Below are 57671 nucleotides of genomic sequence, written 5' to 3' on the forward strand. Positions count from 1 at the left end.
TTCGCGCCGCGACGGATGATGCCGTTGTACTCCTGCTCGGTCCCCGGCAGGAAGCCCGGCACGTCGACCAGCGTGATGATCGGGATGTTGAAGCAGTCGCAGGTCCGCACGAAGCGGGCGGCCTTCTCCGAGGCGTTGATGTCGAGACATCCGGCGAACTGGGTCGGCTGGTTGGCGACGATGCCGACGCTGCGTCCGTCGACGCGGCCGAAGCCGACGATGATGTTCGTCGCGTACTGCGCCTGGATCTCGAGGAACTCGTCGTCGAGGATCCGCGCGATCACCTCGTGCATGTCGTACGGCTGGTTCGGCGAGTCCGGGATGAGGGTGTCGAGCTCGAGGTCCTCGTCGTTGACGGTCTCCTCGATCGACCCGGCGGCCGGCTCGGCGACGGGCAGCCGCGGCGGCTCCGCCTTGTTGTTGCTCGGCAGGTAGGAGAGGATCTCGCGCACGTAGTCGAGCGCGTCCTCCTCGTCGGAGGCCACGTAGTGGGCCGTACCGGACCGCGTCATGTGGGTCTGCGCGCCACCGAGGTCCTCCATCGTGACGTCCTCGCCGGTGACGGTCTTGATGACGTCGGGGCCGGTGATGAACATCTGGCTGGTCTTGTCGACCATGACGACGAAGTCGGTGAGGGCGGGCGAGTAGACGTGGCCACCCGCGGCGGCGCCCATGATCAGCGAGATCTGCGGGATGACGCCGGATGCGCGGACGTTGCGGTGGAAGATCTCGCCGTAGAGACCCAGGGAGACGACACCCTCCTGGATGCGGGCGCCCGCACCGTCGTTGATGCCGATCAGCGGTCGACCGGTCTTCACCGCCAGGTCCATCACCTTGACGATCTTCTCGCCGTAGACCTCGCCGAGGCTGCCGCCGAAGACGGTCGAGTCCTGGCTGAACACGCAGACCTCGCGACCGTCGACCGTGCCGTAGCCGGTCACCACGCCGTCGCCGAGCGGTCGGCGCGACGCGAGTCCGAAGTTGGTGCTGCGATGACGCGCGAGCGCGTCGAGTTCGACGAACGAGCCCTCGTCGAGCAGGTGGGTGATGCGCTCGCGGGCGGTCAGCTTGCCCTTGGCGTGGACCTTCTCGACGGCTTCGGCACCGACCGGCTGCTCCGCTTCGGCGAGGCGTCCTCGCAGGTCAGCGAGCTTTCCGGCCGTGGTGTGGATGTCGGGAGCGCCGTCGGCGTCGGGCGAGGCAGTCGTCATGGGTGTCGATGCTAGCGAGCGCACGCTCGGTCGGTGGGACCGGGGACATGAGTGAGTCTCATGTTCACCTGCCACGCGGATAGCGTGAGCACCATGGAACCCCGCAGCGACATCCTCGACGCGGCCCGCATCGCCGAGCACGCCGGAACCGGATGGGACGTGGAGGTGGTGGCCGAGACGGGCTCCACCAACGCCGACCTCCTGGCCCGCTGCGCCGACGAGCCCTGTCCGGGCGCCGTCCTGGTCACCGAGCACCAGGTCGCCGGACGCGGGCGGCACGGACGTGTCTGGACGTCGCCGCCCGGTGGCCACCTCGCCATGTCGTTGGCGCTCGACGCGTCGCATCGCGGCGCGATGGACCGTCTGGGCTGGATCCCGCTCGCGATGGGCGTCGCCGTGGCGCAGGCGGTCGCGGACGTGACCGGGGTCCGGGCGGGCGTGAAGTGGCCCAACGACGTGATGGTCGACGTCGTCGACACCACGACCGGTGAGCCGGTCGGGCGCAAGGTCGCGGGGATCCTCGCCGAACTCGCCCCGGGCGCACGACCGTGCGTCGTGGTGGGTGTCGGGATCAACACGGGGCTCGCGGAGGACGAGCTCCCGGTCCCGACGGCGACGTCGCTGAACCTCGTCTCCGGTGAGCCGGTCGACCGTTCGCACCTCGCGGGCGCGGTGGTGGCTGCGCTCGCCGACCGACTGCAGGACTGGCCGCACGCGACCGCACGCATCGCCGAGCGCTACCGGCCGCTGTGCACCACCCTCGGGCGACGGGTGCGCGTTGACCTGCCCGGCGACCGGTCGATCACCGGCACAGCCGTCGACATCGACGTCGACGGACGCGTGGTCGTGCGATCGGCCGACGGCGAGACGGCGGTGGCCGCAGGTGACGTGACCCACCTGCGGGTGCAGGACGACCCTCCGCGGGCCTGAGGCGGAGCGTCTCCGCCCCTGCGATCAGCGGTACTCGACGCTCCGGGAGCCCATCGCGCGGATCAGGAACAGGATCGGCAGACCGATCACCAGGTGCATGATCGCCGTCCCGATGCCGGCCGAGATCTCCCGCGAGAGCAGCAGCGGCAGCAGGACCGCGGCGATCACCAGCAGCCCGACGATCCACGCGTAGAACTGGTCCGGCGACGGGGTGGTCATCTGCAGCACGTACCAGAGCGCTCCGGCGAACAGCGCACACAGACCGCCGACCACCGCGAACCAGTACTCGTCCTGCGCCACCGGGTTCCACACGCCGAACTTTCCGGTCTCGGTGATGCGCTGACTGATGACGCGGATGATCCACGCGACGAGCCAGGCGGCGAGCGCGGTGACCACCGCGGTCGCGACGACGCCGCCGATGAACAGCCCGATGTTGATCTGGGGGCCACGCTTGGGCGCCCGTGGCTTGCGGGCGGGCTCGGCGTACGACTGCGCCGGGTACTGCTGCTGCGCGTAGCCGGGATCCGCGTACGGGTCCTGGGTGTAGCGGTCCTGGGCGTAGGCGTCGCGCTGCGGGTCCGCGGCGTAGGGGTCGCTGGAGTACGCGCGGGTCCGGTTGTCGTCCCAGTACTCCCCGCGGGAGTCCCGTCGGCGGGGGTCGTTCGGGTCGTTCGGGTACATGGGGGCCACCTTTGCAACTCGAGTTCGTCACCCGCGGTCCCGCAGAGTCTACCGAGCGCAGGGGTGGCGATCGGCGGAGCGCGACGCCGGATATGCGCTACTTTCTCCCCCGACATGGGATATCCGGAGAACATCCTCGCCGAGGGTGAGCACATCGTGCTGCACCGCCATCCGCACTGGAAGGCGCTGGTGGTGCCCACGGTGGGGTTCCTCGTGATCACCGCGCTGGCCGGAGTGGCCGCCGGGTTCACCGGCTCGGCGGACGTCTCGTCCTCGACACGATCGGTGCTGTGGATCGTGATCGCCGTGGTGTGGGCGGTGGTCGTGATCTGGTTCTTCCTGCGTCCCGTGATCTCATGGCGCACCACGCACTTCGTCCTCACCGACCGCAGGGTGACGTTCCGCGACGGGATCCTGACCCGCTCGGGCATCGACATCCCGTTGCAGCGCATCAACTCGGTGGAGTTCCGGCACGGACTCGTCGACCGCATGCTGCGCACGGGCACGCTGGTCATCGAGTCGGCGTCCGACGATCCGCTGGCCTTTCACGACATCCCGCAGGTGGAGAAGGTCCACTCGTTGCTCTACCACGAGGTGTTCGACCCCGAGGACGACGGCGGCCGTCGCTTCCGCTGAGTCGTGTCGCACCGCGCCCCGCCGAGCCCGGGGGCCGGTACCGTGGCGCCGTGACGGACGTACTGCTGGCCGAGGACGACGAGGCCATCGCCACCCCGCTCGCCCGTGCGCTGACCCGCGAGGGCTACGGCTGCGAGATCGTGGCGACCGGCCCCGACGCCCTCGAGCGTGCCCGTGATCCCCGCTTCGAACTGCTGGTCCTCGATCTGGGGCTGCCCGAGATGGACGGCCTCGAGGTGTGCCGCAGGATCCGGGCCCAGCGACCTCAGCTGGCCGTCCTGATGCTCACCGCCCGCACCGACGAGGTCGACTTCGTCGTCGGTCTGGACGCCGGCGCCGACGACTACGTCGGCAAGCCGTTCCGACTGGCCGAACTGCTGGCGCGCGTGCGGGCCCTGCTGCGTCGCAAGCAGGGTGTGGACCTGGTGCTCGAGGCCGGCGACATCCACCTCGACGCGCGCGGGCGGCGCGTCCTCGTCGGCGGGCAGGACGCGACGTTGGCCAACCGCGAGTTCGACCTGCTGCGATTCCTGATGGAGCGCGGTGGCGAGGTGGTCAGCCGCGAGGAGATCCTCACCGAGGTGTGGGGCTCGGCGGACCTGCGGTCGTCGAAGACGCTGGACATGCACGTGTCGTGGCTCCGACGCAAGATCGGTGACGACCAGGCCGGGCGGAAGAAGCGCATCGTCACCGTCCGCGGCGTCGGCTTCCGGTTCGACCCGGACTAGGGGTTCGAGGATGCGCAGACGGATCCTGCTGTCGATGCTGGCCATGGTCGGCGGCATCGGGCTGCTCCTCGGGCTGCCGCTGATGGTCGCGGCGTGGTGGTGGATCGATGACAACGCCCACCAGGACCTCGACCAACGCCTCAAACGCGTGTCGTCGGAGCTGATCGACCAGGAGTCCGGTGACCTGCGGGTCGGCCGTGGTCTCGACGCCGCGCCGTTCCGGCTGCTGTTGCCGCCCGGCGGGCGCCTCGACCTGCAGTACCCCTCCGGTGCGTCGCAGGTGCGGACGTCCATCGGCGACGACATCGCCGGCGCCGAGGTGTCGGAGTCGGCCAGCCTCGGCGACGCCGGGTCGGTGACCATGAGCATCCCGCTGGCGGACGTGCGCGGCGACCAGTGGACGGCGATCGGTGTGGTGGCGTTGATCCTCACCGCCTCGATCGTCGGCGGCACCGCGGTCGCGGCGGTCACGGCGGGCCGTCTCGCCGACCCCCTGGAGGAGCTCGCGGACCGGGCGTCGCGGATGGCGCAGGGCGATTTCCACAGCGCGTGGCGGACCCACGGGATCGTCGAGCTCGACCGCCTGTCGAGCGCGCTGGAGGTCGCGAATCGTGAGATCGCCCTGCGCCTCGAACGGGAGGGCGAGATCGTCGGCGAGGTGTCCCATCAGCTGCGGAGCCGGTTGACCGCGATCCAGCTCCGCCTCGACGAGCTGTCGCTGCATGCCGACCCGCACGTGGTCGAGGAGGCCGAGGCGGCCCACGGCCAGGTCGAGCGCCTCAACCGCGAACTCGACGAACTCATCAAGGTCTCCCGCAACGCGGGCGTGCGTCCCAGTGCGCCGATCGCGGTCGACGACACCATCGACTCCCTCGTCCGGGACTTCCGCGACGCGTTCGGGAGGGCCGGGCGGCAGCTCGTCGCGCAGTACGTCGGTGATCGCAGCGCGTGGGCGACGCCGAGTCGGCTGCGGGAGGCGGTGTCGGTGCTCGTCGACAACTCGCTGCGCCACGGTGCGGGGCGGTGCGTGGTGGACGTGTCCCGGCTCGACGGAGCGCAGCTGCTGAGGGTCACCGTCCGCGACGAGGGCTCGGGGATCCCGGACGATCTCGTGCCGAAGATCTTCCGCCGTGGCTGGTCCGGGGGAGGGTCGAGCGGTGTCGGCCTGTCGTTGGCGCGGGCACTGGTCGAGGCGGACGGCGGCCGGCTCGAGCTGACCACCCGCGCTCCGGCGGCCTTCACGATCGTGCTGCCCACCACAGCCGGTGGCCCGATCACGGGAGTCGGCGGGGAGTCCTCGACGACGGGCGTCGACGTCGATCCGGCACGCCTGGTGCGCGAACCGCGGTGAGTTGGCGCGACGGCGGGATGTAGCAGGGCCGGTCGGCCGTACTACACGCCGGGCGTCCGGTCGGGCTCGACGCCGGGGTCGATCGTGACCTGGCCGGTGGCGAGTGCCTCGATCTCGGCGTCCTCGTGGCCGCGGGTCTCGGGGAACGCGAACTTCCGCAGTGCCCAGAAGCGGAACGCCATCTGCAGGATGTTGCCGATGATGTACCCGAGGACGAAGTCGACGACGACCAGCTGCGCGAACGGCAGGTGGGTGCGCATGTCGAGGACGTTGTTGGCGAACCACAGCGGCGCGGCCTGCAGCACGACACCGATCCCGCTGATCACGAAGAACAGCAGCGCCTCGTGATGTGTCTCGCGCCCGCCCCGGTTCTTGAACGCCCACTCACGGTTGAGGAAGTAGCTGAGGATCGTGGCGAGAGTGCCGGAGATGACCTTCGCGACGACCGGCTTGGCCTCGAGGACGGTGAGGCTCAGGCCGTAGAAGATGGCCATGTCGAACACCATGGTGGTGCCGCCGACCAGAGCGAACTTGATCAGTTCGTGGTGGCGGAGGGCCAGGCGCCGCACGGGGCCCGGGGTACGGGCGAGGAGCCCGTCGATGAACGACACAAGAAGCGAGTGTACGAAAGTGGACCGCGGACGCGAATTCCTCACGCGTCACCGCACCCCGCGCCGCACGTCACAGCGCCCCGCGCCGCAGCTCACCGCGCGTGTCATGAGACCATCGTCAGCCGTGAGTGGACACAATCCTGTGGGCCTCCCGACCGTCGCGATGGTCGGCGGGGGACAGCTCGCCCGTATGACCCATCAGGCGGCGGTCGCGCTCGGCCAGAGCCTGCGCGTACTGGCTGCCTCGCCCGACGACCCGGCCGCGTCGGTCTCCTCCGACGTGGTGATCGGCTCCCACGACGACCTCGACGACCTGCGCCGCGCCGCGGCCGGTGCGAGCGCCCTGACCTTCGATCACGAGGGCGTGCCCCCGGAATACCTGCGGGCCCTCGTCGCCGAGGGCGTGTCCGTCCTGCCGCCGCCGGACGCCCTCATCCACGCCCAGGACAAGCTGGTGATGCGTCGGCGCCTGTCCGCCCTGGGTCTCCCGGTGCCACGTTTCGTCGACCTGTCCGGTGCGGACGACCCGGGTGAGGTGCTGGTGGGCTTCGTCGAGTCCTGCGCCGACGGCGTGGTCATCAAGGCCATCCGCGGCGGCTACGACGGACGGGGCGTCTGGCTGCCCGACACCCTCGACGAAGCGCTCGACGTCCTGGCCGAGGCGACCGCCGCGGGGACACCCGTCATGGCCGAGGAACGCGTGGCGATGCGTCGGGAGCTCTCGGCCATGGTGGCCCGGTCCGCGTTCGGTCAGGGGGCCACGTGGCCCGTCGTCGAGACCGTGCAGCGCAACGGACAGTGCGCGGTCGCCGTCGCGCCCGCGCCGGACCTGTCGGACGACCGGGCCGCGGAGGCCGAACACATCGCCCTGACGATCGCCGAGACCCTCGGTGTCGTGGGTGTGATGGCGGTGGAGATGTTCGAGACCGTCGACGGTGAGCTGAGCATCAACGAACTCGCCATGCGTCCCCACAACAGTGGGCACTGGACCATGGACGGCGCGGTGACCAGTCAGTTCGAACAGCATCTGCGCGCTGTCCTCGACTATCCGCTCGGCGACACCCGCGCGATCGCCCCCGTGACCGTCATGGCGAACGTGCTCGGCGCGCAGGAGACCCCGGCCATGTCGATGGACGAGCGCGTGCACCATCTGATGGCGCGGATGCCGGATGCGCACATCCACCTCTACGCCAAGGGCGAGCGCCCGGCCCGCAAGATCGGGCACGTGAACATCGTCGGCGGCGCAGACGACGATGTCGCCGACGTCCGGGAACGGGCCGAACGCGCGGCGACGTGGCTGTCGACCGCCGTCTGGACCGACGGGTGGGACCCGCACGGCGACGACTCCGTCCCCGATCCCGCCCGCGCCTGATTTGTCACGGCCCCGACCCCTTCGGCACCGAGAGGCACTCATGACTTCGCCGACCACCCCGTCCGACCCCATCGGGACGAGCGCGAGCGGACCCCGCGTCGGCCTCATCATGGGCAGCGACTCCGACTGGCCGACGATGGAACCCGCCGCCGTCGCCCTCGCGGAGTTCGACGTGCCGTTCGAGGTCGGCGTCGTCTCCGCGCACCGCACGCCGCGTCGGATGCTCGACTACGCGACCGGTGCCGCCGACCGCGGACTGTCGGTGATCATCGCGGGCGCCGGTGGCGCAGCCCACCTGCCCGGCATGGTTGCGTCGGCCACCGTGCTGCCGGTCATCGGCGTGCCGGTGCCGCTCAAGCACTTCGACGGGCTCGACTCGTTGCTGTCGATCGTGCAGATGCCGGCGGGCATCCCCGTGGCGACGGTGTCCGTGGGCGGTGCCCGCAACGCGGGTCTGCTGGCGGTGCGCATCCTCGCGACCGGTGACGACGTCCTGCGCGCCCGACTGGCCGCGTTCGCCCGCGATCTCGAGTCGATGGTGGCGGAGAAGGACGCGAAGCTGCGACAGACACTGCTCGGCGAGGGCTGAACCGCCGGGTTCAGGCGTCGGTGAGCAGCCGCCGGCGGAACAGGTCGAGCACCTCGTCGAGGGCCGCACGGGTGGGTTCGCCCGGCGCGTCGACCAGATGCTCGGTGAGCACCGAGTGCGGGGGCATCGGCGAGTCGGCCCGGGCCGCGGAGTCCGGGATCTCGACGGCGGTGAACGCGTCCCCGAGTTCGGCGCGCAACCAGCGGAACCGCTCCGGCGGCGAGAGCTTGTCGCCCTCGAAGCGCAGCCCGAGGACGGTCAGGTCACCCGCCGCGCATCGGCCCTTGACGGCCGCGAGCTCGTCGTCGCCGATGTCGATGCCCTCGCGGTGGCGGCGGCTCAGCCCGAACGGCAGTGACGGCTGCGACAGCACGGGTGCGATCAGGCGGTCGTCGGCGGCCATGGCCAGCGCGAAACCGCCGGTGAAACACATCCCGACCGCGCCGACACCGGGTCCTCCGCACCGCTCGTGCTCCTGTTTCGCGAGCGCGCGCAGCCACGACGTGATCGGCGACGACTTGCCGGTCGCGAACACGGTGAACTCCCGGCTGATGCAGGCGGGGACCATGGCCCGGGTCATCGTCGCCATCGGGCCGACGACCGGCAGGCCGTCGAACGGGTCCTTGCCGTCCACGCCGAACAGGTGGGGCATCACCGCGGTGCAGCCGATGGACGCCACGGTGCGCGCGAAGTCGGCGACCCGTGGGGTGATGCCGGGGATCTCCGACATCACGATCACGGCCGGTCCGGAGCCGAGGCGGTAGACGGGCGCACTGCGGTTGCCGGAGGCGAACTCGAAGCGTTCGAAGTCGGAGAGGGTGTCGTCGGTCACGGGGTCAGCGTGCCATCGACGGCCGGTCTGTGTGTTCGGTTACCCGTCAGTAACTGTTCGCGATCTCGGGGGTTAGCATCGAGGGGACGGCCGAGCCCGGCGGAACTGCGCCGGACACCCCCCACCAGCACGGCCGATGAGGAGTGAATGCCATGTCGGGCAACCCGGATTTCGACCTGTTCGCGCTCCCCGAGGAGCACGACGCGCTGCGTGAGGCCATCCGCGCGCTGTCGGAGAAGGAGATCGAGCCGTACGCGGCGGAGGTCGACGAGGACTCGCGGTTCCCGCAGGAGGCCCTCGACGCCCTGAACGCATCCGGCTTCAACGCGATCCACATCCCCGAGGAGTTCGAGGGCCAGGGTGCCGACTCGGTCGCGGCCTGCATCGTGATCGAGGAGGTCGCCCGCGTCGACGCGTCGGCGTCGCTGATCCCCGCGGTCAACAAGCTCGGCACCATGGGCCTGATCCTCAACGGCTCCGACGAGCTGAAGAAGCAGGTCCTGCCCGACCTCGCCTCCGGGGGGCTGCTGGCCTCCTACGGTCTGTCGGAGCGCGAGGCGGGCTCCGACGCGGCGTCGATGCGCACGCGGGCGAAGAAGACCGCCGACGGGTGGGTCCTCAACGGCAGCAAGGCGTGGATCACCAACGGCGGCAAGTCGACCTGGTACACCGTGATGGCCGTGACCGACCCGGACAAGGGCGCGAACGGCATCTCCGCGTTCATGGTCCACAAGGACGACCCGGGCTTCTCGACCGGTGGCTACGAGCGCAAGCTCGGCATCAAGGGCTCGCCCACCGCCGAGCTGTACTTCGAGAACTGCGAGATCCCCGCCGACCGCATCATCGGCGAGGAGGGGACCGGTTTCAAGACCGCGCTGCAGACCCTCGACCACACACGCCCGACCATCGGCGCGCAGGCCGTCGGCATCGCGCAGGGCGCCCTCGACAAGACCATCGAGTACATCAAGGGCCGCAAGCAGTTCGGCAAGACGATCAGCCAGTTCCAGGGTGTCGAGTTCATGATCGCCGACATGGCGATGAACATCGAGGCCGCACGGTTGATGGTCTACACCTCGGCGGCGCGCGCGGAGCGCGGCGAGCCCAACCTCGGGTTCATCTCCTCGGCGTCGAAGTGCTTCGCCTCCGACGTCGCCATGAAGGTCACGACGGACGCCGTCCAGCTCTTCGGTGGCGCGGGATACACCCGCGACTTCCCGGTCGAGCGCATGATGCGCGACGCCAAGATCACCCAGATCTACGAGGGCACGAACCAGATCCAGCGCGTCGTCATGTCGCGCGCGCTCCTGCGCTGACCACGGGCGCGGATCCCACGGGCGCCGATCCCACGGGCGCGGATCCGTCGTCACGCCCGCCCACATAGGGTCCGGGCGTTATCGTCGGGCCGTGACGCGACTCGCGCAGACCCCGGGCCTGACCGACGAGCAGATCGCGATCGTCGCGGCCGTCCGTGACTTCGCCGACAGGGTCATCATCCCCGCTGCGCAGGAACTCGAACGGACCGACACCTACCCGACGGAGATCGTCGAGCAGCTCAGGGAGATGGGCCTGTTCGGCATCACCATCCCGGAGGAGTACGGCGGCCTCGGGGAGTCCCTGCTGACCTACGCGCTGTGCGTGGAGGAGATCGCGCGCGGCTGGATGAGCGTGTCCGGCGTGATCAACACGCACTTCATCGTCGCGCACATGATCCGGCATCACGGGACCCTCGAGCAGAGGGCTCGGTATCTGCCCCGGATGGCGACAGGCGAACTGCGCGGTGCGTTCTCGATGTCCGAGCCGGGTCTCGGATCCGACGTCGCGGCGATCCGGACCGCGGCGGTGCGGCAGGACGACGGCGACTACGTCGTCGACGGACAGAAGATGTGGCTCACCAACGGCGCGTCGTCGACCCTCGTCGCCGTGCTCGTGCGGACCGACGAGGGGGCGAGCAGGCCGCACGACGACCTCACCGCCTTCCTCATCGAGAAGCCGGCCGGTTTCGGTGAGGTCGTCCCGGGGGTCACCATCCCCGGGAAGATCGACAAGATGGGCTACAAGGGGATCGACACGACCGAGATGGTCCTCACCGGGTACCGCGCCCCGGCCGACACGGTGCTGGGCGGCCGACCCGGACGGGGCTTCCGCCACATGATGGACGGCGTCGAGGTCGGGCGCGTGAACGTCGCCGCGCGTGCCTGCGGGATCGCGCTGCGGGCCTTCGAACTCGGTGTCCGCTACGCCCGACAGCGCGAGACGTTCGGCTCGCCGATCGTCGAGCACCAGGCGATCGCGTTCCGCATCGCGGAGATGGCGACGAAGGTCGAGGCGGCGCACCAGATGATGGTGAACGCGGCGCGACTCAAGGACTCCGGTGCGCGCAACGACGTCGCGGCCGGGATGGCGAAGTACCTCGCCAGCGAGTACTGCTCGCAGGTGACCGAGGCGAGCTTCCGCATCCACGGCGGATACGGGTACGCGAGCGACTACGAGATCAGTCGGCTCATGCGGGAGGCGCCGTTCCTCCTGATCGGCGAGGGCACAAGCGACATCCAGAAGCAGATCATCAGCCGCGGTGTCCTGCGGTCCTACGACTGATCAGCTCAGCGACAACGTCACGCGCTCGGTGGTCGACCGCGATGTCATCGCCGACGGGTCGGGGTGGGCGACCTGCACGAGGCTCGCGCCGACGGCGACGGTGGCGAGCACGTTCGCGACGACGTCGTCGGCACCGTCCCAGTGACGGCTCGACAGCACCCGCGAGTCACCGGTGATGCCGGCGGTCGCCGCGAACTCCCGTGCGGCGGTCAGCACCTCGGCGGTGGTGCGGCCGTCGAGCGCGCTCGGCCCGGCCACGACGGGGGAGAAGGTGTCGGCGTGGACGCGGACGGACGAGCCGAAGTCGACGACGCCGGAGGGCAACCCCGACACGGGCAGGGCGAAGGGGTCCAGCGGCACGGCCACGACCTCGTCGGCGTCGAGGTGATGGATCTCGTCGCGACCGCAGAACGCCACCGACGCCGCCGGGGCGGGCCCGAGCGCGACGTCGGCCCCGGCCCACCACGACCCCAGGAGCACGACGAACGTCTGCCAGTGGGCGGGCAGCGACACCGCCACGGTGTCGCCGGGCATGACACCCACCTCGTCGCGCAGGAACGAGGCGACCTTCGCGGCCCAGTTCGCCGTGGTCGTCGACGAGAGCTCCGTGCGTTCGCCGGACGCGTCGTCGTAGAAGGTGATGAGCGGCGCCGCGGCGTCGGCGCGGGCCTGCAGGATCGCGTCGGTGATCGTCAGTTCACGCACTGGGGTCCTTGTCCTGACGCGGTGATGGGAGCGGCCGTGCTGGTGGCCGGCGCGGAGGTGGTCGCTGCCGCCGCCGGGGTCGCGTCCGGCTGTGCGCCGGTGTCGCTGATGGATCCCGGGCCGGTGTAGGCGTCGGTGAGCACCAGGCGGAGGTGGTCGGTGGGGACCGACGGGTCGACGCGGACCGGCAGTCCGCCCATCTGCCGGGCGAGATCGGTGGCCGCGGCGCTGCGGTCGTGGGCGACGACTGCACTGTCGGTGACGGCGCCGGGGTCGTCGGTGCTGGTGGCGCCGCGGGCGTACCCCCGTGTCGTCGCGATGGTCGACACGTTGCTCGCGAGACCGTCGACCGATCCCGCGTTGACCACGTCGACGGTGTAGGCGGACCGGTCGAGCCCGCCCTTCGGCTTCTGCAGCAGGGCCTTGGTGAAGCGGTGCACGGCGGAGGGGTCGACCTGGACCACGGACTGCTGCCCGTCGTCGCTCCACCCCTGTTCGTCGGTGACCGGGATGGTCGCGAAGCGGACCTTCCCGCCCGAGAGGTCCTTGAGCTGTTCGACGAACCTCACGATGTCCCAGTTGTCGTCGATCACCACCGACCGACCCACGGCGTCCTGCAGCGACGACAGCCGCGACGGGTCCGTCAGCGTCCCCGCCGAGAGCACCTTCTGGGCCAGCGACGCCATGAACACCTGCTGGCGGACGATCCGGTCGAGGTCGCCGCGGGGGAGATCGTGACGCTGCCGGACGAAGCTCAGCGCCTGCGCGCCGTCCAGCGTCTGACGACCGGCGCGGAACCGCGCGCCCGACAGCGGTTCGTCGACCGCGTTGCGCAGACAGACGTCGACGCCGTCGACGGCGTCGGTCAGCAACACGAAGCCGACGAGGCCCACCTCGGCGTAGTGGTCCACCTGGACGCCGGTGAGGTTCGCGACCGTGGTGATCAGGGCCTGGCGACCCGCCTCGGTCGCCTCCTTGTCGGCCTGGGCCGCGGGGGTGCCGGCCTCGACCAGCTGCTCGCGCCTGGCCTCACGGGTCGAGCCGTAGGCCGAGTTGATCTTGGCCTTGCCGATGCCGGGGATGTCGACGTAGGAGTCGCGCGGGATGGAGATCGCCGTGGCCGACGACCCGTCGTTCGGGACGCGGATCAGCAGGATCGTGTCGGTGTTGGTCGCCACCTCGTCACCCGCATGGAGCTTGGCCTGCTCGGCGGCGGAGAGGGGATTGCCCTGCGCGTCGGTGCGGGAGTCGGTGCCCACCAACAGGATGTCGACGGCGCCGTCGTCCCCCGATCCCAGCGCGAGACCGCCGAGGCGTGTCACGTTCTGCTCCAGCGACGTGAGGCTGTTCCAGGCGTAACCCGTCACCAGCAGGACCGCGACGGAGGCGAGGGCGACCAGGATGCGCCCGGTGTACGGGCGTCGACGGGTGGTCGGTGGCGGGGTCGTCGTCGGGGGCGTGGTGTCGCGGCCACCGGTGCGCGGCGGCTGCGGCGCGGCGGACCGTGGCGTCGACGACCTGGTCGCCGCCGCCTGCTGCGGTCTCCCGGACCGCGGGGCGCGGGGCGGCGTGGTGCGAGGTGGTGTCGTGCGAGGTGGTGTGGTGCGGCCGCGACCGGGCGCGGGCGGGGTGGCGTCCGAGGCGGTCCGCCGGACAGGCGTGGACCGGCGGGCACCGTCGTCTCGAGGTCGTCCCGGGGTGCGGTCGCCCGCCTGTGCGCGGCGTCCACCGCGCTCGCCGGGGTGATCGAGCACCTGCCGTTCTCCTCGTCTGTGTGCGGTCGCGGTCGTGGCGAGCCGGGGCGTACCGGTGCGGGTTCGCGGCGTGCGGGGCCCACCGCCGTCTGACAGGCTACGGGGGGCGACGGTCCAGGTCGGGGACGCGCGCGGCGCGCGTCGGGGTGTCATCGGGGGCCGCGCGACGGACTCGAGGGAAGGGGCGCGGTGAACCGGAACGAGGGGCCGAACCTGGTCATCGTGGGTGCCCGGGGTCAGGTGGGGCGGCTGATCGCCGCCGAGAACCCGCAGGCGCAGACCCTGGACCGTGACGAGATCGACATCACCGACGCGGGGTCGGTGGCGCGGGCACTGGCCGGGCTCACTGCGGACGACGTCGTCGTCAACTGTGCGGCGCACACCGCCGTCGACGCCGCCGAGACCGATGTCGAGGCCGCCGAGGCGATCAACGTCACCGGGCCGGCGAACCTCGCCCGCGTGACCGCGGACAGCGGAGCGCGCCTGGTGCACGTCTCCACCGACTACGTCTTCGACGATCCGCGTGAGCCCGCGGCCGGGACCCGTCGACCGTGGGAACCCGGCGACCTGGCACCGGACGCACGGCCCGCGTCGGTGTACGGCCGGACCAAGCTCGAGGGGGAGCGTGCGGCGCAGGCCGCCGACCCACGCACGACCATCGTGCGCACCGCCTGGGTCTACACCGGCGCCGCCGGCGGCAGCGACTTCGTCGCCACGATGCGGCGACTCGAGGCGAGTCGTCCCACGGTGTCGGTGGTGGACGACCAGATCGGGTCACCCACCTACGCCGTCGATCTCGCCCGCGCACTGAGCGCCCTGGCGCGGACGCCGTCCGTGGTCGGGACCGTCCTGCACGCGACGAACAGCGGTGCGTGCAGCTGGTTCGACCTCGCCCGCGCGGTGTTCACCGACATCGGGGCCGACCCCGAACGCGTCCAGCCCACTACCACCGCCGGGTTCCCGCGCCCCGCGCCGCGCCCGGCGTGGTCGGTGCTGTCGACGCGATCCTGGGCCGAAGCGGGACTGCCCCCGCTGCGTGACTGGCGATCGGCGGTGACCGCCGCCCTCGTCGCCGACGGCGTCGAGGTGGCCGCGGCCGGGTGACCGCGACGGGGTCGGCGTCGCTGCCGCCCCGCTTGGTTACCCTCTCCTCGTGATCGATCAGGACCCCACCGGCGCCGCGCCGACGCCCGCCGACGCCACCGTCGGCATCGTGACGGTCACTTATTCCTCCGGCGAGCACCTCCGGGCCTTCCTCGCCAGCCTCGGTGAGGCCACCGTGCGCCCGGTGCAGGTCGTCCTCGCCGACAACGGGTCCACCGACGACTCCCTCGAGGTCGCCCGGCGCGACCACCCCGACGTGACGATCCTGCACACCGGCGCGAACATCGGCTACGGCGCCGCGGCCAATCGCGGTGTGGCGGAGATCGATCCGTCGATGGAGTTCGTCGTCGTCGCGAATCCCGACGTGGAGTGGAAACCGGGGAGCATCGACGAACTGATCGCCGTCGCGCGCCGGCACCCGCGTGCGGGTTCGGTGGGGCCGCTCATCCGGGAACCGGACGGCTCGGTCTACCCCTCCGCGCGGAGCGTGCCGGACCTGGTCTCCGGCACCGGTCACGCGCTCGCGGGCAAGGTGTGGAAGAACAACCCGTGGACGGCGCGCTACCGCCACCTCGACGCCGACATCGCCGAACGCGCCGTCGGCTGGCTGTCGGGGTCGTGTCTGCTGCTGCGGCGCACCGCCTTCGACTCGGTGAACGGGTTCGACTCGCGCTACTTCATGTACATGGAGGACGTCGACCTCGGGGACCGGCTCGGCCGTGCCGGGTGGCTGAACGTCTACGCGCCCTCGGCCGAGATCATCCACCGCAAGGGGCATGTCGCCGGTGCCGATCCCGAGGCGATGCTGCCGGCGCACCACCGCAGCGCGTACCGGTTCCAGGCCGACCGGCACCCGGGACCGGCGTGGGCGCCGCTGCGAGGCGCGCTCGCCGCCGGACTGTTCCTGCGCTCGAAGGTGACCGTGTCGGCAGCGAGACGCGGCGCCGCCGGCGGGGCGAGGCGCGGCTCCGCCGCGGGCGGCCGTCACGGCGTTGCCGCCTCCGACGAGCGTCCTCTCGCCTAGGGTTTGTCCCGAGCACACCGATCACCGACACGCCAGCGCAGGGAGACCTAGTGACCGAGACCGACGGGGCCCGGCCGGACAAGCCCGTACAGGCGGTGATCCTGGTGGGCGGCAAGGGAACACGGCTGCGGCCACTCACCCTGTCCGCGCCCAAGCCGATGCTGCCGACGGCAGGGGTGCCGTTCCTCACCCACATGCTGTCGCGGATCGCGGCCGCCGGGATCACCGACGTGGTCCTCGGCACGTCGTTCAAGGCCGAGGTGTTCGAGCAGCAGTTCGGCGACGGGTCCTCCCTCGGGTTGTCGATCAGCTACGTCACGGAGACCGAGCCGCTCGGGACGGGTGGCGCGATCCGCAACGTCCTGCCGGCCCTGACCGCGGACACGGTCCTCGTGTTCAACGGGGATGTGTTGAGCGGCACCGACGTCCGTGCCGTCCTCGACACCCACCACTCGTCCGGTGCGGATGTGACGCTGCACCTGGTCCGCGTCGGCGACCCCCGCGCCTTCGGATGTGTGCCGACCGACGAGACCGGCCGTGTCACCGCGTTCCTGGAGAAGACCCAGGATCCGCCGACCGATCAGATCAACGCCGGCTGCTACGTCTTCCGTCGTTCGGTGATCGAGGAGATCGACGCCGACCGACCGGTGTCGGTCGAGCGGGAGGTGTTCCCGGCGCTGCTCACCCAGGGGCGACACGTGCAGGGTCACGTGGACTCGGGGTACTGGCGCGACATGGGGACACCGGAGGACTTCGTCCGCGGATCCGCGGACCTGGTGCGGGGCATCGCCCCGTCGCCGGCGTTGGCCGGTCATCGCGGTGAGTCGCTCGTCCACGAGGGTGCCGGTATCGCGCCGGGTGCCGTGCTCGTCGGCGGGACGGTCGTCGGCCGCGGTGCCGAGGTCGGCGCGCGGGCCCGTCTCGACGGGGCGGTCGTGTTCGACGGCGCGGTGATCGAGGCCGGTGCGGTCGTCGAACGCAGCATCATCGGGGCGGGTGCGCGCATCGGCCCCCGCGCCCTCATCCGCGACGGCGTGATCGGCGACGGCGCGGACATCGGCGCGCGGTGCGAACTGCTGCGCGGAGCGCGCGTCTGGCCGGGGGTGACGCTGCCCGACGGCGGCGTCCGGTTCTCGACCGACGTGTGATGCCGGGCCGCGTCGACACGTCCGCGCCCCGCGTCGGCACGTGGTCGCGGTTCGTCGCCGTCGGCGACTCGTTCCCCGAGGGGGTCGGTGACACCGCGCCCGACCTGCCCAACGGAGTCCGCGGGTGGGCCGATCGGCTCGCCCGGATCCTCGCCGGGGATCCCTCACGCACCGACGGGGACGTGTTCCGCTACGCGAATCTCGCGCTCCGGGGCAAGGTCCTCGACGAGGTCGTCGCCGAGCAGCTGCCGACGGTCGCGGCGCTGCGCCCCGACCTGATCGCGGTCTGCGCCGGCGCCAACGACCTGCTCCGTCCGTCGGTGGACATCGACGACCTGATGGACCGCTACGACGGCCTGCTGGGCGACCTGGCCTCCACCGGGGCGACCGTCGTCACGTTCACGGCCTTCGACACCGCCCGCCGGCCGTTGTTCGCCGCCCTGCGGGGGCGTTTCGCCATCTACAACGAACTGCTCCGCGAGATCGTCGAGAGGCGGGACCTCGTGCTCGTCGACTTCTGGCGACTGCGCGAGTTCTCCGACCGGCGCATGTGGGAGTTCGACCGGATGCACCTCTCGCCGGACGGTCACCATCAGATGGCGCTGCGGGTCGCCGAGGCGCTCGGCGTGGAGCACGGGCTGGCGCACACCACCCTGGGTGCGGTGCCGACGATCTCGGCCGGGGCCCGCCGCAAGGACGACCGTCGCTGGGTCACGCGGGAGGCCGCGCCGTGGGTGGGCCGCCGCCTCCGCGGGGTGTCCCGCGGCGACGACATGGTCCCGCGCCACCCCGAGTGGGTCGAGGTGACCGCGCGGTCGCACGACGAGGACTAGACCCTCGCGGCGGTGGGGTCAGCTCTCGTCGACGGGCGGTGTGGCAGCGCGCGCCGCGGCGAGCAGGCCCCGCCCGAGCGGGATGACGACGGGGAGCAACCCGTCGTTCTCGGAGATGAGAAGGGCGGCCTCCCGCGCCGCCGCGGTCTCGGGGTCGGTGCGCGACGGATCGGCGATACGACCGTCGGCGGTCGCGTTGTGCACCAGCAGCAGCCCGCCGGACCGCAGCAGGCGCAGCCCCTCCGTGACGTAGAGCGGCTGGTCGATCACCGGTCCGTCGACGAACACCACGTCGTAGGAGTCGTCGGCGAGCTTGGTGAGCACGTCGGCCGCACGACCGTTGATCAGTCGGGTCCGTGATCCGGTGGCGCCGGCCGCCGCGAAGGCCGCGCGGGCGGCACGTTGGTGTTCGGAGTCGGGATCGATCGTCGTCAGCACACCGTCGGTCCGCATACCGCCGAGCAGCCAGAGGCCGCTGACGCCCGCGCCGGTCCCGATCTCCACGACGGCCCGGGCGTCGACGAGCCGGGTCAGGAGGCAGAGCATCGCGCCGACCGCGGGGGACACCGCCTGCGCCCCGAGCTCGAGCGCGCGTTCCCGGGCGGCGAGCAGGGTGGCGTCCTCGGCGATGGCCGACTCCGCGTAGGCGCCGAGGGATCCGGGATCGGGGGTCGTCCCGTGTCCGGGGGTGGACGGAGCGTCGGGGGTCGTCGGCACGTGTCGACACTAACCGGACAGCGGACGGTGACACGCCCTGCCACACCGGTCGTGTGGGCGTGGCCCGGGTGGGTACACGACCGGTCGCGAGGGTGCGAACACCCCGGATCCGGGTTCTCAGGCAACGCTCAGCCCTCTCATACAGCTGCCACACCCCGATCGGCGAGAGTTCTCCCATACGGAGCGGGTGCCCACACGACCCGGGACGCATCGGTCCACCCGACATCGGGAACATCCCCGACGGCGACCCGGTTCGACCGGACACACGCTCCGACACGAGAGGAAGTGGAGCAGCGACGATGACGTACTCGCCCAGCCCGACCGACGCGCGGGACGACGCGGTGGTGGGCGATCCCGTGGCGGACGCCGTCGTCACCGACTCCACCGACTCCACCGACGCCTCGCCGGCCGTCGGGACGGCCCGTTTCGACGAGACCGGCGACGCCGGCCTGATGCCGTCGTGGGACGAGCTGGTGCGGGAGCACGCCGACCGCGTCTACCGGCTCGCGTACCGCCTCTCGGGCAACCAGCACGACGCCGAGGACCTCACGCAGGAGACCTTCATCCGGGTCTTCCGGTCGTTGTCGAACTACCGGCCCGGCACCTTCGAGGGCTGGCTGCACCGCATCACGACGAACCTCTTCCTCGACATGGTCCGGCGACGCGCCAAGATCCGTATGGAGGCCCTTCCCGAGGACCACGAGCGTGTCCCCGGCAGCACACCCGATCCCGGCCGTGTGTACGACGAGGCCCACCTCGACCCGGACCTGCAGGCCGCGCTCGACTCGCTGGCGCCGGAGTTCCGTGCAGCCGTCGTGCTGTGTGACATCGAGGGACTGTCCTACGAGGAGATCGCGACCACGATGGGCGTGAAGCTCGGGACCGTGCGCAGCCGCATCCACCGCGGCCGCCAGGCGATCCGTGAGCACCTCGCGCAGTCCGGGCACGTCAGCGGACGGTCGGTCGTCTCCGCCGGGTGAGCGACGCCGTCGTCGGGTCCCGGGAACCTCGGGCGTCGGCCGGTCGTTGACCCCACGGCCGACGCAGGACCGGAGCACTTCGGGCGTCGGCGCGGTCCACCCCCGTTCGCTAGGGTGGCCGGAGCAGACCGTCGTGGGCCGCAGGCACCGACGACGGCCCGACGACGCCGGAAGGAGCGGGACCGCCGATGTTCGACCCCCAGTCGCGCCGCCCAGATCGTCCGGTTCGTTCGGGCGGACTCGCCCCACACGGACCGCAGCGACCGCCCCAGTTCGCACCGACGGATCACCTCGCCGCCGAGGCCGTCGCCGCCTACGTCGACGGTGAACTCCGCTTCGCCGCCCACATGCGCGCAGCCCGGCACATCGCGCTCTGTCCCGACTGCTCCGCCGAGGTCGACGCACAGGCCGCCGCCCGGGCCGCGCTGCGCACCTCCGGGGCGATCGCCACCCCCTCGGGTCTCCTCGGTCAGCTCTCGCAGATCCCGACGCGGGAGATCGACATGCGTGATGCCGCAGGCCCGCGACCGTCGCGTCGCGGCCCGCTGTCGGCGCCCGGTTTCCCCGTCCACCGACCCGCCCGGTGGCGTGATCGGTGACCGATCCCGATCCACACGGCGGCGGTGACGTCGACGCCACCGGTGACCAGCGCGCCCCGGTGCGCACAGGTCCGCCCCGCGGTTCGACCATCACCGCGGACACGGTTGCCGTGTTCGGACGGCCCGACGGGGTCGAGGGCTCGTTCGCGGCCCCCGAGCAGCAACGCGCCCGACCGCGCCAACCGGTCACCGCACCGCCGGACCCGGTCCTGCGCGAGGCGTTCTCCCGGCCCGACGACGCCTCGGAGACCATCGGTCGCGACCCCGAGGCCCGCTACGGCGAGCAGGTCGAGGACGACGCACCCGCAGACCCCTGGCGTGATCCGGCGAGCATCGCCGCGATGGACCGGCCCGCGATGGCGGTCCCCTCCTCGCCCGAGCCCACGATCCCCGGGCACCGTCTCGGCGTCCGCGAGCTCCTCTTCGACCGGATGGTCAGCCGGCGGGCTCTTCTCGTCCTCGCCGTCGTGGCCCTCGCCGTCGGTGCTCTCGGTGGCCTGATCGGTCGCGTCACGGCCGAGGTCGTGCCACCCCTGCACTCCGACACCGTCTCCCTCGGCGAGACGACGTCACCGCCCGACACCCGCGACGGGGTCGTCGCCGCCGTGGCCGCCGCGGTCGAGAAGGCCGTCGTCGCGATCACGGTCCGGACGTCGGGAGCCGTGGGCACCGGATCGGGTGTCGTGCTGGACAAGCAGGGGTACATCGTGACCAACAACCACGTGATCGCGCTCGCGGCCACGCAACGCGCCACCCTCGAGGTCACCTTCGCCGACCGACAGCGGGTGCCCGCCCGGATCGTCGGGCGGGACACCAAAACCGATCTCGCCGTCATCAAGGTCGACGGTGTGGATGACCTGACCGTGGCCGCACTCGGCGACTCGGCGAATCTCCGCATCGGCCAGCAGGTGGTGGCCTTCGGCTCGCCGCTCGGCCTCGACCGCACCGTGACCAGCGGGATCGTCAGTGCCACGGACCGCGCGGTCCCGCTCCGACCCGACGACACCTCCGACACCGACGCCGTGATCGACGCCATCCAGACCGACGCGGCGATCAACCCCGGCAACTCCGGCGGACCCCTCGTCGACGACGACGCGAAGGTGATCGGCATCAACACCGCCCGCGCCGACTCCGGCGGCGGGTCCTACGGGCTGGGCTTCGCCATCCCGATCGACGAGGTCCGTGAGGTGGCCGGCGAGCTCATCCGTGACGGCCGCGCGACGCACGCTGAGATCGGTGTCAGCGCCAGCTCGGTCCGCAACGACCGCGTGCTCGGCGCCCAGGTGAGCAACATCCGCGCCGGGTCGCCCGCGGCCTCGGCCGGGCTCCGGGAGGGCGACGTCGTCACCGAGTTCGACGGACGACCCATCGACGGTGCCGACGAGCTGACCGTCGCCGCTCGCACCGCCCCGATCGGGAAGTCCGTGCCGTTCACCTACTCCCGCGACGGACGGGTGTTCACCGGGACCATCACTCCCGACGCCGACTGAGTACCCTCACGTAGGTGTTCTCGAGCATCGGTTGGGGCGAGCTGCTCGTCCTCCTCGTGGCCGGTCTGGTCATCCTCGGACCCGAGCGTCTGCCGGGTGCGGTCCAGTGGACGATGAAATCCCTGCGGCAGGTCCGTGAGTACGCCTCCGGCGCCACCAACCAGCTCAAGGAGGACCTCGGACCGGAGTTCGAGGACTTCCGCAAGCCGCTGTCGGACCTCAACGAGCTCCGGGGGATGACACCCCGCTCGCTCATCACGAAGCATCTCCTCGACGGGGACGACTCGTTCTTCACCGGCGACTTCGACGGCCGCGCCTCGGACGGTGTCACCCGTATCAAGCCGGTGTCGGCACCGATGCCCGAGGCCAATCCCACCCCGTCGCCGTCGTCGGCCATCACCCCGTCCGACGCGCCGCCGTCCCTGACCAAGGGATCGGCGTCGACACCCGCACGGTCGACCCCGACACGCTCGACGACGGACGGCGGGACGCAGCGCGCGAACCGTCGGCCGTCCGTCAGCGACTGGGACGCCACCTGACCCGGTGACGTGACGGGTCAGGCGTTGCGCGCGGTGTCGATACCGAGGCTCATACCCGCGAGACCACGTCGACGGACGGCCAGTTTCTCGGCCACGCCCCGTAGCGCGGACCCGGCGGGCGATGTCGGATCGGACAGGACGAGCGGCATGCCGCTGTCACCGCCCTCCCGCAGCGCGGTCTCCAACGGGATCTGACCGAGCAACTCCACCGGTGCCCCGACGGCACGGGTGAGGCGTTCGGCGACCAGTTCGCCACCGCCGGAGCCGAACGGCTCCATGCGTGACCCGTCGGGCAACTCCATCCACGACATGTTCTCCACGACGCCGACGATCTTCTGCCGGGTCTGCAGCGCGATCGCGCCGGCGCGCTCGGCGACCTCGGCGGCGGCCTGCTGCGGCGTGGTGACCACGAGGATCTCCGCACCGGGGATGAGCTGGGCGATCGAGATGGCGACGTCACCGGTGCCCGGCGGCAGGTCGAGAAGGAGCACGTCCAGGTCGCCCCAGTAGACGTCGGCCAGGAACTGCTGTAACGCACGGTGCAGCATCGGCCCGCGCCACACGACGGGCGTGTTCCCGCTGGTGAACTGCGCGATCGAGATGAAGCGCACGCCGTGGGCGCTCGGCGGCATGATCATCTTCTCGACCTGGGTGGGGGCGGCGTCGTTGCCCATCATCCGGGGCACCGAGTGGCCGTAGATGTCGGCGTCGAGGACGCCGACGGTCAGCCCCCGCTCGGCCAGCGCGGCGGCGAGGTTCACCGTGACGCTGGACTTGCCGACACCGCCCTTGCCGGACGCGACGGCGTAGACCCGCGTGAGCGAGCCCGGTTGCGCGAACGGGATCACGGGTTCGGCGCGGTCCCCGCGGAGGCTCTTGCGCAGTTCGGTGCGCTGGGCGTCGTCCATCACGTCGAGTTCGACGCGGACCGCGCCGACGCCGGCGACGTCGGAGGCGGCGGTGGTCACCCGGTCGGTGATCTCCGTCCGCAGCGGACAGCCGGACGTCGTCAGGTAGATGCCGATGTCCACGCTGCCGTCGTCGGCGACGGCGACGGACTTGAGCATCCCCAGTTCGGTGATCGGCTTGCCGATCTCGGGATCGGTCACCTTGGTCAGCGCGGTGCGGATCGCGGACTCGGTGTCGGAGGCCGAGCGCGCCGTCCCGTCGTGCCGCTTGTCGTCAGTCATCGCCGACCAGCGTATCGGTCGGGCCGCGGCGGCCGATCAGCCCAGGGCCAGCGCGGGGGTGGCGGCCACGGTGAGCGAGCGGACGGTGCACGCGGCCTTCGTCTCGGTGGCCGGGGTGAGCGCGCCGGTCAGCTCGCCGGCGACGGTGACGGGTCCGCACCGGGTGCCGAGGGCGTCGACGGTGATGCCGGCGATCTCGACGGTGGTCGCCCCGGTGGGGGTGAGGGTCCACGGCAGCGCTGCGGTCCTCGACACCCCGCACAGAGGGTTGTCGCCGCGGACGACGGCGCGGGTCACGGTGGCGGCACTGCCGTCGGCCGACGTCCGGCCGGTCAGGTCGACGGTGCAGGTCACGGGGCCCGCCGGGGAGGCGACGACGATGCTCGCGGGTGCGGTGAAGGCGGCGTTCACCGACTTCAGCCGGGGTGCGGCGCCGGGGGCCGGGGTGGTCGGTGCGCCGGGGACCGTGGAGCCGCGGGGTGCGACGGGCGCGCCGGGAGCGGCCGGCCTGGGGGCGACGGTCGGTGCGGGCAACCCGTCGATCGGGGTGGTGGGGACCGCACCGGTGGCGTAGCCCAGCGCCCAGGCGACGACGTCGGCGACGTAGGGGAGCGACTGGTTGTAGCGCATGACCGCCGACACCCGGTGCTGCGGGTTCATGATGTCGCTGACACCCGAGCACAGGTATCGCCCGGCCGAGTAGGTGGCGTCGAACAGGTTGTTGGGGTCGGCCTTCTCGTCGCCGTTGGCGTCGGCTCCCCAGGCGGCCCAGGTGCTCGGGATGAACTGCATCGGCCCCACGGCACGGTCGTGGACCGGGTCGCCGTCGATCGCACCCTTGTCCGTGTCGGTGATGACGGCGTCGCCGTTGTTCGAGCCGTCGAGCACGGGTCCGAGGATCGGGGTGAGTGTGGTCCCCGAGGAGTCGACGTTGCCGTTGCCGGCATGGCCGCTCTCGATGCGGCCGATGCCGGCGAGCAGGAACCAGGGCAGCTTGCAGCCCGGGTTCTCCCCGGCGATGCGGTCGGCCGCGAGCTTGTAGGCACGCATGGCGATCCCGGGGATCCCGAGCGGACCGGACGGCAGGGCGGGGGCGAGCGTCCGCACCGCCCCGGTCGCCTGCGTCGCGGCGGCTGCGGACGCGGCGCTGACGGGCGGCGGGGCGACCCGCGAGGCGCGTGCGGTCACCGGCGCGAGGTCGGCGGCCGGTGCGGCCGCGGCGGCGGTGGTGGGGACGGGCAGTCGTTGGGCGCTCGAGGTGGAGGCGCCGAGCAGGACGATGCCCATCAGGAGACTGGCGACACCGGCGGTGACCACGCGGCCGGAGGTGTTGTCGGCGACGCCGCGCGCGGCCCCCGACAACGCTGCGACGCTGTTCGCAGACCACCGGCGTACTGCGGCGACCGACGACCGAGATGTCCTACCGACCACGAGTCCGATGCTCCTGTCACGTCAGCACGGCGCCTCGCCCCTGCGATGCGCAGGACGCGATTCACCCAGTGCTGGTGCATGTTCCGTGACGTCCGGATGCCGACTTCATCATCCGGTCGCCCGACGGTCTGTCTCCCGCCGACCCCGAGGCGGGCTGTGACCCACGATACATACGGGGTGCGGTGGCCGATGCGTTTCGCCCGGAGGCTCAGGATCTGCCGGACCCGCGGGGACGGTCGTCGGGGGTGTCACCGGCGCGTAGGGCGGTGGTGAGCTCGCTCAGCAGGTCGTCGAGTTCACGACGGAGGTAGTCGCGGGTGACGGTGTCGCCGACGGCGAGACGCACCGCCGCGAGTTCACGGGCGAGGAACTCCGTGTCGGCCTTGGTCTGTTCGGCCCGGGCCCGGTCCTCGTCGATCGCGATGCGGTCGCGGTTCTCCTGCCGGTTCTGCGCCAGCAGGATCAGCGGCGCCGCGTAGGCCGCCTGCGTGGAGAAGGCCAGGTTGAGCAGGATGAAGGGGTAGGGGTCCCACCGGATGCTCACGGCGACGAGGTTCAGGGCGATCCACACCACGACGATGACCGTCTGGATGGCGAGGTACCGCCCGGTCCCCAGGAAACGGGCCAGCTTCTCCGAGTACACCCCGACGATGTCGGCGTCGATGTGGAGGCCGAGACCCCGACGGCGGGGCCGTGGGGTGTCGAGCCGGCTGCGCGGGGAGCGGTCCGGGCTCATCGCTGCACCGTCCCCTCGGCGCCGGTGAGCGTCGACAGCCGTCCCGAGCGGGACCTCGGCTCGGATTCCCGCCAGTCCTCGGGCAACAGGTGGTCGAGGAGGTCGTCGACGGTCACCGCTCCGAGCAGGTGCCCCTCGGCGTCGACGACGGGGCCGCACACCAGGTTGTAGGTCGCGAAGTACCGCGTCACCTCCTCGAGGGTGTCCTCCGGCCGCAGGGTGGCGAGGTCGGTGTCGACGATGCCGCCGACGAGGTCGGCAGGGGGTTCACGGAGCAGTTTCTGCAGGTGGACGCACCCGAGGTATTTCCCGGTGGGTGTCGCGGTGGGCGGACGCACGACGAACGTCAGGCTCGCCGACGCGGGGGTGAGGTCGGGGTTGCGCGCGCGGGCCAGGGCCTCGGCCACGGTGGTGCTCGCGGTGATCACGGTCGGCTCGGGCGTCATGAGGCCACCGGCGGTGTCCGGGGAGAAGGTGAGGAGCCGACGGACCGGCGCGGAGTCCTCGGGGTCCATCAGCTGCAGCAGCGCCTCCGCCTCGAGGTCGGGGAGTTCCCCGAGCAGGTCGGCGGCGTCGTCCGGGTCCATCGCCTCGAGGACGTCGGCGGCACGGTCGACCTCCATGTGGCCGATGAGCTCGGTCTGGTCGTCCACGGGGAGCTCCTGCACGACGTCGGCGAGTCGCTCGTCGTCGAGAGCCGCGGCGATCTCCTGGCGGCGCTTGCTGGGCAGCTCGCGCAGCGCGTTCGCGACGTCGGCCGGTCGCATCCCGTCGAACTGCGAGAGCGCCTGCGACACGGCCTGGCCGGGGAGTTGGAGGGCAGTGTGGTTCAGCCCGCGCACGGCGCTCCACTCGACCACGTGTGTCCCGCCCCGACGGCGCAGCCGCGACCGGCTGGCACGGACGGCGACGCGACACACCACCCAGTCGCGGGTGCGGGTGCGTTCGATCGCGAGGTCGACGACGGAGACGTCGACGCCGGCCAACTCCGGGAGGTCGGGGTCGTCGACGCGCACGCGGGTGTCGAGTATCTGTCCGATCGCCAGCGCCTCCCCGGGACGCAGGTCGAGCCGACGGAGGCTGACGGTGCCGGTGGTGAGGGTGACCGAGCTCGCCTCGATGGAGGTGACCCGCAGCATCGGGACGAAGATCCTCCGCCGGGTGGTCAGTTCGACCGCGAGACCCAGCGCACGGGGCGGGGCCGAGTCGTGTCGGATCGACAGGACGAGATCCCGCACGCGACCGATCGCCTCGCCGTCGGGACCCGACACCGCGAGTCCCGCGAGCCGGGCCACGAACACCTTGCCCACCGTTGCCATGGCTGTAAGGGTAGAGGGCGGTCTCTGTGAGGCGACGTGGACACGAGAGGGCGGCGGATCCGATGGACGGGACGGACACGACCCCCGATCCCCGCCTCGCATCCCGCCGGACCGTCCTCGCCGTGCCGGGCAGTTCGGCGCGGATGCTGGCCAAGGCCCGCGAGTGCGGTGCCGACGAGGTCTTCTGCGATCTCGAGGACGCCGTCACCCCGTCGGAGAAGGTCGAGGCCCGCGCCACCGTCGTCGCCGCGCTCAACGCGGGCGGGTGGCGGCCCGGTCGACGATCGGTCCGGGTCAACGCCTGGTCGACACCGTGGACGCACGAGGACCTGATCGCCGTGGTCACCGGCGCAGGTGCCCACCTGGACTCGGTCATCGTCCCGAAGGTGCGTGGTGCCGCCGACGTGACCGCCACCGCGCTCCTGCTCGACCAACTCGAGGTGCGGTGCGGTCTCCCGCGGGGGTGCATCTCGGTGCAGGCGCAGATCGAGGACGCACTGGCCCTGACCCGGGTGACCGAGATCGCCACGGCGTCACCGCGTCTGGAGGCCCTGGTGGTGGGGCCAGGGGACATGGCGGCCGACCTCGGGATGCGGACGTTGACGACCGGGGAGCAGCCTGTCGGGTACACCCTGGGCGACGCGCACCACCACGTCATGATGACCGTCCTCGTGGCCGCCCGCGCGCACGGCCTCGCCGCCGTCGACGGCCCGTACCTCGCCCTGGACAACCCGGATGGACTGCGCCGCATCGCGTCTGCGTCCGCAGCCGTCGGATACGACGGGAAATGGGTGATCCATCCCGGTCAGATCGACACGGTCAACGAGGTGTTCACCCCGCCGGACTCGGCCGTCGAGGCCGCCCGAGAGCTGTTGGGGGCGCACGCCGCAGCCGCGGACGGCGCGCGCGGGGCGGCGCGGCATGCGGGGGAGATGATCGACGAGGCCAGCGCCGCCATGGCCCGATCGGTGCTGGCCCGGGCACGGGCCGCGGGAACGGACCGGGGTCACCGTACGTTCTCCTGACGACGGAGCCCACACCGACACCGGACACCCCGCGACGACAGAACAGGACGACACCATGACCAACCCCATGAATCCCCGCCCGGCGCAGGGCCCCGGCCTGCCGACCCCGCCCTCCGGGTGGCCCATCGGGTCCTACGGCACCTACGCCGAGGCGCAGAAGGCCGTCGACTACCTCTCCGACCAGCACTTCCCCGTGCAGGGCGTGACCATCGTCGGCGTCGACCTCATGCAGGTCGAGCGCGTCACGGGTCGTCTCACCTGGGGACGGGTGATCGGCGGTGGCGTGGCGTCCGGTGCGTGGCTGGGTCTGTTCGTCGGACTGCTGCTCAGCATCGTGACCGGACAACTGTTGTCCTCGTTGGTCTTCGGCCTCATCTTCGGAGCGCTCTTCGGCGTCATCTCGGCGGCGTTGGCCTACGGCGCGACGCGCGGGCAGCGGGACTTCGCCTCCACCATGCAACTCGTCGCGGGTCGCTATGACGTGATCTGCGATCCCAAGACGGCGGAGCAGGCGCGGGACCTTTTGGCCCGCACCGCCATCTGAGTCGGGCGCCCCAGAGGGGCCGCGCGACGCCCGTTCTGCACGATTCCAACACGCCCGGACACAGAAGCAGGCGCGCTGAGCAGGGATTTCTCCCGACTTGGCACGTTCATGCCGAATGTGTTGCGAGTCACGAAACCGCCCCTATAACGTATCGCCTCAGGCATTCGATGGCGCACGCCGGACATCTCTGGTGTCGTGCTCAGGCCGCAAGGAGGCGCACGTGGCGGGGAACGATGGCTCCGGCGGGGGACCACGCACGACCGGTGTGAACCGGTCGTCGCGGCGGCGTTCCCGCCGTCGACTCGCACTGGCCGCCATGGCGGCCGCGGTGGTGGTCCCCACGATCGCCGCCTGTGGTTCGGGATACACGCAGGGCACGATCAACGTCTACGCGCCGCCGGACAACGCGTCCCTCATCGACACGGTGGGCAAGGACTGCTCGACGCGGTCGAACGGCGCGTATCAGGTTGTGACGCACAAGCTCCCGCGCAGTGCGGACGACCAGCGCCTGCAGCTCGCACGCCGTCTCGCGGGCAACGACTCGGGGATCGACATCCTCGGCATGGACGTCGTCTGGACCGCGGAGTTCGCCGACGCGGGCTGGCTCGTCCCCGTCCCCGACGACCTCGCCGGGCCGATCCGGTCGCAGTCGCTGCCCGGCCCGCTCGAGACGGCGGAGTGGAAGTCGGAGGGCGACAGCGCGAAACGGCTCTACGCGATCCCGACGTGGACCAACACACAGTTGCTCTGGTACCGCCCCGACATCCTGAAGCAGTACCTCGGCCGGACCACCCCACCCGCGACGTGGGACCAGTTGCTGTCCGACAACGAGACGATCCGCAAGGCGTGGAAGGGCCCCGGCCCCGCGCCGAGCTACATCGAGGTCCAGGGCGCCCAGTACGAGGGCCTCATGGTCTGGTTCAACACGCTGCTGCAGAGCGCCGGCGGTGAGGTCGTCGACCCGAACGACCCGAGCAAGGTGACCCTCACCGACACCCCCGAGCACCGCGCGGCGACGGTGAAGGCACTGGAGGTGATGCGGTCGATCGCGCGCGCCCCCGGCGCCGACCCGTCGCTGAGCAACGCCAAGGAGGACGACGGCCGTCGCACGATGGAGAACGGTCTGTCGACCTTCCAGATCAACTACCCCTTCGTGTTCCCGTCGATGCGCAAGAACGCCGCGACCGGTGCGGTGCCCTTCTTCCCCGAGATGGCACAGTTCAAGTCGCTGTTCGCCGACGAGGACAACCCGCCGAAGGACTCGAGCCTCGGACGGGTCAACCAGGTGGTGCGCACCAGGTTCGACTTCGCCCGGTACCCCGGCGCCGTGGCGAACGAGCCGGCGAAGGTGACGGTCGGCGGTGTGAACTTCGCCGTCGCGGACACCTCGAAGCAGAAGGACCTCGCGTTCCAGGCGGCGTCCTGCCTCACCGACGCCAAGGCGCAGAACGTCTACTCGGTGCAGGGCGGCACACCGCCGACCATCGCATCGGTCTACGACGACCCCGCGTTCAAGGCGGTCTACCCGATGGGTGACCAGATCCGGGCGCAGCTGCAGACGAACTCGTCCTCGGCGCGCCCGGCATCCCCGGTGTACCAGGCGATCTCGACACTGCTGACCGCCAAGCTCAGCCCACCGGGATCGCTCGACCCACAGACCGGACCGGACGTCCTCGCCGAGCAGGTCCGCAACGCAATCGACGGCAAGGGGCTGATCCCATGACGACAGCGGACCCGAACGCGATCGGCGGGGCGCGGCAGCGCGGACGCCACGCGGCGCCGGAATCCTCGACATCCCAGGCTGTGACGACCGCGGACCCGCCGGCCAAGAAGGCGGCGTCGGAGGGCAAGAAGGCAGACCGTCGGCTCGGTCTCATGCTCATCGCGCCCGCTGTCGTCGTCATGCTCGTCGTCACCGGCTACCCGATCGTCTACTCGGTGTACCTCAGCCTCTTCAAGGCGAGCCTGTCGGCACCGGGCAAGAACGAGTTCGTGTGGTTCTCCAACTACGCCACCGCGCTGAGCGACCAGTACTGGTGGTCGTCGTTCGCGATCACCCTGGGGATCACGGTCGTCTCGGTGGTCATCGAGTTCGTCCTCGGACTCGCGGTCGCGCTCGTCATGCACCGGACGTTGTTCGGGCGCGGGCTCATCCGCACGGTCGTGCTCATCCCGTACGGCATCGTCACCGCCGTCGCCGCCCTGTCCTGGTACTACGCCTGGACCCCGGAGACCGGCTACCTCGCGAACCTGCTGCCCACCGGGTCGGCTCCGCTGACCCAGCAGTGGCCGTCGCTGGCGGTCATCGTCCTCGCCGAGGTGTGGAAGACGACGCCGTTCATGGCCCTGCTGCTGCTGGCCGGTCTGGCCCTCGTCCCCGACGATCTGCTCAAGGCAGCCCAGGTCGACGGCGCGGGTGCGTGGACGCGACTGATCAAGATCACGCTGCCGCTGATGAAGCCCGCGATCCTGGTCGCGCTGCTCTTCCGCACGCTCGACGCCTTCCGCGTGTTCGACAACATCTACGTCCTGACCAAGGGGGCGAACAACACCTATTCGGTGTCGATGTTGGGCTACGACAACCTGTTCAAGGCGTTCAACCTCGGCGTCGGGTCCGCGATCAGCGTGCTCATCTTCATCGCCGTCGCGATCATCGCGTTCCTGTTCATCAAGGGCTTCGGCGCGTCGGCGCCCGGCGCCGACCAAGAGGGGCGGTAGTCACACCCATGAACGTCACCGCGGGACGCCGTGTCGGTTGGTCCGTCATCAACCTGCTCGTCATCCTCTATGCGCTCATCCCGGTGTTGTGGATCGTCAGCCTGTCCTTCAAGCCGCAGGCCAAGGTCACCGACGGCAACTTCATCCCCACGTCGTTGTCGTTCGAGAACTACCGGAACATCTTCAAGACCAACGAGTTCACCTCGGCCCTGATCAACTCGATCGGCATCGGACTCATCACCACGGTGATCGCCGTGGTGATCGGGACCTTCGCCGCCTACGCGGTGGCCCGCCTGGACTTCCCGGGCAAGAAGATCTTCATCGGCGTGACCCTGCTGATCGCGATGTTCCCCCAGATCTCGCTGGTGACACCGCTGTTCAACATCGAACGGTCCGTCGGTCTGTTCGACACCTGGCCGGGCCTGATCCTGCCGTACATCACCTTCGCCCTGCCGCTGGCGGTCTACACGCTCTCGGCCTTCTTCCGGGAGATCCCCTGGGAGCTGGAGAAGGCGGCGAAGATGGACGGGGCCACGCCCGCGCAGGCGTTCCGACGCGTCATCGCACCGCTCGCCGCGCCGGGCATCGTCACGGCGGCCATCCTGGTCTTCATCTTCGCCTGGAACGACCTGCTGCTCGCCCTGTCGCTGACGTCGACGGAGCGGTCGATCACCGCGCCGGTGGCGATCACGAACTTCACGGGCAGCTCCCAGTTCGAGGACCCGACCGGGTCTGTGGCCGCCGCTGCGGTGGTCATCACCATCCCGATCATCGTCTTCGTCCTCATTTTCCAACGTCGTATCGTCGCCGGTCTGACCTCCGGCGCTGTGAAGGGATAACCCATGGCCGACATCGTTCTGGACAAGGTGAGCAAGCGATACGCCGACGGTTCCCTCGCGGTGAGCGAGGTGGACATCGAGATCGCCGACGGGGAGTTCATCATCCTGGTCGGTCCGTCGGGCTGCGGGAAGTCGACGACGCTGAACATGATCGCGGGCCTCGAGGACATCTCCGAGGGTGAGCTGCGCATCGGCGGTACCCGCGTCAACGAGAAGGCACCCAAGGACCGTGACATCGCGATGGTGTTCCAGTCCTACGCGCTGTACCCGCACATGTCGGTGCGCGACAACATCGCGTTCCCGCTGAAGTTGGCGAAGATGTCGAAGGGCGAGATCGACTCCAAGGTCTCCGAGGCGTCGAGGATCCTCGACCTCGACCAGTACCTGGATCGCAAGCCCGCCAACCTCTCCGGTGGGCAGCGACAGCGTGTCGCGATGGGTCGCGCGATCGTCCGGTCGCCGCAGGCCTTCCTCATGGACGAGCCGCTGTCCAACCTCGACGCGAAGCTGCGCGTGCAGATGCGGTCGGAGATCTCGCGCCTGCAGCAGCGTCTGGGGACCACGACCGTCTACGTCACCCACGACCAGACCGAGGCGATGACCCTCGGCGACAGGGTGGTCGTGTTGCGCGGTGGGCACGTCCAGCAGATCGGGACCCCGCAGGAGCTCTACAGCCGCCCGACGAACCTCTTCGTCGCCGGGTTCATCGGGTCACCCGCGATGAACTTCCTGCCCGGCCGTCTCACCGGTTCCGGGGTGGAGACCGCCCTGGGGACCATCGCGGTGCCCGAACACGACCGGGCGGTGCAGAGGGCGCAGTCGCTGCGGTCGTCGGGTGACGTGCTGGTGGGCATCCGGCCGGAACACTTCGAGGACCCGCGCCTGCTCGACGACTCGGCCCGCTCCCGCGGCGGGACGTTCACCGCCCACATCGAGGTGCTCGAGTCGATGGGATCGGACTCCTACGCCTACTTCTCCGTCGGCGGCGACCGCGCGGCGAGCGATGCGCTCGCCGAGCTGTCCGCCGACTCCGGAGCCGATCTCGGTGGCAACCAGTTCATCGCACGGCTGTCGCCCGAGTCGTCGGTGTCGAAGGGGCAGGACGCCGAACTCTGGTATGACGCCGGCAAGGTCGCGCTCTTCGACCAGTCGTCGGGCCACAACCTGCTGGCCTGACACCCCTCTCGTCCGCACCCCGGCTTCTCCGCGACTCCGCGGCCCGACCTGAGCTCACTGCCTCCGGCGGGCCGCGGAGTCGCGGAGTTCGTCGATGATCTCCTCGTCCCAGATGTGCTTGCGGACCAGGCGATAACGCTCGCACGCCAGCCACATGTAGAGCTCGGCGTCGGTCGCCTCGGGCCGGATCTCGGCGCGACGCGCCATGCGGACCACCGGGAGGAACTCCTCGCCGAACCACCGGCGGGCCACCTCGGCGCGTCCGAGGAACTCACCGAGTTCCTGGCTGAGCCGGAACCCCCACGCCTCGACGTTCTCGGCGAGTTCGGCGTAGTCGAAGGGGTCGGCGACGGCGATCGCGTCGGCCTGTTTGCCCCGCAGGGGCACCCGCGACAGGAAGAGTCGACGGTGGTCCTTGAGCGCCAGGTCGGACACGCCGTTGATGCCCTCGGGTGAGATGCGGGTGTGGATCTCGGTGACGTAGGCGTCGATGGTCTCGATGTGGCGGGCGATCGCGATGGACACGCGGTGGTGCCCGTCGACCACGAAGTGCATGTCGCCGATGCGGTAGAGCACCACCGGTGGCATCGCCTCACCGCGACGCTGCGCCGCCGCGATCCGCTGCCAGCGGGCCCGGATGCGTGCCGACGTCGGCCGGAACAGGCGATCGAAATCCCGTGTCCGGTCGACACTGCCGACGATGGTCGACACCTTGACCACGACGAGACCGATCGACGTCTCGCCGGTGCGCCCCAGCGCGGCGACGACCTCGTCGAACGGCAGCACGGTGTTGACGTCGGCGGGTTGGCGGGTGAACCAGGCCGACAGGCGCGCGAGTTCGGCCCGGCGCCGTTGACGACTGAAGTCGTTCTCGGCGTCGGCGTCGGGGAATCCCGTGTCACGCGCCATGACGCCGCCGCGTGATCGTGATGCCGTCCCCGCCGGGGTCGATGTCGAAGACCGTGTAGCCCACGGTGTTCACCGACACGGCGGCGTCGCCGGTGCCGCCGGCGCCGAAGGGGATCCGGAGATCGGCCGGTCGGGTGCCGTAGGGGTGGACGTGCCCGTGCACGAGCGTCTGCGGCCGCAGCGACCGGACCAGGTCGACGAGACACGCGAAACCCCGGTGCGGTGCGTCGGTGCCGTCGCCGTAGCCCTGCGCGGGGCTGTGCGTGAGGAGGATGTCGATCCCGGGCGTGCGGTGGCCGCGCAGTCGCCGGACCCGCGCGATCGCCGACTCGCGTCGGTGCAGCGCCCGGGCACGCCGCCGTTGCGTCTGCTCGCGGTACTGGTTGGGGCCGCCGTTGTAGCGGATCGACCCGCCGAGCCCCGCGATGCGGAGACCGGCGACCGTCACCACCCGGCCGTCGGCGTTCACGGCGCCGCACGGCCCGGGGTCGACCGCGGGGAGCCCGGCGCGGGTCCACCCGGACCGCCCGCGCCGGAACCCCGACATGTCGCGGTCGTGGTTGCCCGGCACGTAGACGCAGGGCGCACCGCTGCGGGTGGCGAGGGTCTCGAGGTAGTCGAACGGGAGATCGCCCGCGCCGAGCACGAGGTCGGGGGCGATCTGCTCGGCGATGCCGCAGAGCAGTCCGTCGACCACCTCGTCGGCAACCGCGAGCACCCGGACCATGGCCGTCAGGGTACAACCGGGTCTGGGAGACTGGACGCGATGAGCGAGTCGGTGACAGACGCGGTCGCAGCACACCTGCGGGCGGCGGTCGGGACAGAACCCCAGCGTGCCTCGGTGACGTTCCTCGGCCTGGAGCCGATGGACGTGCTCCGGTTCGCCACCGACGACGGCGTGGTGTTCGCCAGCGTCGGGTGCTCGCGGCACCCGATGACCGACCCGACGGGATTCGACGTCGACCCGCTGCGGGGTCCCCGCGCCGAGGTCGTGGTGCGGATGCGGTCGGCGGGGGATCTCGCCGGTCTGCACCGGTCGCTGGCGGTTCTCGCCGCGGCCCCCGCGGTCGAGGGGATGGTGCTCGTCCCCGACGCCCTCGTCGACCTGTCGGAGCCGCTGTGGACGGGGTCGTCGTGCACCGCGGTGGTGTTGCAGGCCGACGTCGTCGAGCAGTGTCCGCTGCCCGCGCCCATGTCGCCGGTGGAGTTCCTGCGGGCCGTGCCGATCACCGCGAACGAGGCCGCCTGGGTGCGGCTGCGCGGTGTGGACGAACTCCGGCGTGCATGGACCGAAGCCGGCGTCGACATCGCCGACCCCCACCGCGTCGCCGTCGACCCGGGGGCCTGAGCCTCAGAGCCAGTGGTTGCGACGGAAGGTGCGCCAGAGGCCGACGCAGACCGTCGCGAGGAACAGCAGCAGGATGTAATAGCTGTAGCGCCAGTGCAGTTCGGGCATGTTGTCGAAGTTCATGCCGTAGATGCCCGCGAACATCGTCGGGACCGACGCGATCGCGACCCACGAGGTGATCTTGCGCATGTCGGTGTTCTGCTGGATCCCGACCTTCGCCGAGGCCGCCCCGAGCAGCGAGGTGAGGACCTCGTCGTAGGTCGCGACCCGATCGGAGACCGTGATCTGGTGGTCGAGGACGTCACGCAGGTAGCGACGGACCTCCTTGGGGCACAGGTCGTTCTCCGGTGACGTCAGACGCTGCAGCGGCGCGGTGAGGGGTGCGACGGCCCGGCGCAGCTCGGTGATCTCCCGCTTGAGCAGGTACACCGGGTCGATCTGGACGGTGCCGCTGGGGGCGAAGATCGCACCCTCGATCGCGTCGACGTCGGTCTCGACGGCGGCCGTGACGTCGAGGTAGGTGTCCACCACGTGGTCGGCGATGGCGTGCATCACCGCGTACGGGCCGAGACGGAGACGGTCCGGGCGTGCTTCGAGCTCGGCGCGGACGCCCGCGAGATGGGTGAAGTCGCCGTGACGGACCGTGATGACGAAATCCGGGCCGACGAAGATCATGATCTCGCCGGTCTCGACCACCTCGCTGGTGGTGGTCAGCGATTCGTGCTCGACGTATTTCACCGTGCGCAACACGATGAACTGGGTGTCGTCGTACCGCTCGAGCTTCGGGCGCTGGTGGGCGTGCACGGCGTCCTCGGCCATCAGCTCGTGCAGACCGAAGGTCTCGGCGACATCGGCCATCTGGCGGTCGTCGGGGGCGTGCAGACCCACCCAGACGAAACCCTCGCCGAGGCTGCGCACCTGCTTGAGGGCGCCGCTGTGGGTCCACCGACCGGGTCGACGCTGTCCGTCGACGTAGACGGCGCAGTCGACGACGGCGCGGGCCGGCGGGATGGGGATGCGGGGACGGTCGGCGGGACCTCCCGTGGATCGAAGCGAGGGCAACGACGGCATCGTCAGACCTCCTGTTCCCGCGGCGACCCGGACGCGCGCCATCCTACGACGCGCGGTCGCACACCCTGCCTCGACTAGCGTGGTCTCCCGTGATCGCGCCCCGGCCCCGGCCCACCCGCCGTGTGTTCCGTGTACTCGCGGCGCTCGTCGCCGGTCTGGTCGCGACGAGCGTGGCGGTGTCGTGCTCGACGAGCACCTCGCCGCAGGACGCGCCTCTGGTCATGGGTGCCGGGGACGGTGTGGCGGGGGCCGTGGTCGCCGACATCTACCGGCAGGTGCTGCGGTCCACGGGTGCGCCCGTCGCCGACGACACGACGGTGGGGGACTACGGGCGACTCCTCGACGACATGACCGCCGGTCGGGTCGCGCTCTTCGGCGCCTTCGACGGTGCGCTGCTGGCGCGTCTCGCCCCGTCGTCGACGGCGACATCCGCCGACGACGTCTACACCGACCTCAACCGTGCTCTGCCACAGGGTGTCTCGGTGGGGGACGCGACCACCGTGAGCGACCAGCTGCAGGTGGTGGTGCCGTCGGCGCAGGCGTCCGCGGCGGGGGTCGACGAGCTGTCGGAGTGCGGTCGCCTTCCCGGCGGGCTCGCCCTCGTCGGAGACAGGGAGCCCGATCCGACGACGATGGCGGCACTGACCGCCGCGGGCTGCCGCTTCGCGCCCTACCGGCGTCTGGGTTCGGTCGACGAGGTGATCGCGACGGTGCGGTCGGGCCGGGCGGCGGGTCTGGTCTCTCCGCTGTCGTCGGCGGGGACCGCCGCGGACCTCACCGCGCTGCGCACCGCGTCGCCGGCCTCGGACGACGGGTCCGGCACGTCCACGCCGCCCTCCTCGGCCCCGGGACCGTCCCCCTCCGCGGATCCGGCGGCCGTCCGAGCTCAGGTCCTGGTGCCGGTGTACGCGTCGGGGGTGCTGACCCGGGAGCGCATCACCGCGATCAACAAGGTCGCGGGCGAGCTCACCACCGCCGACCTCGCCACGATGGCGCAGCGTGTCGCCGGCCGGCAGGCGACGGTGTCCGCGGTCGTCGGCGGCTGGCTCGCCGAACACGGGTTCTAGACCGACGCGATGGACGACGGATCCGCCACGACGATCACCTGGTGGGGTCACGCGACCACCACCGTCGTCGACAGTGGTGTGCGCGTCCTGACCGACCCGGTGCTCACCCGGGGCGTCGCACATCTGCGGCGTCGTCGCGGGCCGGTTCCGGCTGCTGATGCGGCTCGCGCGGACGTCGTCCTCGTGTCCCACCTGCACTCCGATCACCTGCACGTCCGATCGCTCGCCCGCGTGGATCCCTCGGCGGTCGTCGTCCTCCCTCGAGGAGCGCGTCGTGCGGTCCCGGGGCTGTCGGTGCTGCGTGGCCGGGACATCCGTGAGATGGGTGTCGGCGACCTCGTCGACATCGGCCCGGTGCGCATCCGGGCGGTGCCCGCCGACCACGACGGACGCCGCCATCCGCTGGCCCGGGCACGGGTCGACCCGCTCGGGTTCGTCGTCGAGGGGGCCGCGCGGACCTACTTCGCCGGCGACACCGATCTGTTCGACGGCATGGCCGCAGCAGTCGGGCCCTGCGATGTCGCGCTGCTGCCCGTCGGTGGCTGGGGTCCGGGTCTCGGGGATGGGCACATGACGGCGGAGCGTGCCGCGATCGCGGCGGGTCTGCTGCGTCCGCGGCTGGCGATACCCGTCCACTTCGGCACCTTGTGGCCGGTGGGGCTCGGCGCCGTGGCACCCGACGAGTTCCTGCCACCGGGAGGCGAGTTCGTCCGGGCTGCGGCACGCCTCGCCCCGGAGACGACCGCTGTCGAACTGTTGCCGGGCGAGACCAGGTCAGTCGACGCGCACTGAGGTCCTCGACCGGACGAGCAGACGTCGGCGGACCGCCCAGATGGGGAACGCCCGGCCGCGCCGCAGGATGCGCAACATCCGGTAGCGGTCGTAGAGCGTCACGATCAGCGAGATGAGCAGCAGGAAGAACAGCGACGGGATCGGTTGCACCGCCGGGCCGCCCGGTGTCGGCAGGAGGGTCAGCACCACCACGACGCCGGCGTTGATCGCCGCGACGGCGATGAACTGGGACACCGTGGAGGTCCACTCCACGCCACGCCCGGCGATGTGGTGGCTCACCACCGAGTTCGCGACGACGAGGATCGCCACGGTCACGATGATCTGGGTCGTGGACGCCCGGACCCCGGGCAGGATCCGCGAGAAGATCAGGAGCAGCATCGAGACCAGCACGATCTTCTCGACCAGCGGACCGCGCAGGAACGCGCTCTGGGTCGCCCGGACGCCCGCGGGCACCTGTTCCACGTCACCGCCGCGCGTCCGCGCCGCGACGTCGAACCCGAACGGCCAGTCCCCGGCGGGCAAGCGCCTGCCACCGAACCGGATCGCGACGGCCAGCGCGGCGACGACGAGTGCCGCCACCGGGATCACCCACGGTCGTCCGGCGACGGCGGTGGTCTAGCTGTCGTCGATGTCCGCGCCGAGGATCGTCGTCTTCACCTCGTCGGTGACGTCGAGTTCGGCGACGTGCAGCCACCACTCCTGGGGCAGCTTGACGACCACCCAGATGCCGACGGCCATCGCCAGCAGCGTGCGGTGGCCCAGGCGGGTGGGAGCCCACCGACACCGGATCAGTTCGTAGGCGATGAAGAAGTACTCGAAGGTGTTGGGGAACACCAACAACAGCCATCGCGACGAGCTGTACTCGAACGCGACGACCCCGACGAGGCGGTAGTAGAACAGGAATCGCGCGATGCCGAACGCTGCCGGGTCCGACCAGTTCTGCAGCGTCGAGAGATACGCGATGGCCAGGTAGTAGACGTCGAGCGCCTTGTCGTAGGACTGGTACCCGGAGATGTCGAGACCCGGGACCTGTTGGAAGACGGTCTGATCGATCGCGTCGAGCACCAGCGCGGCGACGATGGCGGGGACCGGGAAGCGGGGGATGAGCAACGGCACGAGAAGCCGTCCCGCCACCACCAGCAGCACGACAGCGGTCCCCATCGCCTGCCCCTTCCCCGGCGTCACACCGGGTCGGCCCGGCAGCCGACGATAGCAACGGGCCCGCTCAGGTCCCGTCTGCGGCGGGGAGGAGGCGGTCCAGCAGGGCGCGGGTCGCCGGGGCGGGATCGTCGCGCCACACGATCCCCAGACTCGACCGGGCGCGCGGGTCGTCGATGCGGATGTCGACCACCCCGCCTGCGCCGCGTCCGGTGGTCTGCGAGAGCACTGCGACACCGAGGCCGCGCGCAGCGAGGGCCAGTGCGGTCGCCGGGGTGGCGACCTCCCACCGAGGCCGTCGGCCTGCCGCACCGGCGAGGACTGCATCGAGCGCGGCGCGGGCGCCGGTGCCCTCGGGCTGCGAGATCACGTCGGCGTCGGCGAGGTCGTCGGGACCGACGGCATCCCGGGTCGCCCAGGGATGGTCCGGGGTCACCCACGCGGCGAGCCCGTCGTCGACGACGGTCACGAAGCGCAGACCGTCAGGGCCGTCGCCCGTCCAGGCGGCCACCGCGACGTCGATCTCCCCTGCGCGCACGCGATCCACGAGCGGCGCGGCGGCATCTTCGATCACCGAGATGTCGAGTCCGGGATGGGCGGCGTGCAGCGCGGCGAGCGCGTCGAACACCGGTGGCCATCCGAGCCCACCCACCGTGCCCACGCGCAGCCGGCCCGCGACGACGCCACGGATCGCCGACGCCGTGTCACGGACCGAGTCCACCGCCGCCACCGCTGCGCGGATCACCGGGATCAGGTGCTCGCCGGCTGCGGTCGGCCTGACGCGGCGGGTCGTGCGATCGAGCAGGGCCACGCCGAGTTCGCGTTCGAGCTTCGCGATCTGCGCGCTGACACCGGACTGACTCACCCGTACCGACTCGGCTGCCGCCGTGAACGACCCCTCGTCGACGACGGCGACCACGTAGCGCAGCTGGTGCAGCTCCATGACTGACGATGCTAAATGGCATCGCCATCAGCTGTTGGACAGATGACCCGGGGTCGGCGACGCTCGGAACATGACCACGGACGACACACGACGAGCGGTGACCACCTACTTCGACGCATGGAGGGACCGGGACTTCGACCGACTACGCACCGTGCTCGCCGACGACGTCGACTTCGTCGGCGTCATGGGCACAGCGCACGGGGCGGACGAGTGCATCGCCGGACTCCGGGGGATGGCGGAGTCGATCATGACCGATCTGACGCTGCACACCCGGGTGGTCGAGGGCGACGACGCGATCACCTGGTTCGACCTCCACACCGCCTCCGCTCCGCCGATCCCGACAGCGAACTGGAGCCACGTCGAGTCCGGCCTCATCACCCGGATCCGGGTCACCTTCGACCCGCGGCCGCTGGGTCTCTGAACAGCTCCGGCGCAAGTGCCTGTGGATCCGAGTCCGTTTGTGCACAGGTATCTTTCGTCCACGAGAGTTGTCGGAGGCTTCATGTACACATGTCCGTATGGAGACCACCCGCACCGTCGACGCCCGTGAGGCGTTGCGCGATGTGATGGCTGCGCTCGCCGGTCTGCCGAGCGCTGGGGATGAGGCGGAAGCGATCGACCTGATCTCGCTCGCCGAGTCAGTGAAGGCCACATGCGCTGCGGTGCAGGCGGATCAGACGCTGCGGCTGCAGGAGCTGCGATCTGACGCTGAGGCGGAGCGGGGTGTGCCGGTCGAGCGGCGGTGTCGGGGGTTGTCGGCGGAGGTGGCTCTTGCGCGGCGGGTGACGGGTAGCGCCGGTGGCCGGTATCTGGGGTTCGCCCGCGCGATGGGCGAGATGCCGAACACCTTCGCGCGGCTGCGGGAGGGAGTGTTGTCGGAATGGCGTGCGACGATCCTGGTCCGCGAGACCGCCTACCTGCAGGTCGAGGACCGGCGCGTGATCGACCACGCCCTGTGTGCAGACGCCGCGACGCTCGACGGTGTCGGTGACCGGGCGCTCGAGGCGCTGGCCAAGCAGATCGCCTATCAGCGTGATCCGCAGGCTGTGGTCGACCGCAACGCCGCCGCCCCCAAGGACCGCCGGGTGTCGATGCGTCCGAAACCCGACGCCATGGTGCAACTGTCGGCGCTGCTCCCGATGACCGCAGGCATCGCCGCCTACGCCGCGCTCAAGCAGCACGCCGACGGCCTCGTCGGAGACGGCGACCGCACCCACGCCCAGGTCATGGCCGACACGCTCCTCGAACGCCTCACCGGCAAAGCCAGGGCTGAGGATGTGGCCGTCGCAGTCGATGTCGTCGTGTCGGCGGACGTACTCGTCGGCGGCACCGACGCCGCTGCGGAGGTCGCGGGCTACGGACCCGTGCCTGCTGACACCGCCCGCGGCATCATCGCCGACGCGCTCGATGCAGACGCGCTCGTCACCCTGCGGCGACTGTTCGCCACCCCCGAAGGCGCCCTGGTGGCCATGGAATCCCGCGCCCGGATCTTCCCCAACGGTCTGCGCCGGTTCATCACCCGCCGCGACATCTCCTGCCGGATCCCGTACTGCGACGCCCCGATCGCCGAAATCGACCACGCCCACCCCCACCACGACGGCGGACCCACCGACAGCCTTAATGGCCTGGGCGAGTGCCGGACCCACAACAGGCAGAAAGAGAACCCCGGCTGGCAGGTCACCACGTCGATCGACGACGACGGCACCCACGAAGCGCTGATCCGCACACCCACCGGCCACGAACACCGGTCCCGTGCACCCGCGATGCCGCGGGATGACAACACGAACCAGGTTCGGCGAGATATGGACCGGCCTGCTGCGTGAGCCGAGTGGTGCGTGCGACGTCGTGAACTCCCGCACCTAGGTCTGCGCGCACCGGGTGATGCGTCAAAGTCGCCATTGTGTAGGCGGTTTACGGTCAAGCGGCCACCACTTGTTGGTCGTGGCATCCTGCACAACCGCATGAGACATGGAACCACTGTGTGGGCCCAAGTCAGTGCTGCTGGGGTGCCCACCCGAGCGCCGCCGCTTGCTGCCGCGCACCACGGATGGCGCTGCGGTTGCCGGCGATCGCGATCCAGTTGAACAGGATCACCGATGCGATGCTCCACCAGCCGACGGCCAGGCAGTGGTTCTGGGCACGGCGGTAGGCCGCCTCGCACTCCTCGAGGGTGCCCACCACCGTGTAGCGGCGTTGTGACCAGAGGATGAGCGCACCGGTGTGCTCGGTGAGACGCACCTGGAACCGGGGCGGCCACTGGTGCTGGGGCTGCTGCAGGAACCACTGCTGTTGCGGCGGGGCCTGCTGGGGATACGGCTGACCACTCCACTGCTGCGGCGGTCCGTATTGCGGAGGCCCGTACTGCGGCGGCGGCCCGTACTGCTGCCCGTTCGGCTGCGAAGGCGGTCCGTATCGCGGTGGTTGATTCCAGGGCTCTGTCACCGAACTCCTCCCGAGGACCCGTACACCTGCGCGGAGACGGTAGCCCATGGCCTCCGACACCACCTCGACGGCCTCGATCAGGCGGAACCGTCCAGCCGCGCGCGTAGGAATGCACCGAGGTGATCGACAGCCTCGGCGGCCTCGGCCAGCATGCTCGCCTGCAGGTGCCCGACGTGCCAGAGGCGCGGGAACTCGCGCACGTCCACGTCCACACCGGACGCGCGGGCCTTCTCGACGAAAGTCGTCGCCTGCGGGTAGAGGGCCTCCCGGACCCCGATGTGGACGACGGTCGGTGGCAACCCCGCCAGGTCTCCGTTCATCGGCGCGTACGCCGGGTCGGTCGGATCGCCGCCGGCGAGATAGGCGGCGGCACACGCTCGTGACCATGGGTGGTTGACGATGACGTCGGTCGCGTGGCCGGACACCCCGGTGTCGATCGCGGGATCCATCCAGGGCGCGATCAGACCGAGGGCTGCCGGTGTGAGGTCGTGCTCGTCGATCAGGCGTCGAGTGACGGCCACCGACAACCCGCCGCCGGCGGAGTCCCCGGCGATGGCGACACTCTCGGGCGAGAAACCGTGCGGTCCGACGAGATCGAGAAAGGCCGCGACGCCGTCCTCAACTGCCGCGGGGAACGGGTCCTCCGGTGCGAGGCGGTAGTCGGGGGCGTACACCGTCGCGTCGGTGACCGCGGCGAGAGGAGCGGTCAGACGGCGATGCGACCGGGGCGACCCCATCACATAACCGCCGCCGTGGAGATACAGCACCGCGGTGGGGTTCTCGGTCGCGCCGACGGTCACCCGCTCCGTGGGCCGACCTCCGAGCGTGATGTCGCGGACCACGGTGTCGGTCGGCAGAGGGACGACGTCGAGCGCATGGTCGGCGATGGCGCGCTGCCAGGCGACGGGCATCCGATGGTGCAGCATCGCCGCGTACAACACGCGGGTCAGCGGCTCCACGAACCCGATCGGCAACGACAGCCCCGACGGGGCGGCGCTCACCGGCGCGGCTGCAGCGTCGCGCCGGCCGCCTTGGCGACCACGGGCATGTACGCCGAGCCGAGCACCCGTACCAGCTTGTCCAGGAACTTCGCGTCGGCGCCGACGAGGATGCGCGCCTTGTTCTTCTCGACACCGGCGATGATCACCGACGCGGCCTTGGGCGAACTCATCCGGGCGAGCTTCTTGTCGAACAACGCGGCGAACTGCGCGGCGTCGGACCCCTCGTTGACGGTGGCGTTCCGGGCGATGGCCGTCTTGATGCCGCCCGGGTGGACACACGACACCGACACGGGGTGACCCGCGAGCCGCATCTCCTGGATGAGGGACTCGGTGAACCCGCGCACCGCGAACTTCGCGGCGTTGTAGGCACTCTGGCCCGGGGTCGACATCAGACCGAACAACGACGAGGTGTTCACGACGTGGCCGTCGCCGGAGGCGATCAGGTGCGGCAGGAACGCCTTCGTCCCGTTGACGACGCCCCAGTAGTCGACGTCCATGACCCGCTCGTAGGTCTTGAAGTCCGTCAACTCGACCTCGCCGTGGTGCGCGATCCCGGCGTTGTTGAAGATCGCGTTGACCTTGCCGAAGTGTGCCGCGACGGTCTCCGCGTACTCCAGGACCGCCTCACGCTCGGCGACGTTGAGCAGCTGGCTGTGCACATCGGCGCCCTTGGCCTCGAGCATCGCCGCCGTCTCCTCGAGCCCGGTGGGGTTCATGTCGGAGATGGCCAGGCGCGCACCCTTGTCGGCCAGTTGCAGTGCCAGGTCGCGTCCCATGCCGCTGGCGGCGCCGGTGACGACGACGACCTTGCCGGAGAAGTTCTTCATCGGATGTGGTCCTCCGTGTCAGGCGTTCGTGGACGCGGGTTGCGGCGCCGACGACCGGTCGGTGCCGGCGCGGTGCGTCTCGTAGGCGTCCAGGTCGAACTGCTTGGTCGCCTTACGGTAGTTGAAGGTGAAGCCGGGCCACAGGGTCGTGATGTTGCCGAAGCTGTCCTTGTACCAGCTCGAGCACCCGCCGTTCTCCCAGACGCTCGTCTGCAGGGTCGACTGCACCTCGCGGTTGTACTCGCGCTGCACGTCGGCCCGCACCTCGGTCCGCGTGATGTCGTTGCGGCGCACGGTCTTCAGCCAGTCCGCCAGGTAGTTCAGCTGCGACTCGATCATGAACACCATGGAGGTGTGGCCGAGGCCGGTGGCCGGCCCGATCATCAAAAACATGTTGGGGAACCCGTGCACGGTGGACCCCTTGTAGGCGGCCATGCCGTCGCGCGCCCACACCTGGGCGAGGCTCTCGCCCTCGCGTCCCACGATGTGCTCGAACCCCGGGGAGTCGGTCACGTGGAAGCCGGTGGCCACCACGATGGCGTCGATCTCGCGGGTCGTCCCGTCACGGCTGACGATGCCGGTGGGGGTCACCTTCGCGATGCCGTCGGTGACGATGTCGACGTTGTCCTGCCCGAGCGCGGGGTAGTAGGTGTTCGAGAGCAGGATGCGCTTGCAGCCCACCTTGAACTTCGGGGTGACCTTCTTGCGCTTCGCGGCGTCGGCGATGCCGCGACGGATGTTCGCGCGGCCGATCGCGTGCGCCGGGCGCAGGACGTCGGGGCGGTGGGTCAGGCCGTAGGACACGAGCTCGTGCCCGAGGTAGATGCCGGTGCGCGACAGACGCTGCGCGCCGGGGATGTTGTTGAAGATCCAGTGCTCCAGCTTGGTGTACTCGCGGTCCGCGCGGGGCAGGACCCAGGGAGCCGTGCGCTGGTAGACGTCCATGTGGGCGACCTTGCCGGCGAGTTCCGGGATGATCTGCACGGCGGACGCGCCGGTGCCGATGACAGCGACGCGCTTGCCGGTCAGATCGGTGTCGTGGTCCCACCGGGCCGAGTGGAAGATGGCGCCGGTGAATCCCTCGATGCCCTCGATGTCGGGCAGTCGCGGCTCGCACAGCGGGCCGATCGCGCCGACGAGGATCTCCGCGCGGACCTCGCGCTTGCCCTCGGTGGCGTGATCGGTGCTGATGATCCAGCGACCCTGCGACTCGTCCCAGCGGGCGTCGGTCACCTCGGTGCGGAACCAGGTGTGGGCGTGCAGGTCGTACTTGTCGGCGACGCGGTTGATGTACGCGTGGATCTCGGCCTGCTTGGAGAACGAGCGTGACCAGTCCGGGTTCAGCTCGAAGGAGTACGAGTAGAGGTGCGAGGGGACGTCGCAGGCGGCACCGGGATAGGTGTTGTCGCGCCATGTGCCGCCGAAGTCCGAACCGCGATCGAGGACGAGAAAGTCGTCGAAACCGTTCTGGCTGAGGGTGATGGCCGCGCCCATGCCGGAGAATCCGGCGCCGACGACGGCGACCTTGACATCGTTCATGGGTAAGATCGTACACAGTATTGACGCCCGGTCAATAGACTATTGACCATCAGTCAGTATGATGGGGTCATGACCGGCTCGAAGCGCACCCGCATGACCCCCGAGGCCCGGCGGTTGCAGCTGATCGAAGAGGGTCTGGCGATGGCGGCCGACCGCCCGCTCGACCACGTGTCGGTGGAGGCCGTCGCCGAGGCCGTCGGGGTGTCGCGCGCCCTGATCTTCCACTACTTCGACACCAAGCAGGACTTCCACGTCGCGATGGCTCGTGAGCAGTCGCAGCGGATGCTGCAGGCGACCGAGCCCGACTTCGAACTGGGTGACCCCATCGAGGTGCTGCGCGGGACCATCCGCGGCTTCGTCGACTTCGTGACTCAGAACCGGAACCTCTACCTCGCACTGATGCGCGGCTCGGCGTCGTCGGACCCGACGATGCAGGCGGTGTTCGACGAGACCCGGTCGGTGATGGTGCGCCGGACGCTCGGCAGCGTGCAGCTCGTCGGCCTCGAGCCGACGCCGCTGGTGGAGTTGGCGATCAACGGGTGGCTCGCGTTCTCCGAGGACGTCACCATCCGCTGGCTCACCGATCCGACCGTCACCCGGGACGAACTGCTCGAGTTGATCACCGTGGCCCTGCCCAGCCTCGGGGCCGTGGCGGGGGAGATGTCGGGATCCCACGTCCCCGACACGGTTCTCGCCGCCACCACCTGATCCGACTGCACAGACGGATCCGGCCGCCCACCCGACGAGTTGTCGGATGAGCGGCCGGTCGCCGATCAGGTCGGACTAGGTCACTCGAACGCCCCGACCCGGCAGGGTCATTCGAATGCCTTGTCCAGGATCTCCTGCTGCTCGACCGCGTGGACCTTGCTCGAGCCCGACGACGGCGCCGACATCGCGCGCCGCGAGACCCGGGTGAACCCGGATCCGAAGTGCTCGGGCAGGACCTCGGGCAGGTTGAGGCCGAGGAACGGCCAGGGGCCCTGGTTGGCCGGCTCGTCCTGCACCCAGCGCTTGTCGGCGGCGTTGGGGTAGCGCTCCAGGGTCTGGGCCAACCGCCGGTGCGGGATCGGGTACAGCTGCTCGACCCGCACGATGGCGATGTCCTCGCGGCCGTCCTTCTTCTTGCGGGCGGCGAGATCCCAGTAGAGCTTGCCGCTGACGAGCAACACCCGGGTGACCTTCTCCGCCGCGTCGTCGGCGACCGAGGGGTCGTCGATGATCGAGAGGAACTTGCCGTCCGTGAACTCCTCGACGGGGCTGGTCGCGGCCTTGTTGCGCAGCATCGACTTCGGGGTGAACACGACGAGCGGCCGGCTGATGCCGTCGAGGACATGTCGACGCAGCAGGTGGAAATGACTTGCCGGGGTCGACGGTTGCGCGACGGTCATCGATCCCTCCGCGCACAGCTGCAGGAACCGCTCGATCCGACCGGACGTGTGGTCGGGACCCTGGCCCTCGTGGCCGTGCGGCAGGAGCAGCACGACGTCGGACAGCTGGCCCCACTTGGCCTCACCGGACGAGATGAACTCGTCGATGATCGACTGCGCGCCGTTGACGAAGTCGCCGAACTGCGCCTCCCACACCACCATCGCGTCGGGGTTGCCGACCGAGTAGCCGTACTCGAAACCGACCACCGCGAACTCAGAGAGCGGCGAGTCGTAGGCGAGGAACCGTCCGCCCGACTGCTCGCCCTCGGTCTGCACGACCTGGTTGAGCGGGGTGTACTCCTGGCCGGTCTTGCGGTCGATGATGACCGAGTGCCGCTGGGAGAACGTGCCGCGTCGACTGTCCTGTCCGGACAACCGGACCGTGCGGCCCTCGTGGACCAGCGATCCGAACGCGAGCAGCTCGCCGAACGCCCAGTCGATGCCGCCCTCACGGGACATCTCCTGACGTCGCGTCAGCACAGGCTTCACACGCTGATGCGGTGAGAAGCCCTCGGGGACCGAGGCGAACGCGTCGCCGATGGCCTCGACGACCGACACGTCGATGCCGGTCATGAGCTTCTGGGGGAGCTGCTGGTCGGATTCGACCGACGGGCTCGGGGCCGGGGTGAACTTCTCGAGTTCCTTGACCTCGTTGAACACCCGCTCCAGCTGACCCTGGTAGTCCCGTAGGGCGTCCTCTGCCTCCTTGGTGGAGATGTCGCCGCGGCCGATCAGCGCCTCGGTGTAGCTCTTGCGGACACCGCGCTTGGTGTCGATCACGTCGTACATGGCGGGCTGCGTCATCGACGGGTCGTCGCCCTCGTTGTGACCGCGGCGGCGGTAGCAGACGAGGTCGATGACGACGTCCTTGTGGAACGCCTGGCGGTAGTCGACGGCGAGCTTCGCGGCCCACACACACGCCTCGGGATCGTCACCGTTGACGTGGAAGATCGGCGCACCGATCATCTTCGCGACGTCGGTGCAGTACTCGGTGGAACGCGAGTGCTCCGGCGCGGTGGTGAACCCGACCTGGTTGTTGACGACGATGTGGACGGTGCCGCCGGTGCGGTAACCGGGCAGCATGGCGAGGTTCAGCGTCTCGGCGACGACACCCTGTCCGGCGAACGCCGCGTCCCCGTGGAGCATGAGGGGCAGCACGGTGAACGCCTCGTCGGGCCGCTCGAGCATGTCCTGCTTGGCCCGCACCAGACCTTCGAGGACCGGGTCGACGGCCTCGAGGTGAGACGGGTTCGCGGTCAGCGAGACGTTGATCTCGTTGTCGCCGAACATCTGGTAGTACTTGCCCTCGGCGCCGAGGTGGTACTTCACGTCACCGGAACCGTGCGCCTGCGAAGGGTTCAGGTTGCCCTCGAACTCGGAGAAGATCTTCGAGTACGGCTTGCCGACGATGTTGGCGAGGACGTTGAGACGCCCGCGGTGCGGCATGCCGATCACGACCTCGTCGAGCCCGTGCTCGGCGCTCTGGTCGATGACGCCGTCCATCATCGGGATGACGGTCTCGGCGCCCTCGAGCGAGAACCGCTTCTGGCCGACGTACTTGGTCTGCAGGAACGTCTCGAACGCCTCGGCGGCGTTGAGCTTGCTCAGGATGTACTTCTGTTCGCCCACAGGCGGTTTGGAGTGCTTGATCTCCACGCGCTCCTGCAGCCACTGCTGCTGCTCCGGCTCGAGGATGTGGGTGTACTCCACCCCCACGTGGCGGCAGTAGGCGTCGCGCAGCACCGACAGGATGTCGCGCAGCTTCATCGTGTCCTGGCCGTGGAAGCCACCGACCTTGAAGTCGCGGTCGAGGTCCCACAGCGTCAGGTCGTAGGTGAGGACGTTGAGATCGGGGTGCGCTGCGCGGGCGTCGGAGTCGATCATCAACGGGTCGATGTCGGCCATGAGGTGACCGCGGCTGCGGTAGGCCGCGATGAGCTCGAGCACACGCGCGTTCTTGTCGACCGCGGGGGAGGCGATGTCCTTGCGCCAGCGGATCGGCTCGTACGGGATGTGGAACGCGGTGAAGATCTCGTCGTAGAACGCGTCGTCGAGGAGGAGGTTGTGGATCGTGCGGAGGAAGTCGCCCGATTCCGCGCCCTGGATGATGCGGTGGTCGTAGGTGGAGGTGAGCGTCATCAGCTTGCCGACGCCCATCTCGGCGATCCGCTCGTCGCTGGCACCCTGGAACTCGGCCGGGTACTCCATCGCGCCGGCGCCGATGATCGCGCCCTGGCCCTTCATCAGCCGCGGCACGGAGTGCACGGTGCCGATCGTGCCGGGGTTGGTCAGCGAGATGGTGACCCCGGAGAAGTCGTCCGCGGTCAGCTTGCCGTCGCGGGCGCGCTTGACGATGTCCTCGTAGGCGGCATGGAACTCGCCGAACTTCATCGTCTCGGTGTTCTTGATCGCCGCCACGACGAGCGACCGGCTGCCGTCCTTGCCCGGCAGGTCGATCGCGAGGCCCAGGTTGATGTGCGCCGGTGAGATCGCGTTCGGCTTGCCGTCGACCTCGTCGAAGTGCCGGTTCATGTTCGGGAACGACTTGACCGCCTGCACGATCGCGTAGCCCAGGATGTGGGTGAACGAGATCTTGCCGCCGCGGGTGCGGGCGAGGTGGTTGTTGACGACGACGCGGTTGTCGATCATCAGCTTGGCCGGGATCGCCCGGACGCTCGTGGCGGTCGGGATCTGCAACGACAGCGCCATGTTCTTGGCGACCGCGGCCGCCGCACCGCGGAGCACCTTCGAGGTGTCCTCCGCGGGAGTCGACTCACCACCGGTGGCCTTGGCGGGCGCCTTCTTGTCCGCCGCCGAGCCGTTCGAGGCGGCCTTCTTCTCCGGCGCCGGCTGCTTCTTCTCGGGGCTCTTGGCGGGCGCGTCCTTCGCCGGTGCCGCCTTGTCGCCGACCGAGTCCTTCGGCGCCGAGTCCTTCTTGATCGGGGTCGTCGCGTGCGGCGCCGTCCCCGTGGTGGGGGTGTCGCCGGCCTCGGACGCCGATGCGGCCGAGCCGTCACGGCTCTCCACGGCCTGTCCCGAGGCCGCCTTCGTGGCGGGTGCCTCGGTCACGCTCGCGGGCGACGGGCTGCCGTTCGACGTACCGGACGCGGAGCGCGACGGGGCGTGCGAGCCGTTCGAGGACGACCCGTTGGTGACGGCGGGTGAGTCCGCCGGCGGTGTGTAGGACTCGAGGAAGTCGTGCCAGCTCCGGTCGACCGAATCGGGATCCTCACGGAATCGCTGGTACATCTCCTCCACCAGCCACTCGTTCTGTCCGAAGTCTGAAACCGAACTGCTCACGGCAGATTCTCGCCTCTATTCCCTGATCGTCGCGTCGTGTCGGAGTGGTGTCGTGTCCGAACCGGTCGGTCGTCGGGGATTGCCCGGACGCCCGGCGTCGTCGTCGGTGACCGCTCGCGGTGGGCAGGCGGTCGATGAACCGCCGGCCCCGGTCGTCCGAGGTACCACCGCCAGGCTAGTCCCCGCCCACCTGCGTCGCATACGGGCTCGGCCTATCGCGAGTCGGTCTCTCGACCGCTCCCGGCGGCCACAGCGACGGCGGTGTCGGCGGAGGTCGGCCCCGTTGCCGACCCGGTGTCCCAGAGGACCCGATACCTGCCGTCCAACGCCAGGAGCTCCTCATGCGTTCCCGCCTCGACGATCTGTCCGTCGGAGACCACCGCGATCCTGTCCGCGCGAGCGGCGGTCGCGAGACGGTGGGCCACGATGACCGAGGTCCGCGACCTCGCCAGACGCCGACCCGCCTCGAGCACGCGGCGTTCGGTGGCCTGGTCGAGGGTGGCGGTGGCCTCGTCGAGGAGCAGCAGGTCGGGGTCGACGAGTTCCGCCCGCGCGAGCGCGATGAGTTGCCGCTGACCGGCCGAGAGTCCCTGTCCGCGCTCCCCGACGCGGTGGGTCATCCCACCCCGGAGCCCGGCGATCGTGTCCAGGGCGCCGACCGCCGCCGCGGCCGCCTCGATGCGCGCGCGCGACGCCGTCGGGTCGCCGTAGGCGATGTTCGAGGCGATGGTGCCGGTGAACAGGTGCGGTTCCTGGGGCACGACGCCCAGTCGGGCGCGGTGGGTGTGCAGCGGGACGTCGCGGATGTCTCGGCCGTCGAGGCGCACGCTGCCCGCGGTGGGGTCGTAGAACCGGGCCAGCAGTTTGACGATCGTCGACTTCCCGGCGCCGGTCTGCCCGACCAGGGCCAGCGAGGACCCCGCGGGGATGTCGAGGTCGACGCCGCGCAGGGCGTCGTCGGCCGCACCCGCGTAACGGAACCGCACGGCGTCGAGCTGGGCGTGACCGGCCGGTCCCGACACCGGCGAAACCGCGTCCCTGCCGCGGTGCCCGGGTGCGCCGTCGTCGGAGACGCTGCTCGGGGTGCGCAGCAGGTCGCCGATGCGGCGGAGGCCGACCACCGCCTGCTGGTAGCCGTCGAACACCTGGCTGAGTTGTTGGACGGGACCGAACAGCATCCCGAGGTAGAGGACGAACGCGACGATGGTCCCGGGTTGCGTCTCACCCGAGGCCACCTGTGCCGCGCCGAGCCCCACGGCGGCGGCTGTGGCCATGTCGGACACGAACGTGATGAACGGGAAGTACACAGAGATCGCCCGCTGGGAGACCATCCGGGCCTCGACGTAGCGGCCGGCGAGCTCACCGAAGCGTGCTCGTGCGCGCCCCTCGTTGCGGTAGGTCGTGGTGGTGCGCAGACCCGCGACGTTCTCCTGGAAGTCGGCGTTGACGGCGCTGACCAGTTCCCGTGACCGCGAGTAGGCCCGCGACGCCACCCGTTGGAACACCACGGTCGCGACGGCCAGCGGGAGGAGCGCCACGACGACCACCGCCCCCAGTGACGGGTCGGTGACGATGAGAGCCGCCGCGACCCCGACGATCGTCAGCAGTGCGATGACCGTCGTGGACAGCCCGGTCTGCAGGAACTGCGACAGCGCGTCGATGTCGGTGGTCATCCGGGTCATGATGCGACCGGACAACTCCCGCTCGTAGTAGTCCAGTCCGAGTCGCTGTAGATGCGCGTAGCTGCGGACGCGAAGGCGGAACAGGACGCGTTCACCGGCACGGGCGCTGGTGATGGTGGTCGCCGACAACGCGATCCACCCGATCGCGACCGCCACGAGACCGGCCGCGGTGGTGAGCCAGAGCGTCGCGAGGTGATCGTCGGTCGCGGCGTCGATGCCGATGCGCGCCAACGTCGGGAACGCGAGTCCGGTGGCCGTGTCGACGGCGACCGCGACGATCGCGACGGCGAGCAGCGCGCGCACGGGTCGGAGGAGACCGCGCAGGGAGAACCGGGGGTCCGGGAGACGGGCCTCCTGCTCGTCCACCCTCGGGTCCTCGTCGGCCGGGGGCAGTTCGGCGACGGCCTCGAGCAGCGCGGGGGTGGCGGGCATGGATCCCAGTGCGCCCGACATCCCGCCGCCGCCACCGCGGCGGCCGGATCGGGTCGGGGGAGCTCGGCGGATGCGCTCCCCGACCTCGACGCCGGCGTCGGCGGTGTCGTCGGGCCAGAGCGCCTGTGGTGTGGGCGTGGCGGTGACGGCCGTGGCGGGGTCGATCTCCTGCGGCCCCGTGGGGTCGGCCATGAGGGACCGGAACAACGGGGAGCGTTCGGCCACCTCGGCCGGGGTCCCGGAGTCGACGACGCGCCCCTCGTCGAGGACGAGGACGCGGTCGACCGGGGCGAGGGTCGACCGCCGGTGGGCGATGAGCACCAGCGTCCGACCGGGTGTGCTGCGCAGTTCCCCCAGGATCGCGGCCTCCGTCGTGGCGTCGACGGCCGAGGTGGCGTCGTCGAGCACGAGGACGGGTGGATCGACGAACAGCGCGCGGGCCAGTGCGATCCGTTGTCGCTGTCCGCCCGACAACGTCAGTCCGCGCTCACCGACGACGGTGTCGTACGCGTCGGGCAGAGCGCTGATGAAGTCGTGGGCGGACGCGCGGCGTGCTGCGCGTTCGACGCGTCGGCGCACCTCCTCGGGATCGGCGTCGGCGGAGGGGCCCAGGGCGATGTTGGTCGCGATGGTGTCCGAGTAGAGGAACGGGTCGTCGAAGGCGATCCCCAGCCGTGACCGGATGTCGTCGAGATCGGCGGAACCGACGTCGACCACCGTCCCGGAGGCGGTGTCGGTGAGGACGACGGACCCGGACCGGGCGGGAGCGAGCCCGGCCAGCACCGCGGCCAGCGTGGACTTGCCCGATCCCGGTGGTCCCACGATCGCGACGGCCTCACCCGGTTCCACGGCGAGGGTCAACCCCCGGAAGAGCGGGCTGCCGTCGGGCAGGTCGACGTCGACGTCGGTCAGACGCACGCCGACGGTGCCGGTCGTGCCGGTCCCCGTCGTCGCGGACCAGCGCGGGTCGGTGGGGTGGTCGATCACGTCGTAGACGCGCTCGACCGCAGCACGCGCGAGCTGCGCCGACACCACGAGGTTCGTCAGCAGGCGCGCGAGTCCGGTCATCGTCGTCACGTACGTGGCGAACGCGAGGAACGTGCCGACGGTGATGTCACCGCGCGCGGTGAGCACCCCGCCGAGGGCGACGATGGCCACGAGCGCCACCTGGGGGATCGCGTTCATCGTCGGTGAGAAGCGGGAGTTGATGCGGGCCGCCCGGATCCGTTGCGAGAACAGCCGTCTCCCGTGGTCGGCGAGTTCGTCGACCGACCGGTCCTCCTGGCCGAACCCCTTCACCACGCGGACGCCGGTGACGGTCTCCTCCACGTGCTGTGCGACGTCGGCGGCGGTCTGCTGCGCCGACCACGTGGCGGCGAAGAGCGCCCGCCGGGTGCGGAAGGCGACGACCGTGACCGCCGGGATGACCAGCAGGGCGACGAGGGTCAGCAGGGGTGACAGGTACGCCATCACGCCGAGGGCGAGGACGACCTGGACGACGGCACCCAACGACAGCGGCACCATCGACAGCAGTCCCTGCACGAGCTGCAGATCGGAGATGGAGCGGGACACCACCTGGCCGGTGACGATCCGGTTCACGGCGGGGCCGTCGAGCCGGAGCAGCGTGGCGAGGATGGACGTCCGCAGGACGTTCTGCACGGTCAGTGACAACCGCCCGGCGGTCAGCCGCCGGGCGAACTGCGCGGCGAACCGCACCACCCCGAGACCCACGAGGGCGAATCCGAGTGTGCTGATGGAGAACCCGTGCGATGCCGCGCCGGTCGCGGTGTCGATGGCCGCCCGGGTGACCAGCGGGACGGTGAGGTCGATCGCGACGCCGATGGCGGTGACCACCAGCGTGATCGTCACCAGCGCGCGGTGACGGGCGCACTCCCGGACGAGTCGCCGGATCCAGCCGCCCGTCACCGATCGTGGGTGTGGGCGTCCCGCGTGATGGCGGCCGTCCCGTCCGACCCCGCCCCGTCCGACCCGATCGCGACAGTCCAGGCCGCGGGCGGCGGACCGAACGCGTCGCGCGCGTTGGCGATGATCCTCTTGCCCAGGGCGCGGTTGCCCGCACCGCCCACCGCCGCACCGACACCCGCGGGCAGCATCTTCCCGACCATGAGGGGAGCACGACGGGCCGCGTACTTCTTCACCACGCGCTTGAGAAGGGTCTTGTTCAGACTGCGCAGCGCGGGACCGTTCAACGACCCGCCTGCCAGCCGGCCCAGCGGGTTGTTCCTCGACCCCAGAGCCTTGCCGAGGGCCAGGACACCCTCCTCGCCGAGGACCACCGCGAGCACCAGGGTGCGTCGTCGGTCGGCGTCGGCGACCGGGATCCCGTGGACCTCCGCGACCGCGAGGGCCAGCAGGGCCGATGCCTCGATGAAGAAGGCCGACTCCGCGCCGATGGCGCCGATGGACGCGAGTGTCCCGACGCCCGGCACCGCCGCGGTGGCGCCGGCCGCGCCGCCCGACGAGATCACGGTCGTCAGGTACCGCCGCTCGACGCGGGCGATCACCTGCGCCGGGGACTCGTCGGGGTGTGCCGACCGAAGGCGGCGGACGTAGGCGGCCACCGCCGGAGCCTGCAGACGTTGTGCGCGGTCGATGACACCGACGATCGCGCCCCCACGGTCGCGGCTCACCGCGGTGCCCAGTCCTGCAGGGCGACGGTCTCGTCGGCGCGTGGTGGTGGTGGCGGCGTGCCCTCGCCGAACGGGCGGCCGCCGAGCTGCTCGCGGTGGTGCGGGGTGTGCCACCCGCGGAGATCGGGCCCGAGCGGGACGATCCCGGTCGGGTTGATGTCGGAGTGGACCACGTAGTAGTGGCGTTTGATCTGGCTGAAATCGACCGTGTCGCCGAATCCGGCCGTCTGGAACAGGTCTCGTGCGTACGCCCACAGCACCGGCATCTCGCTGAGCTTCGCGCGGTTGCACTTGAAGTGACCGTGGTAGACGGGGTCGAAGCGGACGAGCGTGGTGAACAACCGCACGTCGGCCTCGGTGATGGTGTCGCCCACCAGATACCGCTGGTCGCGGAGTCGTTCGGCGATCACGTCGAGGTGGTCGAAGAGCCGTGCGTAGGCGCGCTCGTAGGAGCGCTGGCTGCCCGCGAACCCGCAGCGGTACACGCCGTTGTTGATCTCGGTGAAGATCCCGGCGTTGACGTCGTCGATCTCGGCGCGCAGATGTTCGGGATAGAGCTGGGGGGCGCCCTCGCGATGGTGGTCGGTCCATTCCAGCGACATGTCGATCGTCATCTGCGGGAAGTTGTTGGTCACCACCTGTCCGGTGGGCACGTCGACCATCGCGGGGACGGTGATCCCCTTGCTGTAGTCCGGGAACCGCGCCAGGTACGCGTCCTTGATGCGGGGGATCTTCAACACGGGGTCGACGCCGCCGGGGTCGAGGTCGAACGTCCAGGAGTCCGGGTCGTGGGTGGGCCCGCACAGGCCCATGGAGATCGCGTCCTCGAGGCCGAGCAGGCGGCGCACGATGATCGCGCGGTTCGCCCACGGACAGGCCCGGGCCACGACGAGCCGGTAGCGGCCGGGCTCGACGGGGTACCCGTCCGCACCGTCGCGCGTGATGCGGGTCTCGATGTAGTTGGTGTCGCGGACGAAGTCCGTCCCGGGGTTCACGTAGGTGCCCGGCTTCGACCAGGCCTCGCTCCCGTCGCCGCTGCCGTCGGTGCTGGTGTCCGCCGGGGTCCCGGTCGGCGATCCGTGTTCGCTCATCCAGGCCAGATTAGCCCGCGCCGCCGCGAGCGCTGTCCGAGTTGCCGCCGGGTGCTCGGCCTGTAAATATTCCACGTGGAGTATTCGAGGCAGGAGGGTTGCCGTGGCGGCACGACGATGCGATGGCACGGGTCTGACCCCGCTGTCGGTTCTCGTGCTCTGCGCTCTCGACGAACGCGCCATGCACCCCTATGAGCTGTTGCAGGTGCTGGTGAGTCGCAAGGAGGACCGGTTCGCCAACATCCGGCCGGGCACGCTCTACCACGCCGTGTCCCGCCTCGAGGAGCGTGGGCTGGTGCGGGTCGACGACGTCGAGCGCGCCGGCAACCGGCCCGAACGCACCGTCTACGCCGTCACACCGGAGGGGTCCACCGCGGTGCGTGAGCACCTCGCCGGGTTGTTGGCGACCCCGTCGGTGGAGTTCAGCGACATCTACCTCGCACTCGCGCAGGCCCACGAACTGCCCCGTGAGCAGGTGGTCGATCTGATCGACACCCGTCTCGAGCACATGGCCGCCGACCGTGAGCGCTGGTCCGTCGCCCACACACAGGCACTCGCCCGTGGGGTGCCGGAGATGTTCCTGC

Annotated in this window: 54 protein-coding genes (2 of these 54 cut by a window edge); 29 read left to right on the forward strand and 25 right to left on the reverse strand. The window is 70.5% G+C overall.

Annotated elements, in window-relative coordinates; all coding sequences use genetic code 11:
* On the reverse strand, positions 1-1211 hold the 5' portion of the coding sequence (locus tag LX14_RS19855) for an acyl-CoA carboxylase subunit beta (protein ID WP_253649110.1). 415 nt of this gene lie to the left of the window's left edge; 1211 of the gene's 1626 nt are visible here — the first part of the coding sequence; its start codon is at positions 1209-1211; its stop codon lies off the left edge, out of view.
* Positions 1212-1304: 93 nt separating this feature from the next.
* On the opposite strand from LX14_RS19855, the gene LX14_RS19860 reads away from it, so the two are divergent.
* Positions 1305-2141, forward strand: a complete 837-nt coding sequence (locus tag LX14_RS19860) for a biotin--[acetyl-CoA-carboxylase] ligase (RefSeq protein WP_253649111.1) — start codon at positions 1305-1307, stop codon at positions 2139-2141.
* Positions 2142-2165: 24 nt separating this feature from the next.
* Here the strand turns inward: LX14_RS19860 and LX14_RS19865 are convergent, their stop codons facing one another.
* Positions 2166-2822 (reverse strand): DUF6069 family protein, encoded by a 657-nt coding sequence (locus tag LX14_RS19865; RefSeq protein ID WP_253649112.1) that lies wholly within the window; start codon positions 2820-2822, stop codon positions 2166-2168.
* A gap of 114 nt (positions 2823-2936) precedes the next feature.
* On the opposite strand from LX14_RS19865, the gene LX14_RS19870 reads away from it, so the two are divergent.
* The 3 genes from LX14_RS19870 to LX14_RS19880 are packed head-to-tail and all read left to right on the forward strand — an operon-like array spanning position 2937 to position 5537.
* On the forward strand, positions 2937-3458 hold the full coding sequence (locus tag LX14_RS19870; protein ID WP_253649113.1) for a PH domain-containing protein: 522 nt from the start codon (positions 2937-2939) through the stop codon (positions 3456-3458).
* A 50-nt stretch (positions 3459-3508) separates the two neighbouring features.
* Positions 3509-4186, forward strand: coding sequence for a response regulator transcription factor (locus tag LX14_RS19875; RefSeq protein ID WP_253649114.1), 678 nt, complete (start codon positions 3509-3511; stop codon positions 4184-4186).
* Between the two features lie 10 nt (positions 4187-4196).
* On the forward strand, positions 4197-5537 hold the full coding sequence (locus tag LX14_RS19880; protein ID WP_253649115.1) for a sensor histidine kinase: 1341 nt from the start codon (positions 4197-4199) through the stop codon (positions 5535-5537).
* A 41-nt stretch (positions 5538-5578) separates the two neighbouring features.
* Here the strand turns inward: LX14_RS19880 and LX14_RS19885 are convergent, their stop codons facing one another.
* Positions 5579-6148, reverse strand: coding sequence for a GtrA family protein (locus LX14_RS19885; RefSeq protein ID WP_253649116.1), 570 nt, complete (start codon positions 6146-6148; stop codon positions 5579-5581).
* 106 nt (positions 6149-6254) lie between these two features.
* On the opposite strand from LX14_RS19885, the gene LX14_RS19890 reads away from it, so the two are divergent.
* Together LX14_RS19890 and purE are read left to right on the forward strand one after the other, a co-directional pair.
* Entirely contained in the window at positions 6255-7520 is a 1266-nt protein-coding gene (locus LX14_RS19890; RefSeq protein ID WP_372505473.1) for a 5-(carboxyamino)imidazole ribonucleotide synthase, read from the forward strand.
* A gap of 40 nt (positions 7521-7560) precedes the next feature.
* Positions 7561-8109 (forward strand): 5-(carboxyamino)imidazole ribonucleotide mutase, encoded by a 549-nt coding sequence (purE, locus tag LX14_RS19895; RefSeq protein WP_253649117.1) that lies wholly within the window; start codon positions 7561-7563, stop codon positions 8107-8109.
* Between the two features lie 10 nt (positions 8110-8119).
* Here the strand turns inward: purE and LX14_RS19900 are convergent, their stop codons facing one another.
* Positions 8120-8941 (reverse strand): dienelactone hydrolase family protein, encoded by an 822-nt coding sequence (locus LX14_RS19900; protein WP_253649118.1) that lies wholly within the window; start codon positions 8939-8941, stop codon positions 8120-8122.
* A gap of 152 nt (positions 8942-9093) precedes the next feature.
* Between LX14_RS19900 and LX14_RS19905 the strand changes: the two genes are divergently transcribed.
* Both LX14_RS19905 and LX14_RS19910 read left to right on the forward strand, forming a co-directional pair.
* Complete coding sequence (locus tag LX14_RS19905) at positions 9094-10254, forward strand: acyl-CoA dehydrogenase (RefSeq protein ID WP_253649119.1); 1161 nt, start codon at positions 9094-9096, stop codon at positions 10252-10254.
* Between the two features lie 91 nt (positions 10255-10345).
* Positions 10346-11536: an acyl-CoA dehydrogenase family protein gene (locus LX14_RS19910; RefSeq protein ID WP_253649120.1), complete on the forward strand. Its 1191-nt coding sequence runs from the start codon at positions 10346-10348 to the stop codon at positions 11534-11536.
* Here the strand turns inward: LX14_RS19910 and LX14_RS19915 are convergent, their stop codons facing one another.
* Together LX14_RS19915 and LX14_RS19920 are read right to left on the reverse strand one after the other, a co-directional pair.
* Positions 11537-12241 (reverse strand): TIGR03089 family protein, encoded by a 705-nt coding sequence (locus LX14_RS19915; protein ID WP_253649121.1) that lies wholly within the window; start codon positions 12239-12241, stop codon positions 11537-11539.
* Positions 12229-13995 carry an LCP family protein gene (locus LX14_RS19920; protein WP_253649122.1) on the reverse strand — a complete coding sequence of 589 codons (1767 nt, stop codon included), beginning with the start codon at positions 13993-13995 and terminating at the stop codon, positions 12229-12231. Before LX14_RS19920 ends, LX14_RS19915 begins: the two co-directional genes overlap by 13 nt.
* Before the next feature lie 189 nt (positions 13996-14184).
* On the opposite strand from LX14_RS19920, the gene rfbD reads away from it, so the two are divergent.
* From rfbD to LX14_RS19940, 4 genes are read left to right on the forward strand one after another with little or no spacing between them, the layout of a single operon-like run.
* A complete protein-coding gene (gene rfbD, locus LX14_RS19925; RefSeq protein ID WP_308214145.1) occupies positions 14185-15099 on the forward strand; it encodes a dTDP-4-dehydrorhamnose reductase in 915 nt (304 codons plus the stop codon).
* A 49-nt stretch (positions 15100-15148) separates the two neighbouring features.
* The gene (locus tag LX14_RS19930) at positions 15149-16123 is read left to right on the forward strand and encodes a glycosyltransferase family 2 protein (RefSeq protein WP_308214146.1); all 975 of its coding nucleotides are present in this window, start codon (positions 15149-15151) and stop codon (positions 16121-16123) included.
* 50 nt (positions 16124-16173) lie between these two features.
* On the forward strand, positions 16174-17271 hold the full coding sequence (manB, locus tag LX14_RS19935; protein ID WP_253649123.1) for a mannose-1-phosphate guanylyltransferase: 1098 nt from the start codon (positions 16174-16176) through the stop codon (positions 17269-17271).
* The gene (locus LX14_RS19940) at positions 17271-18104 is read left to right on the forward strand and encodes an SGNH/GDSL hydrolase family protein (protein ID WP_253649124.1); all 834 of its coding nucleotides are present in this window, start codon (positions 17271-17273) and stop codon (positions 18102-18104) included. The genes manB and LX14_RS19940 overlap by 1 nt, the downstream gene beginning before the upstream one ends.
* 18 nt (positions 18105-18122) lie before the next feature.
* Here LX14_RS19940 and LX14_RS19945 read toward each other — a convergent pair whose 3' ends face one another.
* Positions 18123-18821: an O-methyltransferase gene (locus LX14_RS19945; RefSeq protein ID WP_253649125.1), complete on the reverse strand. Its 699-nt coding sequence runs from the start codon at positions 18819-18821 to the stop codon at positions 18123-18125.
* A gap of 299 nt (positions 18822-19120) precedes the next feature.
* Here LX14_RS19945 and sigE point away from each other — a divergent pair, with 299 nt between their 5' ends.
* From sigE to tatB, 4 genes are all read left to right on the forward strand, one after another.
* Positions 19121-19801 (forward strand): RNA polymerase sigma factor SigE, encoded by a 681-nt coding sequence (sigE, locus tag LX14_RS19950; RefSeq protein WP_253649126.1) that lies wholly within the window; start codon positions 19121-19123, stop codon positions 19799-19801.
* 188 nt (positions 19802-19989) lie between these two features.
* Complete coding sequence (locus LX14_RS19955) at positions 19990-20400, forward strand: zf-HC2 domain-containing protein (protein ID WP_301283984.1); 411 nt, start codon at positions 19990-19992, stop codon at positions 20398-20400.
* Positions 20397-21890: a S1C family serine protease gene (locus LX14_RS19960; protein WP_372505475.1), complete on the forward strand. Its 1494-nt coding sequence runs from the start codon at positions 20397-20399 to the stop codon at positions 21888-21890. The genes LX14_RS19955 and LX14_RS19960 overlap by 4 nt, the downstream gene beginning before the upstream one ends.
* A gap of 14 nt (positions 21891-21904) precedes the next feature.
* The gene (gene tatB / locus LX14_RS19965) at positions 21905-22429 is read left to right on the forward strand and encodes a Sec-independent protein translocase protein TatB (protein WP_253649127.1); all 525 of its coding nucleotides are present in this window, start codon (positions 21905-21907) and stop codon (positions 22427-22429) included.
* A gap of 17 nt (positions 22430-22446) precedes the next feature.
* On the opposite strand, the gene LX14_RS19970 is transcribed toward tatB, so the two are convergent.
* From LX14_RS19970 to LX14_RS19985, 4 genes are all read right to left on the reverse strand, one after another.
* A complete protein-coding gene (locus LX14_RS19970; protein ID WP_253649128.1) occupies positions 22447-23619 on the reverse strand; it encodes an Mrp/NBP35 family ATP-binding protein in 1173 nt (390 codons plus the stop codon).
* 36 nt (positions 23620-23655) lie between these two features.
* Positions 23656-24981, reverse strand: a complete 1326-nt coding sequence (locus LX14_RS19975; RefSeq protein WP_301283985.1) for a lytic transglycosylase domain-containing protein — start codon at positions 24979-24981, stop codon at positions 23656-23658.
* Positions 24982-25258: 277 nt separating this feature from the next.
* Positions 25259-25786, reverse strand: coding sequence for a DUF1003 domain-containing protein (locus LX14_RS19980; protein WP_253649129.1), 528 nt, complete (start codon positions 25784-25786; stop codon positions 25259-25261).
* Positions 25783-27105 (reverse strand): magnesium transporter MgtE N-terminal domain-containing protein, encoded by a 1323-nt coding sequence (locus LX14_RS19985; protein ID WP_253649130.1) that lies wholly within the window; start codon positions 27103-27105, stop codon positions 25783-25785. Before LX14_RS19985 ends, LX14_RS19980 begins: the two co-directional genes overlap by 4 nt.
* 62 nt (positions 27106-27167) lie before the next feature.
* Here LX14_RS19985 and LX14_RS19990 point away from each other — a divergent pair, with 62 nt between their 5' ends.
* From LX14_RS19990 to LX14_RS20015, 6 genes are all read left to right on the forward strand, one after another.
* Positions 27168-28130 (forward strand): HpcH/HpaI aldolase/citrate lyase family protein, encoded by a 963-nt coding sequence (locus tag LX14_RS19990; protein WP_253649131.1) that lies wholly within the window; start codon positions 27168-27170, stop codon positions 28128-28130.
* Between the two features lie 55 nt (positions 28131-28185).
* Positions 28186-28674 carry a general stress protein gene (locus LX14_RS19995; RefSeq protein WP_253649132.1) on the forward strand — a complete coding sequence of 163 codons (489 nt, stop codon included), beginning with the start codon at positions 28186-28188 and terminating at the stop codon, positions 28672-28674.
* Between the two features lie 220 nt (positions 28675-28894).
* Positions 28895-30397, forward strand: a complete 1503-nt coding sequence (locus LX14_RS20000) for an extracellular solute-binding protein (RefSeq protein WP_308214147.1) — start codon at positions 28895-28897, stop codon at positions 30395-30397.
* Positions 30394-31392, forward strand: a complete 999-nt coding sequence (locus LX14_RS20005; protein ID WP_253649133.1) for a carbohydrate ABC transporter permease — start codon at positions 30394-30396, stop codon at positions 31390-31392. Before LX14_RS20000 ends, LX14_RS20005 begins: the two co-directional genes overlap by 4 nt.
* Positions 31393-31400: 8 nt before the next feature.
* Positions 31401-32231 carry a carbohydrate ABC transporter permease gene (locus LX14_RS20010; protein WP_253649134.1) on the forward strand — a complete coding sequence of 277 codons (831 nt, stop codon included), beginning with the start codon at positions 31401-31403 and terminating at the stop codon, positions 32229-32231.
* A 3-nt stretch (positions 32232-32234) separates the two neighbouring features.
* A complete protein-coding gene (locus tag LX14_RS20015) occupies positions 32235-33407 on the forward strand; it encodes an ABC transporter ATP-binding protein (protein ID WP_253649135.1) in 1173 nt (390 codons plus the stop codon).
* Positions 33408-33461: 54 nt separating this feature from the next.
* Here LX14_RS20015 and LX14_RS20020 read toward each other — a convergent pair whose 3' ends face one another.
* Entirely contained in the window at positions 33462-34316 is an 855-nt protein-coding gene (locus LX14_RS20020; protein ID WP_253649136.1) for a chromosome partitioning protein ParB, read from the reverse strand.
* Entirely contained in the window at positions 34306-35043 is a 738-nt protein-coding gene (locus tag LX14_RS20025; protein ID WP_253649137.1) for a metallophosphoesterase family protein, read from the reverse strand. Before LX14_RS20025 ends, LX14_RS20020 begins: the two co-directional genes overlap by 11 nt.
* Before the next feature lie 39 nt (positions 35044-35082).
* Between LX14_RS20025 and LX14_RS20030 the strand changes: the two genes are divergently transcribed.
* Positions 35083-35664, forward strand: a complete 582-nt coding sequence (locus tag LX14_RS20030; RefSeq protein ID WP_253649138.1) for a suppressor of fused domain protein — start codon at positions 35083-35085, stop codon at positions 35662-35664.
* A gap of 3 nt (positions 35665-35667) precedes the next feature.
* Here the strand turns inward: LX14_RS20030 and LX14_RS20035 are convergent, their stop codons facing one another.
* Positions 35668-36735, reverse strand: coding sequence for a magnesium and cobalt transport protein CorA (locus LX14_RS20035; protein WP_253649139.1), 1068 nt, complete (start codon positions 36733-36735; stop codon positions 35668-35670).
* An 89-nt stretch (positions 36736-36824) separates the two neighbouring features.
* On the opposite strand from LX14_RS20035, the gene LX14_RS20040 reads away from it, so the two are divergent.
* Positions 36825-37802, forward strand: coding sequence for a glycine betaine ABC transporter substrate-binding protein (locus LX14_RS20040; protein ID WP_253649140.1), 978 nt, complete (start codon positions 36825-36827; stop codon positions 37800-37802).
* Between the two features lie 9 nt (positions 37803-37811).
* Complete coding sequence (locus LX14_RS20045) at positions 37812-38594, forward strand: MBL fold metallo-hydrolase (RefSeq protein WP_253649141.1); 783 nt, start codon at positions 37812-37814, stop codon at positions 38592-38594.
* Here LX14_RS20045 and LX14_RS20050 read toward each other — a convergent pair.
* The 3 genes from LX14_RS20050 to LX14_RS20060 all read right to left on the reverse strand — a co-directional run bounded on the left by LX14_RS20050 (position 38577) and on the right by LX14_RS20060 (position 40695).
* Positions 38577-39173, reverse strand: coding sequence for a hypothetical protein (locus tag LX14_RS20050; protein ID WP_253649142.1), 597 nt, complete (start codon positions 39171-39173; stop codon positions 38577-38579). The genes LX14_RS20045 and LX14_RS20050 overlap by 18 nt on opposite strands.
* A gap of 36 nt (positions 39174-39209) precedes the next feature.
* Complete coding sequence (locus LX14_RS20055) at positions 39210-39755, reverse strand: hypothetical protein (RefSeq protein WP_253649143.1); 546 nt, start codon at positions 39753-39755, stop codon at positions 39210-39212.
* 64 nt (positions 39756-39819) lie between these two features.
* The gene (locus LX14_RS20060) at positions 39820-40695 is read right to left on the reverse strand and encodes a LysR family transcriptional regulator (RefSeq protein WP_253649144.1); all 876 of its coding nucleotides are present in this window, start codon (positions 40693-40695) and stop codon (positions 39820-39822) included.
* A gap of 70 nt (positions 40696-40765) precedes the next feature.
* On the opposite strand from LX14_RS20060, the gene LX14_RS20065 reads away from it, so the two are divergent.
* Together LX14_RS20065 and LX14_RS20070 are read left to right on the forward strand one after the other, a co-directional pair.
* The gene (locus LX14_RS20065) at positions 40766-41116 is read left to right on the forward strand and encodes a nuclear transport factor 2 family protein (protein WP_253649145.1); all 351 of its coding nucleotides are present in this window, start codon (positions 40766-40768) and stop codon (positions 41114-41116) included.
* Positions 41117-41213: 97 nt separating this feature from the next.
* On the forward strand, positions 41214-42518 hold the full coding sequence (locus LX14_RS20070) for an HNH endonuclease signature motif containing protein (RefSeq protein WP_253649146.1): 1305 nt from the start codon (positions 41214-41216) through the stop codon (positions 42516-42518).
* 169 nt (positions 42519-42687) lie between these two features.
* Here LX14_RS20070 and LX14_RS21075 read toward each other — a convergent pair whose 3' ends face one another.
* The 4 genes from LX14_RS21075 to LX14_RS20090 form a co-directional block, all read right to left on the reverse strand.
* Positions 42688-43137: a hypothetical protein gene (locus LX14_RS21075; protein ID WP_253649147.1), complete on the reverse strand. Its 450-nt coding sequence runs from the start codon at positions 43135-43137 to the stop codon at positions 42688-42690.
* A gap of 77 nt (positions 43138-43214) precedes the next feature.
* Positions 43215-44063 (reverse strand): alpha/beta hydrolase, encoded by an 849-nt coding sequence (locus tag LX14_RS20080; RefSeq protein ID WP_301284004.1) that lies wholly within the window; start codon positions 44061-44063, stop codon positions 43215-43217.
* Between the two features lie 71 nt (positions 44064-44134).
* Positions 44135-44965: an SDR family NAD(P)-dependent oxidoreductase gene (locus tag LX14_RS20085; RefSeq protein ID WP_253649149.1), complete on the reverse strand. Its 831-nt coding sequence runs from the start codon at positions 44963-44965 to the stop codon at positions 44135-44137.
* Positions 44966-44983: 18 nt separating this feature from the next.
* Entirely contained in the window at positions 44984-46504 is a 1521-nt protein-coding gene (locus LX14_RS20090) for a flavin-containing monooxygenase (protein WP_253649150.1), read from the reverse strand.
* A gap of 69 nt (positions 46505-46573) precedes the next feature.
* Here LX14_RS20090 and LX14_RS20095 point away from each other — a divergent pair, with 69 nt between their 5' ends.
* Positions 46574-47212 (forward strand): TetR/AcrR family transcriptional regulator, encoded by a 639-nt coding sequence (locus tag LX14_RS20095; RefSeq protein ID WP_253649151.1) that lies wholly within the window; start codon positions 46574-46576, stop codon positions 47210-47212.
* A gap of 107 nt (positions 47213-47319) precedes the next feature.
* Here the strand turns inward: LX14_RS20095 and LX14_RS20100 are convergent, their stop codons facing one another.
* From LX14_RS20100 to LX14_RS20115, 4 genes are all read right to left on the reverse strand, one after another.
* Complete coding sequence (locus LX14_RS20100; RefSeq protein WP_253649204.1) at positions 47320-51180, reverse strand: multifunctional oxoglutarate decarboxylase/oxoglutarate dehydrogenase thiamine pyrophosphate-binding subunit/dihydrolipoyllysine-residue succinyltransferase subunit; 3861 nt, start codon at positions 51178-51180, stop codon at positions 47320-47322.
* Between the two features lie 263 nt (positions 51181-51443).
* Positions 51444-55271 carry an ABC transporter ATP-binding protein gene (locus LX14_RS20105; protein WP_253649152.1) on the reverse strand — a complete coding sequence of 1276 codons (3828 nt, stop codon included), beginning with the start codon at positions 55269-55271 and terminating at the stop codon, positions 51444-51446.
* A complete protein-coding gene (locus LX14_RS20110; protein WP_253649153.1) occupies positions 55268-55996 on the reverse strand; it encodes a hypothetical protein in 729 nt (242 codons plus the stop codon). The genes LX14_RS20105 and LX14_RS20110 overlap by 4 nt, the downstream gene beginning before the upstream one ends.
* Positions 55993-57087 carry a glutathione S-transferase family protein gene (locus LX14_RS20115; RefSeq protein WP_253649154.1) on the reverse strand — a complete coding sequence of 365 codons (1095 nt, stop codon included), beginning with the start codon at positions 57085-57087 and terminating at the stop codon, positions 55993-55995. The genes LX14_RS20110 and LX14_RS20115 overlap by 4 nt, the downstream gene beginning before the upstream one ends.
* A gap of 103 nt (positions 57088-57190) precedes the next feature.
* On the opposite strand from LX14_RS20115, the gene LX14_RS20120 reads away from it, so the two are divergent.
* Positions 57191-57671: the 5' portion of a PadR family transcriptional regulator gene (locus LX14_RS20120; RefSeq protein WP_253649155.1), read on the forward strand. The gene runs 239 nt beyond the window's last position; the window shows 481 of its 720 coding nt (coding positions 1-481); the start codon lies at positions 57191-57193; its stop codon lies beyond the right edge, outside the window.

Source organism: Williamsia deligens, from assembly GCF_024171765.1.
In the GTDB taxonomy this organism is placed as follows: domain Bacteria; phylum Actinomycetota; class Actinomycetes; order Mycobacteriales; family Mycobacteriaceae; genus Williamsia_A; species Williamsia_A deligens.

Coding starts and splice junctions, on each gene's coding strand:
- LX14_RS19860 (WP_253649111.1), top strand. CDS start 1,305: ATGGAACCCCGCAGCGACATCCTCGACGCGGCCCGCATCGCCGAGCAC.
- LX14_RS19865 (WP_253649112.1), bottom strand. CDS start 2,822: ATGTACCCGAACGACCCGAACGACCCCCGCCGACGGGACTCCCGCGGG.
- LX14_RS19870 (WP_253649113.1), top strand. CDS start 2,937: ATGGGATATCCGGAGAACATCCTCGCCGAGGGTGAGCACATCGTGCTG.
- LX14_RS19880 (WP_253649115.1), top strand. CDS start 4,197: ATGCGCAGACGGATCCTGCTGTCGATGCTGGCCATGGTCGGCGGCATC.
- LX14_RS19890 (WP_372505473.1), top strand. CDS start 6,255: ATGAGACCATCGTCAGCCGTGAGTGGACACAATCCTGTGGGCCTCCCG.
- purE (WP_253649117.1), top strand. CDS start 7,561: ATGACTTCGCCGACCACCCCGTCCGACCCCATCGGGACGAGCGCGAGC.
- LX14_RS19905 (WP_253649119.1), top strand. CDS start 9,094: ATGTCGGGCAACCCGGATTTCGACCTGTTCGCGCTCCCCGAGGAGCAC.
- LX14_RS19940 (WP_253649124.1), top strand. CDS start 17,271: ATGCCGGGCCGCGTCGACACGTCCGCGCCCCGCGTCGGCACGTGGTCG.
- sigE (WP_253649126.1), top strand. CDS start 19,121: ATGACGTACTCGCCCAGCCCGACCGACGCGCGGGACGACGCGGTGGTG.
- LX14_RS19955 (WP_301283984.1), top strand. CDS start 19,990: ATGTTCGACCCCCAGTCGCGCCGCCCAGATCGTCCGGTTCGTTCGGGC.
- LX14_RS19970 (WP_253649128.1), bottom strand. CDS start 23,619: ATGACTGACGACAAGCGGCACGACGGGACGGCGCGCTCGGCCTCCGAC.
- LX14_RS19980 (WP_253649129.1), bottom strand. CDS start 25,786: ATGAGCCCGGACCGCTCCCCGCGCAGCCGGCTCGACACCCCACGGCCC.
- LX14_RS19985 (WP_253649130.1), bottom strand. CDS start 27,105: ATGGCAACGGTGGGCAAGGTGTTCGTGGCCCGGCTCGCGGGACTCGCG.
- LX14_RS19990 (WP_253649131.1), top strand. CDS start 27,168: ATGGACGGGACGGACACGACCCCCGATCCCCGCCTCGCATCCCGCCGG.
- LX14_RS19995 (WP_253649132.1), top strand. CDS start 28,186: ATGACCAACCCCATGAATCCCCGCCCGGCGCAGGGCCCCGGCCTGCCG.
- LX14_RS20005 (WP_253649133.1), top strand. CDS start 30,394: ATGACGACAGCGGACCCGAACGCGATCGGCGGGGCGCGGCAGCGCGGA.
- LX14_RS20010 (WP_253649134.1), top strand. CDS start 31,401: ATGAACGTCACCGCGGGACGCCGTGTCGGTTGGTCCGTCATCAACCTG.
- LX14_RS20015 (WP_253649135.1), top strand. CDS start 32,235: ATGGCCGACATCGTTCTGGACAAGGTGAGCAAGCGATACGCCGACGGT.
- LX14_RS20020 (WP_253649136.1), bottom strand. CDS start 34,316: ATGGCGCGTGACACGGGATTCCCCGACGCCGACGCCGAGAACGACTTC.
- LX14_RS20025 (WP_253649137.1), bottom strand. CDS start 35,043: ATGGTCCGGGTGCTCGCGGTTGCCGACGAGGTGGTCGACGGACTGCTC.
- LX14_RS20030 (WP_253649138.1), top strand. CDS start 35,083: ATGAGCGAGTCGGTGACAGACGCGGTCGCAGCACACCTGCGGGCGGCG.
- LX14_RS20035 (WP_253649139.1), bottom strand. CDS start 36,735: ATGCCGTCGTTGCCCTCGCTTCGATCCACGGGAGGTCCCGCCGACCGT.
- LX14_RS20045 (WP_253649141.1), top strand. CDS start 37,812: ATGGACGACGGATCCGCCACGACGATCACCTGGTGGGGTCACGCGACC.
- LX14_RS20055 (WP_253649143.1), bottom strand. CDS start 39,755: ATGGGGACCGCTGTCGTGCTGCTGGTGGTGGCGGGACGGCTTCTCGTG.
- LX14_RS20060 (WP_253649144.1), bottom strand. CDS start 40,695: ATGGAGCTGCACCAGCTGCGCTACGTGGTCGCCGTCGTCGACGAGGGG.
- LX14_RS20065 (WP_253649145.1), top strand. CDS start 40,766: ATGACCACGGACGACACACGACGAGCGGTGACCACCTACTTCGACGCA.
- LX14_RS20070 (WP_253649146.1), top strand. CDS start 41,214: ATGGAGACCACCCGCACCGTCGACGCCCGTGAGGCGTTGCGCGATGTG.
- LX14_RS20080 (WP_301284004.1), bottom strand. CDS start 44,063: ATGCTGCACCATCGGATGCCCGTCGCCTGGCAGCGCGCCATCGCCGAC.
- LX14_RS20085 (WP_253649149.1), bottom strand. CDS start 44,965: ATGAAGAACTTCTCCGGCAAGGTCGTCGTCGTCACCGGCGCCGCCAGC.
- LX14_RS20090 (WP_253649150.1), bottom strand. CDS start 46,504: ATGAACGATGTCAAGGTCGCCGTCGTCGGCGCCGGATTCTCCGGCATG.
- LX14_RS20095 (WP_253649151.1), top strand. CDS start 46,574: ATGACCGGCTCGAAGCGCACCCGCATGACCCCCGAGGCCCGGCGGTTG.
- LX14_RS20100 (WP_253649204.1), bottom strand. CDS start 51,180: ATGTACCAGCGATTCCGTGAGGATCCCGATTCGGTCGACCGGAGCTGG.
- LX14_RS20115 (WP_253649154.1), bottom strand. CDS start 57,087: ATGAGCGAACACGGATCGCCGACCGGGACCCCGGCGGACACCAGCACC.